General features: G+C 59.3%; 48 protein-coding genes. 33 read left to right on the forward strand and 15 right to left on the reverse strand.

What is annotated here, in order from left to right; all coding sequences use genetic code 11:
* Positions 1 to 258 precede the first annotated feature (258 nt).
* The 24 genes from H7A76_RS30245 (at position 259) to H7A76_RS30360 (ending at position 22754) form a co-directional block, all read left to right on the forward strand.
* Complete coding sequence (locus tag H7A76_RS30245; protein WP_260498119.1) at positions 259 to 636, forward strand: phage holin family protein; 378 nt, start codon at positions 259 to 261, stop codon at positions 634 to 636.
* Positions 633 to 911, forward strand: a complete 279-nt coding sequence (locus tag H7A76_RS30250) for a phage holin family protein (protein WP_185701906.1) — start codon at positions 633 to 635, stop codon at positions 909 to 911. The genes H7A76_RS30245 and H7A76_RS30250 overlap by 4 nt, the downstream gene beginning before the upstream one ends.
* Positions 904 to 1329: a structural protein gene (locus H7A76_RS30255; RefSeq protein ID WP_185701907.1), complete on the forward strand. Its 426-nt coding sequence runs from the start codon at positions 904 to 906 to the stop codon at positions 1327 to 1329. The genes H7A76_RS30250 and H7A76_RS30255 overlap by 8 nt, the downstream gene beginning before the upstream one ends.
* A complete protein-coding gene (locus tag H7A76_RS30260; protein ID WP_185701908.1) occupies positions 1326 to 1796 on the forward strand; it encodes a DUF1353 domain-containing protein in 471 nt (156 codons plus the stop codon). The genes H7A76_RS30255 and H7A76_RS30260 overlap by 4 nt, the downstream gene beginning before the upstream one ends.
* A 106-nt stretch (positions 1797 to 1902) precedes the next feature.
* Positions 1903 to 2250 carry a hypothetical protein gene (locus H7A76_RS30265; protein WP_185701909.1) on the forward strand — a complete coding sequence of 116 codons (348 nt, stop codon included), beginning with the start codon at positions 1903 to 1905 and terminating at the stop codon, positions 2248 to 2250.
* Positions 2250 to 2699 (forward strand): terminase, encoded by a 450-nt coding sequence (locus H7A76_RS30270; protein ID WP_185701910.1) that lies wholly within the window; start codon positions 2250 to 2252, stop codon positions 2697 to 2699. Before H7A76_RS30265 ends, H7A76_RS30270 begins: the two co-directional genes overlap by 1 nt.
* Positions 2671 to 4335: a PBSX family phage terminase large subunit gene (locus tag H7A76_RS30275; protein WP_185701911.1), complete on the forward strand. Its 1665-nt coding sequence runs from the start codon at positions 2671 to 2673 to the stop codon at positions 4333 to 4335. The genes H7A76_RS30270 and H7A76_RS30275 overlap by 29 nt, the downstream gene beginning before the upstream one ends.
* Entirely contained in the window at positions 4335 to 6512 is a 2178-nt protein-coding gene (locus H7A76_RS30280) for a portal protein (RefSeq protein ID WP_185701912.1), read from the forward strand. The genes H7A76_RS30275 and H7A76_RS30280 overlap by 1 nt, the downstream gene beginning before the upstream one ends.
* 242 nt (positions 6513 to 6754) lie before the next feature.
* Positions 6755 to 7768 carry a hypothetical protein gene (locus tag H7A76_RS30285; protein ID WP_185701913.1) on the forward strand — a complete coding sequence of 338 codons (1014 nt, stop codon included), beginning with the start codon at positions 6755 to 6757 and terminating at the stop codon, positions 7766 to 7768.
* Between the two features lie 12 nt (positions 7769 to 7780).
* Positions 7781 to 9061: a P22 phage major capsid protein family protein gene (locus H7A76_RS30290; protein WP_185701914.1), complete on the forward strand. Its 1281-nt coding sequence runs from the start codon at positions 7781 to 7783 to the stop codon at positions 9059 to 9061.
* 111 nt (positions 9062 to 9172) lie between these two features.
* The gene (locus tag H7A76_RS30295) at positions 9173 to 9388 is read left to right on the forward strand and encodes a hypothetical protein (protein WP_185701915.1); all 216 of its coding nucleotides are present in this window, start codon (positions 9173 to 9175) and stop codon (positions 9386 to 9388) included.
* A complete protein-coding gene (locus H7A76_RS30300) occupies positions 9388 to 10140 on the forward strand; it encodes a packaged DNA stabilization gp4 family protein (RefSeq protein ID WP_185701916.1) in 753 nt (250 codons plus the stop codon). Before H7A76_RS30295 ends, H7A76_RS30300 begins: the two co-directional genes overlap by 1 nt.
* 16 nt (positions 10141 to 10156) lie before the next feature.
* Positions 10157 to 11569 carry a packaged DNA stabilization protein gene (locus H7A76_RS30305; protein WP_185701917.1) on the forward strand — a complete coding sequence of 471 codons (1413 nt, stop codon included), beginning with the start codon at positions 10157 to 10159 and terminating at the stop codon, positions 11567 to 11569.
* Complete coding sequence (locus H7A76_RS30310) at positions 11562 to 11804, forward strand: hypothetical protein (RefSeq protein ID WP_185701918.1); 243 nt, start codon at positions 11562 to 11564, stop codon at positions 11802 to 11804. Before H7A76_RS30305 ends, H7A76_RS30310 begins: the two co-directional genes overlap by 8 nt.
* Positions 11801 to 12139: a hypothetical protein gene (locus H7A76_RS30315; protein ID WP_185701919.1), complete on the forward strand. Its 339-nt coding sequence runs from the start codon at positions 11801 to 11803 to the stop codon at positions 12137 to 12139. The genes H7A76_RS30310 and H7A76_RS30315 overlap by 4 nt, the downstream gene beginning before the upstream one ends.
* Positions 12136 to 12930: a tail fiber domain-containing protein gene (locus H7A76_RS30320; RefSeq protein WP_185701920.1), complete on the forward strand. Its 795-nt coding sequence runs from the start codon at positions 12136 to 12138 to the stop codon at positions 12928 to 12930. The genes H7A76_RS30315 and H7A76_RS30320 overlap by 4 nt, the downstream gene beginning before the upstream one ends.
* Entirely contained in the window at positions 12920 to 13621 is a 702-nt protein-coding gene (locus H7A76_RS30325) for a hypothetical protein (RefSeq protein ID WP_185701921.1), read from the forward strand. Before H7A76_RS30320 ends, H7A76_RS30325 begins: the two co-directional genes overlap by 11 nt.
* A gap of 3 nt (positions 13622 to 13624) precedes the next feature.
* On the forward strand, positions 13625 to 14905 hold the full coding sequence (locus H7A76_RS30330) for a hypothetical protein (protein ID WP_185701922.1): 1281 nt from the start codon (positions 13625 to 13627) through the stop codon (positions 14903 to 14905).
* A complete protein-coding gene (locus tag H7A76_RS30335; RefSeq protein ID WP_185701923.1) occupies positions 14905 to 17817 on the forward strand; it encodes a hypothetical protein in 2913 nt (970 codons plus the stop codon). Before H7A76_RS30330 ends, H7A76_RS30335 begins: the two co-directional genes overlap by 1 nt.
* A gap of 46 nt (positions 17818 to 17863) precedes the next feature.
* Positions 17864 to 18424: a phage tailspike protein gene (locus tag H7A76_RS30340; protein WP_185701924.1), complete on the forward strand. Its 561-nt coding sequence runs from the start codon at positions 17864 to 17866 to the stop codon at positions 18422 to 18424.
* Positions 18424 to 19830 (forward strand): hypothetical protein, encoded by a 1407-nt coding sequence (locus H7A76_RS30345; protein ID WP_185701925.1) that lies wholly within the window; start codon positions 18424 to 18426, stop codon positions 19828 to 19830. The genes H7A76_RS30340 and H7A76_RS30345 overlap by 1 nt, the downstream gene beginning before the upstream one ends.
* A 2-nt stretch (positions 19831 to 19832) precedes the next feature.
* Positions 19833 to 19994 carry a hypothetical protein gene (locus H7A76_RS30350; RefSeq protein WP_185701926.1) on the forward strand — a complete coding sequence of 54 codons (162 nt, stop codon included), beginning with the start codon at positions 19833 to 19835 and terminating at the stop codon, positions 19992 to 19994.
* A gap of 91 nt (positions 19995 to 20085) precedes the next feature.
* A complete protein-coding gene (locus tag H7A76_RS30355; protein ID WP_185701927.1) occupies positions 20086 to 21369 on the forward strand; it encodes a hypothetical protein in 1284 nt (427 codons plus the stop codon).
* Positions 21370 to 21692: 323 nt separating this feature from the next.
* Positions 21693 to 22754 carry an AraC family transcriptional regulator gene (locus H7A76_RS30360; RefSeq protein WP_185701928.1) on the forward strand — a complete coding sequence of 354 codons (1062 nt, stop codon included), beginning with the start codon at positions 21693 to 21695 and terminating at the stop codon, positions 22752 to 22754.
* Here H7A76_RS30360 and H7A76_RS30365 read toward each other — a convergent pair.
* Positions 22711 to 24165: a TrkH family potassium uptake protein gene (locus tag H7A76_RS30365; protein ID WP_185701929.1), complete on the reverse strand. Its 1455-nt coding sequence runs from the start codon at positions 24163 to 24165 to the stop codon at positions 22711 to 22713. The two genes, H7A76_RS30360 and H7A76_RS30365, sit on opposite strands and share 44 nt — an antisense overlap.
* Before the next feature lie 123 nt (positions 24166 to 24288).
* Between H7A76_RS30365 and H7A76_RS30370 the strand changes: the two genes are divergently transcribed.
* On the forward strand, positions 24289 to 24855 hold the full coding sequence (locus H7A76_RS30370) for a nitroreductase family protein (protein ID WP_185701930.1): 567 nt from the start codon (positions 24289 to 24291) through the stop codon (positions 24853 to 24855).
* Between the two features lie 80 nt (positions 24856 to 24935).
* On the opposite strand, the gene H7A76_RS30375 is transcribed toward H7A76_RS30370, so the two are convergent.
* The 6 genes from H7A76_RS30375 to H7A76_RS30400 all read right to left on the reverse strand — a co-directional run bounded on the left by H7A76_RS30375 (position 24936) and on the right by H7A76_RS30400 (position 29058).
* Complete coding sequence (locus tag H7A76_RS30375; RefSeq protein WP_185701931.1) at positions 24936 to 26276, reverse strand: sensor histidine kinase; 1341 nt, start codon at positions 26274 to 26276, stop codon at positions 24936 to 24938.
* 65 nt (positions 26277 to 26341) lie between these two features.
* On the reverse strand, positions 26342 to 26779 hold the full coding sequence (locus tag H7A76_RS30380; RefSeq protein ID WP_185701932.1) for a Spy/CpxP family protein refolding chaperone: 438 nt from the start codon (positions 26777 to 26779) through the stop codon (positions 26342 to 26344).
* A gap of 174 nt (positions 26780 to 26953) precedes the next feature.
* Positions 26954 to 27631 carry a response regulator transcription factor gene (locus tag H7A76_RS30385; protein ID WP_185701933.1) on the reverse strand — a complete coding sequence of 226 codons (678 nt, stop codon included), beginning with the start codon at positions 27629 to 27631 and terminating at the stop codon, positions 26954 to 26956.
* A gap of 7 nt (positions 27632 to 27638) precedes the next feature.
* Complete coding sequence (locus H7A76_RS30390; protein ID WP_185701934.1) at positions 27639 to 28049, reverse strand: translation initiation factor 2; 411 nt, start codon at positions 28047 to 28049, stop codon at positions 27639 to 27641.
* Positions 28050 to 28160: 111 nt separating this feature from the next.
* Positions 28161 to 28460, reverse strand: a complete 300-nt coding sequence (locus tag H7A76_RS30395) for a YciI family protein (protein ID WP_022642992.1) — start codon at positions 28458 to 28460, stop codon at positions 28161 to 28163.
* A gap of 1 nt (position 28461) precedes the next feature.
* On the reverse strand, positions 28462 to 29058 hold the full coding sequence (locus H7A76_RS30400) for a septation protein A (RefSeq protein ID WP_185701935.1): 597 nt from the start codon (positions 29056 to 29058) through the stop codon (positions 28462 to 28464).
* 87 nt (positions 29059 to 29145) lie between these two features.
* Here H7A76_RS30400 and H7A76_RS30405 point away from each other — a divergent pair, with 87 nt between their 5' ends.
* The 5 genes from H7A76_RS30405 (at position 29146) to rluB (ending at position 33835) form a co-directional block, all read left to right on the forward strand.
* The gene (locus tag H7A76_RS30405; protein ID WP_185701936.1) at positions 29146 to 30006 is read left to right on the forward strand and encodes a PHP domain-containing protein; all 861 of its coding nucleotides are present in this window, start codon (positions 29146 to 29148) and stop codon (positions 30004 to 30006) included.
* Between the two features lie 13 nt (positions 30007 to 30019).
* Positions 30020 to 30649: an L-threonylcarbamoyladenylate synthase gene (locus H7A76_RS30410; RefSeq protein ID WP_185701937.1), complete on the forward strand. Its 630-nt coding sequence runs from the start codon at positions 30020 to 30022 to the stop codon at positions 30647 to 30649.
* Positions 30650 to 30769: 120 nt separating this feature from the next.
* Positions 30770 to 31468 carry a segregation and condensation protein A gene (locus tag H7A76_RS30415; protein ID WP_185701948.1) on the forward strand — a complete coding sequence of 233 codons (699 nt, stop codon included), beginning with the start codon at positions 30770 to 30772 and terminating at the stop codon, positions 31466 to 31468.
* Positions 31469 to 31480: 12 nt separating this feature from the next.
* Entirely contained in the window at positions 31481 to 32476 is a 996-nt protein-coding gene (gene scpB / locus H7A76_RS30420) for an SMC-Scp complex subunit ScpB (RefSeq protein WP_185701938.1), read from the forward strand.
* A 177-nt stretch (positions 32477 to 32653) separates the two neighbouring features.
* Positions 32654 to 33835: a 23S rRNA pseudouridine(2605) synthase RluB gene (rluB, locus tag H7A76_RS30425; RefSeq protein WP_185701939.1), complete on the forward strand. Its 1182-nt coding sequence runs from the start codon at positions 32654 to 32656 to the stop codon at positions 33833 to 33835.
* Between the two features lie 69 nt (positions 33836 to 33904).
* Here rluB and H7A76_RS30430 read toward each other — a convergent pair whose 3' ends face one another.
* On the reverse strand, positions 33905 to 34870 hold the full coding sequence (locus H7A76_RS30430; RefSeq protein WP_185701940.1) for a leucyl aminopeptidase: 966 nt from the start codon (positions 34868 to 34870) through the stop codon (positions 33905 to 33907).
* Positions 34871 to 34933: 63 nt separating this feature from the next.
* Complete coding sequence (locus H7A76_RS30435) at positions 34934 to 35071, reverse strand: hypothetical protein (RefSeq protein ID WP_022643000.1); 138 nt, start codon at positions 35069 to 35071, stop codon at positions 34934 to 34936.
* A 1023-nt stretch (positions 35072 to 36094) separates the two neighbouring features.
* Here H7A76_RS30435 and H7A76_RS30440 point away from each other — a divergent pair.
* Positions 36095 to 37516 (forward strand): amino acid permease, encoded by a 1422-nt coding sequence (locus H7A76_RS30440; RefSeq protein ID WP_185701941.1) that lies wholly within the window; start codon positions 36095 to 36097, stop codon positions 37514 to 37516.
* Between the two features lie 114 nt (positions 37517 to 37630).
* Positions 37631 to 38044, forward strand: coding sequence for an alternative ribosome rescue aminoacyl-tRNA hydrolase ArfB (arfB, locus tag H7A76_RS30445; RefSeq protein ID WP_185701942.1), 414 nt, complete (start codon positions 37631 to 37633; stop codon positions 38042 to 38044).
* Here the strand turns inward: arfB and H7A76_RS30450 are convergent.
* From H7A76_RS30450 to phhA, 6 genes are all read right to left on the reverse strand, one after another.
* The gene (locus H7A76_RS30450; protein ID WP_185701943.1) at positions 38041 to 39240 is read right to left on the reverse strand and encodes an MFS transporter; all 1200 of its coding nucleotides are present in this window, start codon (positions 39238 to 39240) and stop codon (positions 38041 to 38043) included. The genes arfB and H7A76_RS30450 overlap by 4 nt on opposite strands.
* 107 nt (positions 39241 to 39347) lie before the next feature.
* Entirely contained in the window at positions 39348 to 39530 is a 183-nt protein-coding gene (locus tag H7A76_RS30455; protein WP_185701944.1) for a hypothetical protein, read from the reverse strand.
* 77 nt (positions 39531 to 39607) lie between these two features.
* The gene (locus H7A76_RS32550) at positions 39608 to 39739 is read right to left on the reverse strand and encodes a hypothetical protein (protein WP_260498120.1); all 132 of its coding nucleotides are present in this window, start codon (positions 39737 to 39739) and stop codon (positions 39608 to 39610) included.
* Between the two features lie 192 nt (positions 39740 to 39931).
* Entirely contained in the window at positions 39932 to 41122 is a 1191-nt protein-coding gene (locus tag H7A76_RS30460) for an amino acid aminotransferase (RefSeq protein ID WP_185701945.1), read from the reverse strand.
* Positions 41122 to 41478, reverse strand: coding sequence for a 4a-hydroxytetrahydrobiopterin dehydratase (locus tag H7A76_RS30465; RefSeq protein ID WP_007930096.1), 357 nt, complete (start codon positions 41476 to 41478; stop codon positions 41122 to 41124). The genes H7A76_RS30460 and H7A76_RS30465 overlap by 1 nt, the downstream gene beginning before the upstream one ends.
* A 210-nt stretch (positions 41479 to 41688) precedes the next feature.
* Positions 41689 to 42480, reverse strand: a complete 792-nt coding sequence (phhA, locus tag H7A76_RS30470; protein WP_185701946.1) for a phenylalanine 4-monooxygenase — start codon at positions 42478 to 42480, stop codon at positions 41689 to 41691.
* A gap of 306 nt (positions 42481 to 42786) precedes the next feature.
* Between phhA and H7A76_RS30475 the strand changes: the two genes are divergently transcribed.
* Positions 42787 to 44349: a sigma-54-dependent transcriptional regulator gene (locus H7A76_RS30475; RefSeq protein ID WP_185701947.1), complete on the forward strand. Its 1563-nt coding sequence runs from the start codon at positions 42787 to 42789 to the stop codon at positions 44347 to 44349.
* The last annotated feature ends 29 nt before the right edge of the window (positions 44350 to 44378 follow it).

A 44378-nucleotide genomic window follows, 5' to 3' on the forward strand; every position in this document is an offset into this window, starting at 1 on the left:
CGGCTGCAAAGAACGCTTCGACTGGCATCTAGACAAGGGCCAGAAATCACTGCTCGGATCCAATCGCCAGAAGAGGACTAAGTAATTATGAAGCTCAACTCACCTTTACCGAATGACCAATAAAAGTCCTCGCACTGCATTTGCTAACAAAACTGCTAGCAAACCATCAGTTAATGGTGATAAATAGCGTTAAATAATTGATTTCAACTCTACGATAGATTCTAATAATCGTAATTTGATATCACCGGGGCCTAGGCGATGGCAGAGCCAGTTAACACAGCAGGACCTATTGTCGCCTTGGGCGGCCTGAGCGGGATGTCTCTGGTCGCCGGTCTTGACCAGGGGGCGGTTATTGCTGCGTTTGGCGGGGCTTTGATGTTCGCGTTCATTGCGAAGGACACGGCGCCCATGACTAGGATCTTCTGCCTGTTAGGGGCATGGATCTTTGGATACTACGCAGGTGTTGAGCTAGTAAGTCGGGAGTTCATGCATTTCAAAACTCCTCCGATTCCATCTTTCGTAGCTGCATTCTTCTGCGTTGCCCTGTTCAAGCTATTGCTGGCTGTATTCGACAAAGAGGGGAAAGCCTGGGTTTTGAAAAAACTTGGGCTATCCCCGGAGGGTTCAGACAAGTGATCGAGTCGCTTCCCTTCATCAAGGCCGCAGCGTGCGCCGCTATCTTCTGGCGGCTGTTCACGTTCGAGTGGCCTAAGAACTCGCGTTATCGCTTGGGCATGACTGCGGTAGCTGTGCTGGTGATGTTTCTTGTCGGCGCCCAGGCCATCAGTCTATCTCTGGGCATCCTATGGGCTGCCCCCTTTTTCGATGTTGGCATTTATCTCGCCTTCTTGATCCTAGTCATGGCTGCCCGGGGAAACCTGGCAAAGATCCTGGAGATTCGCCATGGCTAACATTCCCCGCGGCGTGCGGAACAACAACCCGGGCAACATCGACTTTAGCCCTGCGAACAAGTGGGTAGGTCAATTAGGTCTAGAGCTTGATGTAGCAAAGCCGCGATTCGCTCGATTCGATACTCCAGAGAACGGAATTCGCGCCCTGGGCAAGCTTCTGCAGACCTATCAAAGCAAGTATGGCCTGGACACCATCAAGGCCATCATCAGCCGCTGGGCTCCAAGCAATGAGAACGACACGGATGCTTATGTTCGTGCTGTTGAGTCATACACCAGAACAAAACCTGGCGCCCAGGTCAGCATGAAAGACCCATCCGTACTACTCGGAATGGTCAAGGCCATCATTCGCCATGAATGCGCTAACTACACATACGCCGACTCGGTGGTAAGTGAGGGCGTAAAGAGGGCTCTGAAGTGAGCAGCTTCACTCAGTTCTCCGCAGAGATGTCTGTTCGCTACGATCGGGAGGCGAGCATTGCCTTGGGCGCTGATCACTGGCGCGTCACCAATGGTTTCCGCTTCTATCTGGACAACGAACACAGCGGCGATTGGGTGAGTGTCCCCGCCGGCTACCTGACTGATGGCGCAAGCGTCCCGCGGTTGTTCTGGAATGTGATTCCACCATGGGGCGTATACGGACAAGCCGCAGTAGTACACGACATCGTGTGCGAATACTTGAGCATCACAAAGCTCGGCGCGCCCTTCAGCGTTTCTCGCAAAGCCTGCGACGGCATCCTGCTTCAGGCCATGGAAGCGCTCAATGTCCCATGGCTTACGCGCCAGTCGATCTACGGCGCCGTCTCGGCCTACAGGGTCGTGTCAGGCGTTAACACTCCATCTACCACCACCCTCAAACGAAACCTCGAAGCCCAATGGAGGGCGTAATGCGCAAACAGATCAAGGTGAACAAGAACAACCCAGGCAGCAAAGGCCTGTATGTGGCAAATGAAGCCGCGAACAAGCCGAAGCCCAAGCCAAAGGGCAAGAAGTAATGATCTCTCTCCTGGTGCACGTCATCGGCTTCTTCACCGTCAACGCACTGATCCCGGCCTGGGCAGTAGAAGTTGACGGTGAGCTGGCGTCTACCTGGTACCTGTCCTTCATGCTTGTGGACATGATTGCTCTGTCGTTCGTGAAGGTCCGCTGGCTGAAGGCAGTGCTTGCGATCTCCTGCGCCTGGTCTGCTTGCCTCGCGCTGGAGACGCTACTACTGCACGACATGCTTCAGAGCCATGACTACATCGCGCAGCTCATGATCGACGCTGCATTGATCATCTGTGCTGCCAGAATCGCTTTTGACTACTACAGGGCGCACAAGGCGCCAAGGATGGTTGCGTAATGGCAGGCGGCCGCCCTACGAAGTACAAGCCCGAGTATGTCCAGCAGGCAGAGAAACTGTGCGCGCTCGGAGCAACTGATTCTGAGATGGCTGACTTCTTCGAAGTGACGATCTCTACCTTCTCGCTTTGGAAGGTCAAGCATCCTGAGTTTTCGGAAGCCTTAAAGGGTGGCAAGGACATTGCTGATCGTCGCGTCGAGACCGCGCTCTATAACCGAGCAATGGGTTACTCGCATGAAGAGACTGATGTGCGCGTCGTCGATGGTGCCGTCGTGATGACGCCCATGATCAAGCATTACCCGCCAGACACCACTGCGGCCATCTTCTGGCTGAAAAACAGAAAACCTCAAGAGTGGCGAGACAAGCGCGAAACTGAATTGTCTGGTGGCGTAAGCGTTACTCACTTATCGGATGAAGACCTTGAGCGCCGTATTGCCGAACTCTCGTGAGAGCAAGCAAGAACTTTTGCTGCTGCTCGAGGAGAGAAAGCGCCGTCAGCAGGCTGGAACAGTCGTGGGTATCGTTCATCCGATTGATGGCCATACGCATTCTATCGTTCGTCGCAGCGGTAAATGGCAGATAACTACAGAGGAACCACAAGTCTATCTGCCAGCCAAGCTTGAGGCTGTATTGCGCTCAGATAAGCGCTTCATCATCGTCATCGGAGGTCGCGGCTCGGGTAAGTCAGTAGGGGTTGCTGATATCTGCCTGATCGATGCGAAGGACAACAACGCAAAGACGTACTGCCTCCGCGAGTATCAGTCCAGCATCCGAAACTCTATTCACTCGCTGCTGAAGGAAGAGATCAGCCGTCTCGAGTTCACGGGCTTTGAGGTCCAGGACAACGGGATCAAGCGTTCGGGTGAAGATGCATTTCAGTTCGCCGGCCTGGCGCGGAACGTCGACAGCATCAAGTCAGCCCACGGCTTTAAGCGCTTTCAGATCGAGGAAGCGCAGTTCATCAGCACCGACTCGCTCAAGGCGCTAACCCCGACTGCTCGGAAGAAGCCTATGAAGGGCAAGCCGACGCAGCTTGAAGAGGTGGTTGATGACCCATCGTCCGGAGTGTCGATGATCTTCATTGCTAACCCTGGGAGCAGTGAAGATCCATTCAGCAAGCGGTTCATCACGCCGTTCAAAGATCATCTTGACCGTGATGGCCGCTATGAGGATGACCTGCACCTGATCGTGGTGATGAACTACGAGGACAACCCCTGGTACCACCTGAGCGGCCTGGAAGAGGAACGCCAGTGGGACTATGAGAACCTCGACCGCGCACTCTACGACCACATCTGGCTTGGCGCCTTCAATGACTCGGTCGAGCATGCCCTGATCAAGGCTGAGTGGTTTGATGCCTGCGTTGATGCCCACAAAAAGCTTGGTTTCACGCCGACTGGGGCGCGCATCGGCTCACATGATCCGTCTGACCTGGGCCCGGACAGCAAGGGCTTTGCCGTGCGCCATGGCTCTGTACTGGTCGACCTGCAGGAGAAGCTGGACGGCAACGTGAACGAGGGTGGCCATTGGGCGGCCGGCGAGGCTATCAAGTCCCAGGTTGATTCATTCTCATGGGATGGCGACGGCATGGGCATCGCGCTGACTGAGCAGTTCAGTAAGGACTTCGAGGGTAAGCCCACGGTTCTTTCTGTGTTCCGTGGTTCTGAATCGCCAGACTTCCCTGATGCTGTTTATGCACCGGCCATGGCATCGCCCGTGGCTCAGCAGAAGACCAACCGCGATGTGTTCCGCAACAAGCGCGCTCAGTACTACTTCGAACTGCGTGACAGGGCTTACAGGACCTATCGCGCCGTCGTACTTGGCGAGTACCACGATCCGGCGCGCCTTATCAGCTTTGACTCATCAATAGATATTTTGCATCGACTTCGCGCTGAGCTATGTAGAATGCCTATCAAGCCAAACGGCAATGGCCTCTTCGAGCTCTACACCAAAGAAGAGATGAAGTCGAAATTCAAGATGGCCAGCCCCAACTTGGCCGACTCCGTAATGATCCTGATGCGGCACGTTGCGGTCAGTAGGCCAAAGGCTGTCATTCCGAAACCGATTCGTCCGATGGGCAGAAGATAATGCTGACACTCACAAAGCTGAAAGAGCTTCACGACAAGGCTTACTGCCACGGGCAGACTACCCGGCTGCGTGCTGCTGATGACATGATGTTCTACCATATCACTCAGTGGGACGACTCGACGCTGGGTGAGTCTTCGCTGCAGTACCGCGGCCAATTCGACGTGCTTCGGAAGGCGGGGCGCCAGATCATGGCTGACCTTCGTGCCAACCCTGTGCAAGTCAACTTCGTGCCCAAGAGCGAATCGCGGGACGATGGTGCAGATATTCTTGATGGGCTGTACCTGACTGACGATCGGGCCAACACTTCTCTCGAGGCCTACGACAACGCTACTGGCGAGGCTGTTGTCTGTGGGGTTGGTGCCTGGGAACTGTACACGCGCTACGCAACCAACCGCGCCGGCGACAACCGCCAGATCATCGAGCGGCGCCCGATCTACGAGGCAAACAACAACTGCTTCTGGGATCCGAATGCCAAGCGCTTAGACAAGTCGGACGCCAAGTATGTGTCGATCCTCAATGCATACTCCCCGGGCGGCTACGATGAGCTGGTTGAAGAGCTATGCCGCGAATCTGGTAAGCCGTCAAAGAAAAAGCGCGAGGATAAGGAATGCGAGGACGAAGACGAAACGCCTTCTTCGTTCGCGTCCCCTGAGCAGTCCTACACCTTCCCCTGGATGGGCAGTGGCAACGAAATCATCTACGTCGTGTGCTTCTACCATCGCCGCAGGATCAAGGACAAGGTGATCACGCTCACTGATCCGCTGGGTCAGACCGTTATGTATCGGGAATCAGATCTCGTTGACTTGATGGACGAGCTGATCGACGACGGCTATGTCATTGAGAGCGAACGCGGTATCGAACGCTGGGAGGTGCGCAAGTACATCGCATCCGGCGAACAGATCCTGAACGGCAAGATGGGGAAGAATGGCGAGCGGGAAGGGGAAGTTATTGCCGGCGAGAATATTCCGGTCATTCCAACTTATGGCGAGCGAGCGTTCATTGAGGGCGAAGAGCATTATGAAGGGATCACCCGCCTGGCTAAAGACCCTCAGCGCCTGCGTAATTTCCAGCTTTCGTACTTGGCAGACTTCGTGAGTAGAAGTCCACAGCCATTCCCGTTGTTCTACCCAGAGCAGATAGAAGGGTTTGAGTTCATGTATCAGCGCTCTGGCGCTGAAAACATGTATCCATATGGCCTTATGAATCGCCTGGACGCACAAGGTGGTCAGCTTCCATTAGGGCCAGTTGGGGTTATGCCATCGCCAGTGGCTCCACAGGCATTGATGGCCAGTATTGAGATTTCTAGGCAGGCTGTTGAGGACGTTGCCAACCCTGGACTGCCCCAGGACATCGCAGACCCTGACCTTTCGGGGAAAGCAGTCAACGCGCTGACCAACCGCCTGGATCAGCAATCGATCGTCTATCAGCAAAACCTGAAGCACGCTAAGCGCCGGGACGCTGAGGTCTACGCATCCATGGCTGTCGAGGTCTACGATGCTCCGCGCGAGGTCACGCTGACTTCACCGGATGGCACGACCAAGAAGGTCAAGATCATGGAGGCTGTACTCGACCGCGAGACGGGGCAGCTTGTCGCGCTCAATGACTTGACAAACACCGAGTACGACGTTTACGCCGACATCGGGCCGAGCTATTCGAGCAAGAAAGAACAGACCATCGATCAGTTGAGCCAGATGGCCACAAGCCTTGCCCAAATTGACCCGATGATGGCGAAGATGCTGACGCTTCAGACTCTCACGTTGATCAACGGCGTAGATATGGAGCCTGTCCGAAAATATGCCCGCAAGCAGCTGATCCTGGCAGGCATTTTCGAGCCTGAAACTGAGGAAGAAGAGGCCATGTTGCAGGAGGCGCAGAGCCAGCAGCCACCACCGGATGCGAACATGGTCCTGGCCCAGGCAGAGATGGAGAAGGCTAAGGCCGCGCAAATGAACGCACAGCGCGAGGCAATGAAAGACCAAGCCAGCGCCCAGAACAATGCCGCTAAGACGCAGATTGATGCTTTCCGGGCTCAGACCGATCGGGCCGCGGTTCAGGTCGACGCCCAGATAGCCGGTGCAGACATCCAGTTCAAGCAGGCCCGCACAGCAGGGCAGATGATGGAGAACGTGCAGAGGATGGTTAGCCCATATCGGGCGACGGTTCAGCCGAGGCAATAGTCCCTAAAGGGCGAGGCGTGTGACCGCTGCAGCGTAATGGCAGCGCTGGATACGGTAACCAGCTTATGAGCCCAGCCCTAAACCGGCTGGGCTTTTTTGTTCCTCTTAAATAGTAAAAATCTATTGACTCTATTGACTCTATTAACAATAGAGTTAATCTATCGATTACTGAGGCGTAACAGGTTAAACGCAACCTTACTGGCGAGGAAAGCACCAGGCCATCGTTACCAAGCGAGTAAAAAATGGACCAAACCCTGGAAGATTTACGGGCAGAAAATGCCGCAGCAGAGGCAGCAGCTGAGGTTCCGCAAACCGGAGCGACTGGTGTTGAAGAAGTGGCAGCAGCAGGCACGACAACCACCGGCGACCTTGCGGAAGGCGGCGATGGTGAAGAAGGCCAGCAGGCAGAGCCCGAAGCATGGATGAAAAGCGACGACCAGGAGTCGCAAGGTGCAGGCAAGAAATTCACTGACAGCGATATCGGGGCGGCGAAAGCAAAGCTCCGGGCCAAGTTGGAAAAGCAGCACAAATCAGAACTGGAAGAGTTGCGCGCACAGCTTGAAAAGCAGCGCAGCGAGTCCGTACCGCAGCAGTTGCCGTCGCGCCCAAAGCGCGAGGATTTCTACGACAAGGACGACCCGGACGAGGCTTACATCGACGCCCTGGCCGACTGGAAAGTCAAAGAAGGCCTTGCTCGGCAGCACGCGCATAATCAGCAGTACGAACAGCAGCGCAAGCAGCTCGAAGCGCAGCAAAAGATCAGTTCCAGCGTGGATCAGCACTACGAGCGGGCAGCAGCCCTGGCAGCAGCAAGCGGGATCAGTACCGAGCTGTACCAGTCTGCAGATCGGCGAGTACGTGAGGCGGTTCAGGGCGTGTTTGGCGGCGAAAGCGGCGAGCACATCACGAACGCGCTCATTGCCAGCCTGGGCGAAGGTTCCGAGAAGGTGCTTTACAACCTTGGGGTCAACCCAAAGCGCCTAAACGAACTGACCTCAAAGCTTGCTCAAGACCCAAGCGGCATTCAGGCCTCGATTTACCTCGGGCGCCTATCCGCCGAGCTGACATCCCCTCCACGCAAGACAAGCAATGCGCCGGCTCCAGCCGCGAGCGTATTGGGCGATGCGAACACCGCTGAGCCAGGGAAAGCCTTACACCGTAAGTACCTGGAGGCGCAAAAGCGCGGTGATGTGCAAGCAGCGTTCAACGTCCGTCGCGAAGCTAGGGCCGCAAAAATCAATGTGAACTCTTGGTAAGGAATTACGACGATGGCAGCTTTAACCGCAGGCAAGATTGCTGAGGTCATGTTCGAAGAGGCGCTCGATACCTACGAGCCTCAAGACATGCTTCTTCCAACAACCACGTTCTATGAGCCTGACGGCTCGACCATGCAGAACTCTGGCAACATCATCTGGCGCCCTGTCCAACAGCACCGACCAGTGATCGATGGCTGGGATCTGACTGGCCTTGAAACCGGGATTATCGAAGAAACCTACCCGGCAACCCTCACCGTTCCGAAGAACGACCTGGTGAGCCAGCGCGCTGACGACATGCGCGACATGCGTTTCTGGCAGAAAGCCGGGCAAGAAGCCGGCCGTCAACAGGCAACCAACCTGAACAAGGCCATTGCCAGTGCCGTAGGCACCCAAGGCGCGATGTTCTACCGTTCTAACCAAGCCAGCGGCTATGACTTCATCGCTGAAGCTCAAGCGCTGATGAACGAGCGCCAAGGCGCGAAGACGGAGCGCTGCTTCCTGCTCAACGACCGCGACAACCTGAAGTTCGGCAAGGATTTGGCTGCCCGTCAGACCCTGCAGGGTCGACCAGAAAGCACCTGGGCTACCGGCCAGATCGGTCAGAACGTCGCCGAGTTCGACATCTACACCGCTTCGTTCCTGCCGAACATCGCTGGCGGCGCTGACCCGGCCACCACCGTGACTGCAAACCAATCGTTCGCGCCTACTGCTGGTCTGGTTGACCCGGTGCTGAATACCGTCACCAACGTCGACTATCGCACCGCGACAATTCCTGTCACCGCATCGGCAGGCTACAACATCGGCGACAAGATCACCTTTTCCAACGGCGCCGTTACTGTCAAAGCGGTAGGCCTGGCAGATAAGTCGGACACCGGCGTAGCCATGACCTTTACCATTGTCGGCAAGCCGACCGGCACGTCGATCACAGTGTTCCCGAAACCGATCGCCCTGGACGACCCGGCGTTGAGTACGCTGGAAAAGGCGTATGCCAACGTCAACACCCGCATCCTCAACACGGCCACCGTCAACCGGGTCAACATCGACGCTTCCAAAAAGCTCAACCTCTTCTACGACAAAGATGCCGTTGAAGTCCTGGGCGGCAGTATCCCAGCTGATCTGTTCAAGTCGTTCGATGGCCTGAAGGTCATCAATCAGACCATGAAGAACGGCCTGAAGATGTACATGATCTACGACGCCAACATGATCAACATGCAGTTCCGCTACCGCCTGTTCACCTGGTGGGGTGTGACCATCAAAGACCCGTCCCGTTGCGGCGGCGCTGTGACCTTCTAATCACCTTCAATGGCCGGGGCCCATGGGGCCCCGAGCTTGGAGAGCCAGCGTATGGCGTGCGTTCTATATCGAGAAGGTGTTGGCCATGTTGAGAATGGCATCGAGTGCGAGATGACCATCTGCGAGGTTGTACACCTTGAAGGGCTTCTTGCCTCTGGATGGATGGTAAATCCCCCGGGTTATAAAACTGCATCGGCTGCTTCTGCTGAAGAGCCGGTGCGTATTGAGCTCACTGATCAAGAGGTCCGTGAAGCTGCAAAAGAAGCGGGTATTGATGGCTGGGAAACCAAGCGCATCAACACTCTGCGCAAAGCGTTGGTGTCCTGATGACTCCGCTCAAGGCTGACCGGATAGCTGCAGCTTACTCAAAGCTGCGCATCTCTGGGCTCACGGTCAATCCAAATCCATCTGATCTTGAGCTGGCCTTGGGCGAGCTTGAAAGCATGATGTCGGAATTGGCGGCCAGGGGGATCAAGGTTGGCTACAACTTCGAACAGCAGCCTGACCCGAATAGCGACCTGGGCGTTCCCCAGGAATTTTGGAACATGGTCACCTGCAATCTTGCGGTAAGGCTGATTTCCGACTTCAACAAAGAGCCGCCGATGACCCTGTTTAATCAGGCCTCACAGTCTCTGTCGGTGGCATCTGGCATCTGTGCACGCAACCAGCTTCGGAATGTTCAATATCCGAGTCGTCAACCTATCGGCAGCGGGAACAGGCGTTTTGAGCGCTGGCAGCGGTTCTACGCGCAGTTCAACGAGTTGCCACCGAACAAGCCTGACACCCTAGAAATCATGCAGGGCGAGACGAACGACTTTAAAGAGTCTTTTGAGGCTTACCTGCGGACTGACGAGGCTATCAGTACCTTCGCCGTGACCTGTGACAACGGTCTTATCGTGGTCTCGAGCGCGCTCAATGTTGCAGATGTCGACTACCGCCTTTCTGCTCCATCCGACCTTGCTCCATCTATCTGGCAGCAAGTGAAAATCAGGATTGAGACGACTGAAGGTCGCGTTGAGATCCGAATCCGCAACTTCCAAGTGACCCCCTACGTTCGCGTAGGGGATCAGAACGTCTGACGGGTGGTGACCTGATATGCCTGTCCAGAAACTGCCAATTACTCTGATCAAGGGCGACAAGATAAGCCCCCAGACGGACTATCTCGATTCTATTCCAGAGAACATGTACGCGGTGCCCAAGCCGATTATGGGCGCTGCTGGCTACATGCTGCAGCATTCTGGGCTGACTGAGTACGGAACTGGCTCAGGTCCTGACCGCGGCGGCGTGTGGAATGAACGCCTGCAGATGCATTTCCGTGTTTCGTACACACAGTTTCTGGTTGTTGAGGAGGATGGATCGAATCTGCGTTTTGGGAACATCCCAGGCACTGAGCAGGTATCGATGCCGTATTCATTCAACACTCAAGCCGTGATCGGTGGTGGTGCGTTCTGGCTTTATGACCCTGTGAAAGGGTTCCGCCAGATCCTTGATCCGGAAATCAAGAAGCCTATCGATGGTACCTGGGTCGATGGCTATTACTTCTTGACTGATGGCGAGTATCTCTATCACACCAAGATCAACGATGAAGAATCGTTCGATCCCCTGGCGTTTGCTACTGCTGAATTTTCCCCGGATCCGACACTAGGTGTAGGCAAGACTGCCGATGACAAGGTGATTGTTTTCGGGCGCTATACCACTGAGTTTTTTTCGAACGTGGCGTCCACCAATTTTGCATTCAGCCGCATTCAAGGGAGAGCCTTGAAGATTGGCATCGTGGCCACGCATGCAAAGTGCGAGCTCAAAGAATCCTGGTACATCGTGGGTAGCCGCAAGGAGTCTGATCTTGGTGTGCACGTTCTTGGAGTCGGGTCGAACAAGCAGATCTCCACTCGTGCTATCGATCGAATCCTGAGCAAGTACACCGAGCCAGAGTTGGTGAATCTGTCGATGGAAGCGGTGGAGGTCGACAGCATGGCCTTCATCTACATTCACCTGCCCAATGAAACCCTCTTGTTCAACGAGACCGTAGCCAATACGTCTGGCATCGATAACGCCTGGTCGATTCTCAAACGCGGTACCGGCTCGCTGCCCTGGCGTGGGATCAATGGGGTATTTGACCCGCGTCTAGGCAAGTGGGTGTTTGGCGACAAGATTGATCTTCGCCTGGGCATCCTCGACCCACTCTCTGTTGATCAATACGGAGAGATGGGGGAGTGGGTTCTCTATACCCCATTCCTCTATCTGGAAGGTTTGTCAGTAGACAGCCTGAACATCGAGATCATCCCAGGTCATTCGCCTTCAATGGATGCCACCCTGTTCGTTTCCATGACCTATGACGGCGTGACGTACGGGCATGAGGTAACGGCGACCTATGGAGCACCGGGCGAGTACAACCAGCGATACATCGTGAACCGCATGGGGTATGTGCGGAACTGGGCCGGATTCAAACTGCGCGGCGCATCTCGCGCCAAGATGGCATTCGGGCGGGGGTATCTAGAAGTTGGCTAACGGCGATCTTTCTCTCGATCTTTCTGCATCCGACGTGATGAGTTTCACGGGATGGCCTGACCCGATGGTGAACGACTACATCTCCCGTGGGGCAGATTACATGCTGACTGGTGACGGCGACCCCAACACGCTGAACATTCCAGCAAACCGCACTCGCCAGTACTTCGATAGGGCTGGCAGCAAGCTTTATGTGAATCCAGTGATTGGCGCGCGCGCTGGATGGGTAGCTGTGTGATGTTCCGGCAGGCGTTCTTATGTGAAGAGGTCGGCGATCTCTGGTGGGAGCCAGATCATCAAATCTGGAAGTGGTTAGAGGGTGATGTCTACGTCTCAATGACTCGCCGGGAGAATGCGATTTTCTGCCACTTTTCAGCGAAGCATGCGGCCCTCAGAAAATTGAGGGCAGCCACAAACGAATTTGTAGACCTGGTGTTTGGGCTGATGCCGTGGTGCGAGGTGGTGATGGGAAGTATTGAGCTTCGAAGTGTCGCCAAGGTCATGGAGAAATGTGGCTTTGAGCACGTAGTAAGCCATGAGCATCTGAAGGTTTATGCGAGGTTTCGAAAATGAGCGGCGGAAAGACTGGAAACGATAGTAAGAAGGCTGCAGAGGTTCAGGCTCAGTCTCAGCGCGAAGCGTTGAACTATCTCAAAGAGACCGAGCGTCTCCCTCAAGCCTATCGAGAAGGTGCGCTTAAGGGGCTTGGGGCTGAATACGGGTTCACCACTGACGCAAGCGGAAACATCATCCCAGATGGAAGCTCGATCTCGGATCGGGCCATGTCGAGTCCGTTCTACACAAACGCGGTTAAGGTCGGCGAAGAAGCCGTGCTGCGTAACGCCTCGACAACTGGCGGCCTGCGCTCAGGGAACGTTCAGGACGCGCTTGCACAGGCAAACCAGAATGCATATCTAGCCTCCTACGCGAATCAGCTATCCGGCCTTCAGGGAATGGCGCAGCTTCCATCTAACGCAAACAACATCGCAAGCACGATGTCCGGCGTAGGCCAGACCATGGCCCAGGGGATCATCGGGGGCGCGCAGTCTAGTGCGGCGGCTCAGCAGGCCAGCGTCAACAACGCCATGGGCGCAGGAGCCCTGGCATTAGAAGGATATAACTCCTACAAAACCTTCTCCGATGCACGCTTGAAAGATGAAATCGCCCTGATCGGCAAGCGCAATGGTCACAACGTCTATTCGTGGGTATGGAACAAAGCCGCGTCAGCGCTGGGGCTTTTCGGCAAGTCATCAGGGGTTCTCGCTCAGGAGGTGGAGAAGACGCACCCGTATGTCGTAACAGAGCATCACGGCTTTAAGTGCGTTGACTATGCAGCAATTGGAGTAGACCCACATGGCCTTTGAATATACGCCGCTCACTCCGCAGAACCTGCAAAGGCAGCGGGATCAGTACCAGCCTTTTCAAAGTCGTCAAACCGCAACGGGGCAGGCACAACAGCCAAACCTAATGCAGCTGGCTAAGACCGTAAAAGGGTTGGGTGCCGTGTACAACAGCATCAACGGTGGAACTGCTGCTGGTAGTGCTCAGATTGGCGGTACTGGCTATGGCCTGGGCCAATCATTGCAGGCTGGCGAACTTGGAAGCTCGACCTATGCCGGGTCGGCTGGAGCAGCAGGTTCTACCGCCGCTTCTGGCTCCGGATCGGCAGTGTCGGGAGGTACTGCGGCTGGTTCTGCAGGATCTGCCGGCGCCCAGGGTGCAGGCAGTACGTTTGGGTCCGTCCTTGGCGGTCTGAACATGGCGAAAGATGTCTATGGCATCGGACAAGGCATGCAGACCCCGCAGGGAGTTGAAGGTCGAGACAAAGGCACCTTTATGGGCTCCGCAGCAGCGGCAGGCCAGGGGGCGGCCGGTGGTGCATCGGTAGGAGGACCAATCGGCGCCATTGTCGGCGCTGCGCTTGGCAACGAAAGCTATCAGTGGCAGCACGGCAACCGCAAATCCCTGACTTCCCTCGGTGGATTACTCAAGAGCGAGCTCACCGGCGGCTTGGCTGCTCGTGATATCGGCAGCTGGACAGGACTTTGGGAATAAACCATGGCCAATAATCCGTTTTACGTCGACCCTGGCAACGACTACAGCTCTGGCCTTTCGGGGCTTAGCGCTACGTTGGCCAACGTCCGTCAAGGACGTATGCAGATGCGGGCCGAAGAAGAGCAGAAGCAGCGCCAGGCAGAGGCCTCTGCTGCAGCTCAGCAGGCTTATGAAAGCGGCGATCCTGACATGATGGCCAAGGTTTCGCTTCAATATCCTGAGATCGCTCAGAACCTGCATCAGGTCGTGGGGTTGAACGATGAGCGCAAGGTGAAGGAAGCGGCCGGCTTCGCCCGCGATTTGCTGCTGGCGTCTCCTGATCAGCGAGAGGCAATTTTTCAGAAGCGGATCCAGTCGTTGCAGGACCAAGGGCGCGATCCAACCCATACCGCTCAGGCTTACCAACAGTATCTGCAAGATCCGAACGGTACCTTGCAAGGCATCGAACTTGATTGGGCTGCTGGCGCGCCAAAGGAATATTCCGTTATCGCTGAAAGGGAAAAAGCTAAAGCCAAGCTCGACCTGGAGCGCGCCAAAATGGATCGTGAGGACGCTCGGTTTGATCGTGCCGAGGCCGGCCGAAATCAGCGCGCCTATGCCCGTGCTGCTGCCACTGCTGGCGGTAGCGCTAGCGATAAGCGTACAGCGCATCAGAAGGACTTCGAACAGTACCAGGAGCTCGCCAAAACAGATCCTGAAGCCGCAAAAGCCTTTGGGCAAGCCTCTGGCTTTGTCAGCAAAGAGGGCCGTGAACTTGCGCCAGGCGTGCAAACTCGATTGGCCAAAACTATCGATTCTGCGGTAGACGCAGAAAACAAAATCGGCAAATACAACTCCCTCGCAAACGATATCGAAAAATCGAATTTGCGAGGTGGTGTGTTTGGTGGGTCTTGGGCTGAGAAGGTCAAAGAAATCACTGGCAGCCAAGACTCTGTTACCGAATTGCGCAAAGAGTTCGCACAAGCTCGAGCTGCTCAGGCCTCGGCCAACCTTCCACCCGGCTCAGCGTCTGATGCCGACGTGGCGCTGGCCCTTGGCCCTATCCCGTCTGACAACGCCAACAAGCAACAGCTGGCCAGCTATCTACGAGGCCAGGCAAAATTGGCGCAGATCAACGCCGACTTCCACAACTTCAAGGCAGATTACATTTCCAACACTGGCAGCGAGCGCGGCATGCTCCAGGCCTGGAAAGAGCAGGGCAAAGCAGGCGCACAACGGAAGCCATCACCACAACCAGCGGCGGCTCCGCCACCCGCTGCCGGCGGGTGGAGGATCGTTGAATAATGGCCACTCAAACCTACAAAGTCGAAGCGCCAGACGGCCAGATCATCACGCTGGAAGGTCCAGCAGGTGCCAGCCAGGAGGAAGTGATCTCTCAGGCCAAGAAGCTCTATAGCCAGAAAGCATCGGCCCCAGCAACGCCACCAGCTCAATCGATGACTAACTATGGTAAGCGCCAGGATGGTACCGATAAAGGAGCTGGCTACTTTGGCGAGTTGAAACGCCCAGATGGAGATTTCTCCACGGAGATTTCTATTGGGGTGGACTATGGAAGTGGTGAGAAGGAAATACCCACTCTTGTTCCAACGCTGACTGAGGATGAAAAGCAATACCTACTTAGTGGTGGAGAGCCTACTAGGGCCATTGTTGATAAAGCTGTCCAGCATGCTCGAGAAAGAGAGGCTAAGGGACTAAGTCCATTTGCTGGTCCTGGAGATATGATGCCTCCGTCTGAAGTGGTACCAGATCAAGTTCAGCGGCAACGCAATGAGGATATTCCTGTCTTAGATGCTAACGGGCGCCAAGTTGATATGCGTCCGGATACACCGCAACGATCTACATTGGATGTAGCCGACCAAGCTGCAGAAGATTATATCGGACGTGGTGAAACCGCTCTTGCACTTGCTACAGGCCTGACTGGTGGTGCTGTAGGCATGATCGGTGGAACCATCAAGGGCATTCTTGATGAGATGGCTGCTGGCAAGTTTGGAACCCAGGAGGCCGCAGATCGCATCGAGAAGGCTGCATCGGAAGCAGGTGCAGCTTTGACCTATGCGCCGCGTACTGAATCAGGCCAAAGACAAACCCAGGCAGTAGGGGAGGCTTTGGCTCCCCTGGCCGCTCTTGGGCCAATGATTGGTGAGGGTGCCGCTCTTGCCCAGGGGGCAAGGAATCTTCCCGCAATGGCCCGGTCGATTCTCCCTGCAAGGGCAACAGCCGCGGCTGCGCGTGTTGAACCAGAATTAGGAGCACCCGCCGCTGCTGCCAAAGCAATTCCAGAGGCAGCAGTTCCTGTGCAAGATGCTGGCGTCTGGACATGGAATTCAGCAGGAAAAGAACACCCAGTTGATATCCTCCCTCAGACCTATACGACGCCTGAAGGAAAGCTGTATCAGCGCGTTCTGTATCAGGGTAAAGAGACGTTTGTTGCTGCTGATGATTTGGTCCCGCCGGCAGCGGTAGCTGCTGAGCCTGCTGCTGCGGCTCAAGCAGCGCCAGCCGCCTCAAAGGTCGAACCGGCAATTGCAAGGGAAGCTATTGAGCCACCAGCAGGTGCCCAGTCCAGCCCGACCAGTCAGCAAGCCTCAGAAGGTGTGGCCAAGTCCATTGCTGAAGCGACCCAGGCAAGCAAGAAAAAACAGATTCCAACGATGGAACGCCTGGCTTCCGAAGTGCAGCCAGATGAAACAATCCTGCAGGCGGCAGATCGACTCGGCATCCGTGACCAGCTTATTCCATCTCAGTATTCGCGCAGCCAAGCGTATCGCGAGATCGAGCAAGGGCTTGCAAGCATTCCCGGATCTCAGCTGAACGCCCAGCAAAAGCAAGCAGCCTCAATGCTTGCTCAGAAGGCTGATGACCTGATCCAGCAATATGGCGGGGACATCGACAAGGCTGCACTTTCGTCTGAGTTCAGAACGAAAGGACTGGCAACCATTGACGACCTAACGCGTCAGAGCGATGACTTGTACAGCAAGGTCAACAAGGCAATCCCTCCCACAACGAAAATCACAGCCGATTCCACAATCGGGTACCTGACCAATAAGGCGAAAGAACTCGGTGGTGCTGATGCTCTAAGCCCTATCGAGCGCCGTGCTCTCACAATGCTCTCTGGCGGGACAAGGCGCGCTGGAGTTGATCCTAATTCTGCAGAATCGCTGGCCTCCTATGGGCAAGCCAGATCCTATGAGCGAATCCTCCCCACATATGCCCGAGTTGACCAACTTCGCAAGCAAGTAGGTGAAGGGCTGCGAGGAAGAGGAGTATTCAAGGACGCGGAGAGCGGATCCCTCAAGCAGCTATACGCGAGGCTTTCTGATGACCAGCAGGCGGCCGCAAACTCTCTAGGCGCAGGCGAGCTATTCAGTGCAGCCAAGCAACTGATTGGCACACGAAAAGCCATTGAGGACGATCTGGCGGCCGTGCTTGGGAAAGATCTTTCTGGGGCGATCACTGCAAAAACAGGTCTCGCTATTAAGGGCCTATCCAGCGGCAACTACAAAGAGTTCGACAAGGTAATGGCATCAGTTCCAAAGGAAATGCAGCAGCGGGTAGTTATGACAGCGCTGAATGATGCATTTACCTCTGGTAGTCGTATGGAGAAGCAGCTTAGCGCTCCTGGATTTGTTGATTGGTATGAAGGACTGCGCCGAAACACTGCTGCGCGAGATCGCCTTTATAGGTATATGCCACCAGAAGCGCGACACACGCTGGACGACATTGCAAAGGTCGCAAAGGGCATGCGTGATGCCAATAAAGAAAGGATTACTACTGGCCGTATCAATGCACTTTTAGAGCCATTTGCTCAGCCGGGTGGAACGTTGGCCAAGCTTTGGGGGATTGGAAAGCAAGTAGCTGTTGCAGAGGGGGTTGGGACGGCCGCTGGTGTACCAGGCGCAGGAGCTGCTGGGGTAATTGCTCGAGGGCTGAGCAAAGATAAAGTTCCGCTCATGAAAGCTGCAGACGATCTTCTGGCCAGTCCTCAGTTCAAGTCAGCACTTAATGAGTACATCCGATCGACTGAAAACCCAAAGAGACAAGCTGCGGCTGAGGCAAGGCTCACCAAGACCAGGGTTTACCAGGAATGGTTCAAACGGTTGCCTCCAGCAAGCAAAGCCGCAATCCGCTCTAACGGCGCAATTGGCTGGTTAACTCAGTCGGTTGGCGATGTAGGCGAAAGCGAGCCAAGCAAGTAGATAGATCATGAAGTCACCTCAAATCAAATCAGAATGGTGAGCCGCGATGGCAGACGAAAACGAAGCACGCCTACCGTACGACTATTATCCCGACCCTACAAGAGGGCGACCTGTAGCTAACGGGTATATCTACTTTGGTCGGCCCGATCTAGATCCGGAGATCGTTTCCAACCAGATCCCGGTTAGCGCGTATCAGGAAGATGGTTCATTTGTGATGTTGCCGCAGCCTGTGCGAACTGGGGCAGGTGGCGTGCCAACCTGGAATGGATCTTCAGTTCAGCTCCAGGTAAGTGGTGAGTATTCGATTAAGGTTCTGGATAATTTCCGGGCCCAGGTTTATTACGCGCCAAGTAGCATCGGCGGTACTCGCCCCACGACGATTATTCGGACTCAGTTGGTGCCACTGAGCATCAGTCTGACAAATCGGTTCATAAACGCTTACCTATTCAACGCGAACATAAGTTGGACTAACTATTACAATTCAAAAAAGCCGATAATGAACCTGGGCGCCGTGGGTAGCGCCCCATTCAATTTCGAGAACATACCGCCCCAGCGTGTCGACCTGGCGCAGGGGAACTCTTCAACAGATCTTGGAGGTATCAGCTAATGGCTGACCAACTGCAGCTCAGGGGCGGCACAACATCGGAGATTCTGGCATTTACCGGGGCTCAGCGAGAGGTTGTGGTTGATACTGAAAAACGCACTCTCGTTGTTCAGGACGGCATTACTGCGGGCGGTTATCCGCTGGCGAGCTCCGCTCAAGTTTCGAGTGGTACGTTCTACTATAATGAAGATTCAGGCTCAGCTTCAAATTCATACATCCTCGTCCCAAAAGCCAATACGAATACTCCTTCATCTTATCTTGATGGTATTCAGTTTGGTTTTGTTACAACGAAGCCAAATACGGGGCCATCGACGGCGAATTTCCAAGGGCTCGGTGTTAGGAGCCTAAAATACCCGGGCGGTATTGATCCTCAGGCAGGAGATATCTCTGGTCGTGTTTATTTGATCTATGACGCCATCAATGGATGGCTGGAAATTCAACGTAAGGCGACTGGTGCTCAGCCTCAAATTCGAACAATTGGAGCATCTGTTAGTGGTAATGCTCTGACGTTGACGCTCCAGCCTTGCATTATCGACTTCAGGTCCCCATCCCTGAATAGCGGGTCTGTAGTAACCCAGACGGTAGCAGCAGCAATTAGTTTGACTGTTCCGTCCGGTGCAACGCTTGGAACGCTGCCAGGAGTTGTTAATAGACTGGCAGTCATTGCAATTTACAATGCTGGAACCATTCAGCTTGCAGTAACAAACCTGTCAAATGGTATTCCTCTTGATGAGACTACGAAAATTGACGTAGTGGGTATTTCATCAGGCTCATCCCAGGCCAATGTTTTCTATGCATCTTCCTCTGTTTTGGGTGTTCCGTATCGGGTGATGGGGTTTGTTGAGTCTACCCAAACAACTCCAGGCGCCTGGATAAGCCCGCCCACTCAGATTCAGGGTCAGGGTGGACAAGCGATTATCGGCAACAATAGAATTGTTTCGGCGTCGCCTGTGCAAACCTCGTCAGGGACATCGGTTGATTTCTCCGGAATTCCTGCTTCAACCAAGCGTATAACAATGCTAATCAACCATGTAAGCACCAATGGTACAAGTCCTTTGGTTGTGCAGATTGGTACTTCATCTGGAGTTGAAACGTCTGGGTATTCTGGCGGCTATATGACTACAAGATCTGGGGCATTCCCAATTACAAACACTGCCAATACTGGTCTACACCTGACAACTGACCCTGATGATGCGGCAACTCAAAGGATTGGAGTTGTCACGGCTATAAACTTTGGCTCATCTAATTGGATACTTTCTGGTAACGTCATGAAGACCAATACTGGAGGAACTGGCAGCTCAAATTCATTGAAGGTTCTTACTGGGACGCTTGACAGAATACGTCTTACAACAGCTAACGGAACAGATTTGTTTGATGGTGGCTATGTAAATATTCTTTATGAGAGCTAAAAATGAAAATTTCTAGAATAGAGGTTGATGTCATCAGCGGTAAGGTGATTGAAATAGGACAGGTAGCTTATAAAAATGATTCAGGCGATATTTTTGTCCTTGATGATAACGTAAGTGCTCCTGAAGGGTTATTCCAATTTGATCCTGAGATTTCGCAGGATTAAGATAAAAGGGGCTTATGCCCCTTTTCTAGTGATTCAATATTCTGGTATTGATGCATAGCTGCTCCTATGCAATAACGATGGAGCGCTCGCAATGAAGATTGCAATTGCTTTTGCATTATTTCCTGTTCTCGCATTTGCTGATGCAAACGAGATGTACATAGATCAGAGAAACATAGCTAACAGCGCAACGGTAACAAGGACTGTGGAGGGGCCAGGGGTTGGCGTGAATGGCATCCTTGGCTATGAAGGTTACACAAACCTTCCGAAAATCTGGAGGTTTGGTCCTAACATCTATTTGAACGGGTATGGTGAGATTGAAACTACTGCTGACTGGCCAGGTGTAACTAACAAGCCGATTTTTGCAGCAGTTGCAACAAGTGGCAGCTATCTTGATTTGATCAATAGGCCGGCGACCCCATCAGATCCTGTTAATGCTGACTGGCTGGCTATTGATGGCCCGGCTCAAATCTTGAACAAGCCGGCGCTATCCGCGGTGGCAACATCGGGGGCCTATTCTGACTTGTCAGGTGCTCCAGCTATTCCGGCGGCGCAGGTAAACAGCGATTGGGCGGCTGTGAGTGGACTGGCAAGAATCCTGAATAAGCCGACTACATTGGCCGGGTACGGTATCACCGATGCGTATCCTTTAGCTGGGAACCCTTCAGGATTTCTAACGAACATTACAAGTGGGCAGGTAACCGGGGCTCTTGGCTTCACGCCGTATAACGCTACCAATCCAGCGTCTTTCATCACTCAGTCGGGGGCGAGATCGGCCATTTCACTCTCAACCTCCGGCACTGGCGGTGCAGCGACCTATAACAGTACTACTGGCGTATTGAACATCCCGAACTATGCGCCGGGGACCGGAACAGTAACTAGCATCGTCGCAGGTACAGGCCTAAGCGGTGGAACGATTACCACCAGCGGGACGATAAGTATGCCGAACACAGGAACGGCAGGGAGCTATTCAGGCGTAACCACGGATGCTCAAGGCCGCGTCACTTCCGGTACTGTTCGCAGCCAGTCTCAGGTCACGCGAGCATTGAATACCGTGTTCCAGGTGAGCGCCACCCGGGATGCGAATGTTCAATATGCTGTGCAATGCACAGTCACGTCGTCGATCGGGAGCGGCCAGGATGGGGATGTGTTCCTAGACATTGCAGCTGATGCCGGCTTTACGACATCGGTGCAAAGCGTCGACGTCTCGCCCTGCAGCCAGGTCGTAACGCTTGCCATCGCACTACAGAGCGTACAGAAGGGTTCAGTAAGCGTTAGGGGGTTTGTGCCCGCTGGCTACTACGCACGAATCAGAACGGTGAACAACACAGGGACGCCTGCTTTCCTGTATCGACTCGGCCAGGAGGTTCTGCAGTAGAAAAGAACCGGGCGCCCCTAGAGGCGCCCGGGGCCTACCGCAGAACTGCTCTTCTGTGGGAGGCTTGAAAATGTTATCACCACTCGTATGTATGCATATACAGTTGTTTTGATTTTGTGATCGTTCGGCAGGACGCCGTAGGAGGGGAATGCCAAGTTGGCATTATGTTGTCATTGCAGGCCCCAATAGGCCCTATCAAGACCCAACAAGGAAAATTCTTGTCCATGCAGGCCTTGATAACAAAGAGCTGTAGATTTACCCCTACGGGTTAGTATCCTTGCGAAATTGGCCGTTACCTGCGGCTCATCATATAAGAAGCCCCCATGAGCGAACGAACCACGTCGGCGAGCTGGACCCTGGGAATCGTCAAGGCCCTGGAAATGGATGGCCTGGATTGTCGTGTCCTGTTCGAGCAACTGGGGCTCGACTATGCCGCCCTGGAAGATCCGGACGCGCGTTTCACCCAGGACTCCATGACCCGGCTGTGGCAACGGGCGGTGGAGCTGTCCGGCAACCCGGCGATCGGCTTGAACATGGGCAAGGTGGTGCGCCCGGCGTCCTTCAATGTGGCCGGTTATGCCCTGATGTCGAGCCGGACCCTGGCCGAGGGCTTCCAGCGCCTGGTGCGTTACCAGCGGATCATCGCCGAAAGCGCCGATCTGAGCTTTCGCCTGTTGCCCGAAGGTTATGCGTTGATCCTCACGGTGCATGGCGACCACCTGCCGCCGACCCGGCAGAGCGCCGAGGCGTCCCTGGCCTGCGCCCTGGCCCTGTGCGGCTGGCTCACCGGCCGTGACCTGCGGCCACGCAAGGTGATGTTGCAGGGGCCGCAACCCGAGGACACCCAGCCCTACAAGGACATGTTCCATGCGCCGCTGATGTTCGCCGCGCCCTTCGATGCGCTGATCTTCGAGCGGGCCGACATGGAGAGCACGTTGCCCACTGCCAACGAGGCCATGGCCCAGTTGCACGACCGGTTTGCCGGCGAGTACCTGGCGCGTTTCTCCGAAAGCCGGGTGACCCACAAGGCGCGCCAGGTGCTATGCCGCCTGTTGCCCCAGGGCGAGCCCAAGCGCGAGCGGGTAGCGCAGATCCTGCACCTGTCCCAGCGCACCTTGCAGCGTCGCCTGCAGGAAGAGGGCACCAGCTTCCAGGCGCTGCTCGACGACACGCGCCGGGAACTGGCCGAGCAGTACCTGGCGCAGCCGAACATGACGTTGCTGGAGATCGCCTATCTGTTGGGGTTCGCCGATCCGAGCAACTTCTTCCGGGCCTTCCGTCGCTGGTTCGATGCCACGCCCGGCGAGTACCGGGCGCGGCTGGCGGAGTTGCCGGCCTCGGTCAATGACGCCAGAACGCCGGAATACACAGCACGAACACCGTGATGATCTCCAGGCGCCCCAGGAGCATGCCCAGGGACAGGATCCACTTGGCGGCATCCGGCAGGGTGGAGAAGTTGCCCGCCGGGCCGATGGTTTCCCCAAGGCCTGGGCCCACGCCGGAAACGGTGCTGGCGGCGCCGGTCAGGGCGGTCATCCAGTCCAGGCCCAGCAGCGACAAGGCCAGGGCGATCACGCAGATGGTGATGGCGAAGAAGAACGAAAAAGTCAGGATCGAGCGGACGATTTCCTCGTCCAGGCGATGACCGTTGTACTTCTGCTTGATCACCGCCCGAGGGTGGATCAGCTGGTTGAGGTTGGCCTTGAGCAGGATGTAGGCCACCTGGAAGCGGAAGATCTTGATCCCGCCGGCGGTAGAACCCGAGCAGCCACCGACGAAACCCAGGTAGAAGAATAGCATCAGCGAGAAATTGCCCCAGAGGCTGTAGTCGCCCAGGGCGAATCCGGTGGTAGTGACTACCGAGGTCACGTTCAGCGCCACGTGGCGCAGGGCTTCGAGCCAATGCAGGTTGGTGGTCCACCAGTACCAGGTGCCCAGTACCAGCCAGGTCACCAGCAGCATGGCCAGCAGCCCCTGGACTTGCTGGTCCTTGAGCAGCGCCCGGCGATTGCCACGCAGGGTCGCCACGTACAGGGTGAACGGCAGGCTGCCGAGGATCATCACCAGCACGGCCACCCAGTGCACCGCCGGTTGCTTCCAGTGGGCCAGGGACTCGTCCGAGGTGGAGAAACCGCCGGTGGAGATCGCCGACATGGCGTGGTTGATGGCGTCGAACACATTCATTCCGGCCCACCAGAACGCCAGGCTGCCGATGATGGTGATGCCCAGGTAGGTGGCGACGATCAGCCGGGCCACCATGTGCGAGCGCGGCATGACCTTCTCCGAGCGGTCCGAGGACTCGGTCTGGAACAGGCGCATGCCACCGATGCGCAGCAGCGGCAGGATCGCCACCGCCATGCCGATGAAGCCGATGCCCCCCAGCCAGTGCAGCAACGAACGCCAGATCAGGATCCCCGGGGACATGTCGTCCAGCCCGCTGAGCACGGTGGAACCGGTGGCGGTGATGCCCGACATGCTCTCGAAGAACGAGTCGGTGTAGCTGATGTGCTGGGTCAGCAGGAACGGCAGGGCGGCGAAGATGCACACCACCACCCAGCTGGAGACGGTCAGCAGGTACATGTCCCTGGGGCGCAGGTGGACATGCTCGGGTCGCCCCGGAAGCACCAGGGCCAGGCCGGCGATGAAGGTGATCAGGCTGGCCCAGAGGAACGATGGCAAGTCGCCGGTGTGCTCGAAGATCACCAGCGTCACCATGGGCACGACCATGGCGACGGCCAGGGTGATCAGGAAGATGCCGATGATGAAACCAATGATCCTGAGGGTCGGCAACGCCATGTGTTCAGCTCGGGCTGGGAGAGAAAGGCGATCATTCTACCTGCGAGGCAGGGCATGTAAACCAGGCATCCGGTCAGCGGATACCGCTAGAATAGCCGGACATTTTTTCCAAGGAGGTGGCCGATGGAGGCTCTCGACGCTTTGCTCAACCGTGTTTCCGTGCCCCGCCTGGTCGAGCCTGCTCCCAATGCGCAGCAGCGTGAGGCGCTGTTCGCCGCCGCCCTGCGAGCCCCCGATCATGGGCAATTGCGGCCCTGGCGGTTCCTGACGGTGGAGGGCGAGGCGCGCGACAGCCTGGGCGAGTTGCTGGTCGAGGCGGTGCAACTGCAGGGCGGCGAAGTGACTCAGGCCGCAGTGGACAAGGCCCGGGCCATGCCGCTGCGCGCGCCCCTGGTGGTCGTGGTGGTCGCCCGCTTGCAAGAGCACTTCAAGGTACCCCGCAGCGAGCAATTGCTGGCTGCGGGTTGTGCGGCCCATGGCATCCTGCTGGCGGCCTACGCCCAGGGCATCGGCGCCGTGTGGCGTACCGGCGAGTTGTCCTACTCGCCCCATGTGGCCAAGGGCCTGGGCCTGGCCGAAGGGGAAGAAGTCATCGCTTTCCTGTATCTGGGGACGCCACTGAACGAGCCGCGGATCGCGCCGAAAGTCGATACCCGCGAGTTCGTCAGCGCCTGGACCGCCAAGCCCTGACCGGCTCCGGCGATCTCGCGTTACTAGCGGGCAAGTACGTCGTCACCGGCCCCGGTGGCGGCGACTTGCCCGTCGTGCATTCAGGCCTGGACCACGGCGCCGGGAACCAGCGGCAGTTCCAGGGTGGCGATGAAACCGCCCTGGGCATGGTTGTTAAGAAGCAGGCTGCCGCCGTGGCGTTCTGCCGCGCGGCGCGCGATGGCCAGGCCCAGGCCGTGCCCGGCGGCGCTTTGCCCGGGGGCACGGAAGAACGGCTCGCCCAGCTGGGCCAGGTACTCCTCGGGCGCCCCGGGGCCATGGTCGCGCACGCTGACCAGGATTCGGTCGCCCTGGCGCCGGGCCTGGACCTCGATCGGTTGCCCGGCCGGGTTGAAGCGCTGGGCATTGCGCAGCAGGTTGTCCAGGGCCCGTTCGAGCAGGGTAGGCCAGCCACGTATTTGCAGTTGGGGCTGGGCCTGGATCTGTACCCGTTGCTCGGAGCAAGCCAGCTGTGCGTCTTTCTGCAAGGCCAGGAGCAGGGCATTGAGGTCCACCTGCTCGGCACTGGCGTTGTCGGCATCGACCCGGGCCAGGACCAGGATCTCGCTGATCAAGGCCTCCAGGCGATCGCATTCACGGGTCAGTCGCGGCCAGAGCTGTTCGCGTTCCTGGGGGGCGGCCCGTTCCGCCAGCGCCAGGGCGATGCGCAGGCGTGCCAGGGGCGAGCGCAGTTCATGGGATACGTCGTGCAGCAGTTGGCGCTGGCTGCCGATCAGCCCTTGCAGGCGCGAGCCCATGCGGTTGAAGTCCCGGGCCAGTACGCCGAATTCGTCACGGCGGTTGGCCAGCCGGGCCAGGCTGTTCTGCTGGTAGGTGGTCTGGCCCAGGTCATGCACCGCGCCGCGCAGGCGGCTCAGGGGGCGGGTGATCGATAGCGTCACCAGCAGGCTGAACAGGGTCAGCACCACCAGGGCGATAACCAGGGCGCTGAGCGGCCAGGTGAGGCTGTCGCGATGCCAGGCGTTCAGTTCCGGGTGGGGAATGCGGTAGATGAACAGGTAGGTGTCGTCGCTTCGCGGGCTGGTGTATTCGACCGTCAGACGGCGCCAGGGCAGGCGTCGGTCATCGTTGTTCTGGCGTGCCTCGAGGGCGGCCGCGCGGGGTGGGAAGGTGCCGCGCACCACCGGGTCGCCGCTCTCGTTGAGCACCTGGACGTCGATGTGATACTGGCGCTTGCGCTGCCGGAGGATTTCCTGGGCGGCGTCTTCGCCTTGTTCCTCGTAGGTCTGCGTCCATTGCTCGGCAAGGCTGTTGAGGCCCGGGTGGCGGCTGAGGATCCAGGCGTCCTGGTTGAGTATGTGGCCCAGCAGGATCGACAGCCCGGCAACCAGGGTGATGGCCAGCCAGAAGCTGGCCAGGACACGCCAGAACAATGAACGCACGAAGACTCCTTGAATGCACGAAGCCCAGTGGCGGGGCCACTGGGCTGGGGAGGGACGCTAGCGCATTATTGCGCTTTTTGCGGCTGTTGCGCTTTCCAGGCCTCGAACTGGGCCCATTCGGCGCGGCGCTCTTCCTCTTTCTTGAGGTTGGCGTCGAACTGCTTCTGTTGTTCTGGCTTGAGCAGGGCGCGGATATCGGCCTGGGTCTTCTGGTGCCTGGCGGCCAGCTCGTCCTTCATGGCCTTCTGGTCGGCCGGGGAGAGTTTCTCCAGGTACTTCTCCACGAGCGCCTTGCGTTCGTGCATTTGCTCGCCCATCAGCTTGTCGATCTGCTGGCGCTGTTCGCGGCTCAGGTCCAGCTGGCTCCAGGGGCCTTTGCCACGCATGTGCTCGCTGTGCCGTGGACCATCCATCGGGCCCGTGGGGCCGTTGCCTTCAGGCATGGCCAGGGCCACGGTCGGCAGGGCGGCGGCGAACATCAGGGCGATCAGGGTCTTGCGCATGGTGTGTCTCCTTGTCTCATTCCCGGTCGGTTCCGGATGAGTGCAGGTTACGCACCTCAAGGTCAGCGGCGGTCAGCTGAGGGTAAAGCTTGAGTAAAGACGCAAGGCCGGCGCGCTGACAAAACCGCCGTTGGTGATGTTGTCGCTTGTTCCAGAGCGGCTACGGTCAAGTGGCTAGAGGCTGTAGTAGTAGCCGCGGCTGCGCAGGGCGACGATCCGGGGGCGGCCGTCGGGGTGGGGGCCGATCTTCTTGCGCAGGTTGCTCACGTGCATGTCCAGGCTGCGGTCGTACAGGGTCAGCTTGCGGCCCAGGGCGATCTGTGCCAGTTCCTGCTTGTCCAGGGGTTCGCCCGGTTGCTTGAGCAATGCTTCGAGCAGGCGGCTTTCGGAAACCGTCAGGCTGATGTCCTGGCCGTCGAGGGTGACCACTCCGCGTACCGGGCTGAAGCACAGGTCGCCCAGCTCCAACTGGCTGGAGGTCGCTACGGGGTGGCTGCGGCGCAGCACGGCACGCAGGCGGGCGGTGAGTTCGCGAGGGTCGCAGGGCTTGGCCAGGTAGTCGTCGGCGCCCAGTTCCAGGCCGAGGATACGGTCCAGGGGTTCGCCACGGGCCGAGAGCATCAGCACCGGCAGTTCCGGATGGTCGTTGCGCAGTTGCTTGAGCAGCTCCAGGCCGCTGCCATCGGGCAGCATCACGTCCAGCACCACGGCTGCCGGTGTGTTGTCGGCCAGGGCCCGGCGGGCGCTGAGGCCGTCATGGCAGGCGCGAACCTGGAAGCCTTCCTGGCTCAGCCAACTGCTCAGGAGCTCGCACAGCTCCTGGTCATCATCAATCAGTAACAGGTCGCTCATGAATCACTCAATTTAGCCATTGTCGACGTCGGCGGTGCCCACCACTGGCAAAGATACCGCAGAGCAGGGCGATGAGGGCCACGCCGCCGCCGGTGATGAACCATTGTTGCTGTTCGGTCAAAAGGCGCGGCGCCGGGTTGGCCTGGGCCTCCTTGAGTTGCAGCTTGAGGCGCTGGTTCTCCTGGCGCAAGCGGGCCAGTTGTGGGCTTTCCCGTTCGGCGTCGGCACTTTGCAGCTGTTTGCTCAATTCCTCGCGCTGGCGCTCGCTTTCCTTCAAGCGTTGCTGCAGCTCGGTGATCTGGCTACCGGCGCTCAGGGACAGCGGCGTCGAGTAGCCGCCTTCCTGGGGTTCCTCGGCGAGTGCCGGGGACCCGATCGACAACATGACCAACAACAGGCACAACGGACCTTGGCGCATCGAAACTCCTGATTCCAATCGGATGTTGGGCAGGTTGTCGGCCGTCAAACGAGAATAATGAGCGATTGAGAACGCGATGAACCGCTAAGGTTCACCGCGTGGGAGGGAGGGTTACGGCATGGATTGCTTGAAGGGCTTGACCAGAACGTTGCCATAGACGCCAGCGGTCACGAACGGATCGGCCTCGGCCCAGGCCTGGGCGGCGGCCAGGGAGTCGAACTGGGCAACGATCAGGCTGCCGGTGAAGCCCGCGGCGCCCGGATCTTCGCTGTCCACCGCTGGATGCGGGCCGGCCAGCACCACCCGTCCCTCGGCCTGGAGCTGCTTCAGGCGCTCCAGGTGCGCCGGGCGCGCGGCCTGGCGTTTTTCCAGGGAGTTGGCGACGTCTGTGGCAATAATTGCGTAAAGCATGTCAGTCCTCGGTTTTCGGAGTGGTGGAGTCGGTGTCATGCAGGTGGCGCGACAGGTAGATACCCTGGCCCACCAGGAACAGTACGGTCATGCCCAGGCTGCCGAATACCTTGAAGTCGACCCAGATGCTCTGGAAGGTGAAGGCGACGAACAGGTTGGCCGCGCCACAGAACAGGAAGAACGCGATCCAGGCGATGTTCAGGCGGGTCCAGACGGCGTCCGGCAGGCTAAGGGCGTGGCCCATGATGCGCTTGATCAGCAGCTTGTCGCCGATGAAGTGGCTGCCGATGAAGGCCAGGGCGAACAGCCAGTTGACCACCGGGGCTTTCCACTTGAGGAAGGTTTCGCTGTGGAAGGCCAGGGTCAGGCTGCCGAACACCAGGCAGGCGATGAGGGTCAGCCACTGGCTTTTCTCCAGCTTGCGCTGGGAGACGAACAGCGCACCATAGACCACCAGGGAGCTGACGATCAGCACCGCCGTGGCGCTGTAGATGCCGCCCAGGGTGACTTGGTGACCGGCGAGGTCGACGACGCGAGGGTCGATTTTGTAGACGATGAAGAACAGGAACAGCGGGATGAAGTCGATGAATTGTTTCACAGTGGCAGCCAGAAGCAGGATGTGTCGGCATAATAACAAACATCCCAGGTAGCGAAAGCGCCAGCTGATTCGAGGTTTTACCGTCCCGTGAACATTGATTTGCACTGCCATAGCACGGCCTCCGACGGCGCCCTGGCGCCCGCGGCGGTGGTGGCCCGGGCGCATGAGAAAGGTGTGCGAATCCTGTCCCTGACCGACCACGATACCGTCGAGGGCCTGGCCGAGGCGCGCGCCGCCGCCCGGGAGCTGGGCATGCAGTTGGTCAACGGTGTCGAGCTGTCCTGCACGTGGGGCGGTGCAACCATTCACGTATTGGGGTATGGCTTCGACGTCGAGGCCCAGGCGCTGGTGCAGGCCATCGGCAAGCTGCATGAAGGACGCTGGCTGCGAGCCGAGGAAATCAGCCGCAAGTTGGCCCTCAAGGGCATGCCGGGAGCCCTGGAGGGCGCCCGGGCGATCCAGCAGGAGCTGGGCGACAGCGGCAATGCCCCGGCGCGCCCGCATTTCGCCGACTATCTAGTGCGTGCGGGTTTCGTCAAGGATCGTGCCGAGGCATTTCGCAAATGGCTCGGCGCCGGCAAGCTGGGGGACGTCAAGCAGCACTGGCCGACCCTGGAGGAAACCGTCGCCACCCTGCGCGAGGCGGGCGCCTGGGTCAGCCTGGCCCATCCCTGGCACTACGATTTCACCCGCAGCAAGCGTCGCCGCCTGATTGCCGACTATATTCAAGCCGGTGGCCACGCCATCGAGGTGGTCAATGGTCACCAACCCGCGGAGCAAGTGGGCAGCCTGTCCATCCTTGCCCGTGAATTCGGACTGCTGGTCAGCGCCGGCAGTGATTTTCATGGCCCGGGGGGCTGGTCCGAGATCGGTGAGTACCGCCCGGTTCCCGAGGACCTGCCGCCACTTTGGTGTCGGTTCAAGCATGAGCCAATTATTGCCGCCTGAGCAGGTAGAGACAGTGAGTCAATTTTTCCAGATCCACCCGGAAAACCCCCAGCCACGCCTGATCAAGCAGGCCGTGGAGATCATTCGCGGCGGCGGTGTGGTGATCTACCCCACGGATTCGTCCTACGCCGTTGCCTGCCAGATGGGCGACAAGGGCGCGATCGAGCGGGTCCGGCGCCTGCGGCAATTGGACGACAAGCACAACTTTGCGCTGATCTGCAGCGATCTCTCGCAACTGGGGCTGTTCGCCAAGATCGATACCGGCACCTTCCGCCTGCTCAAGGCCCATGTGCCCGGGCCCTACACTTTCATCCTCAATGCCACCCGTGAGGTGCCGCGCCTGCTCCTGCATCCCAAGCGCCGCACCATCGGCCTGCGGGTGCCGAGCAATCCCATCGCCCTGGCGTTGCTGGCCGAACTGGGCGAGCCGCTGATGAGCGTCAGCCTGATCATGCCCGGCGATACCGAGGCCTTGAGCGACCCGCACGAGATGCGCCAGTTGCTGGAGCACCAGGTGGACCTGATCATCGACGGCGGTTTCGGCAGCACCGAACCCTCCACGGTGATCAGCCTCGCCGATGGCGAGCCGCAAGTGATCCGCGTCGGTTGCGGCGATCCAGCGCCCTTCATGGCCGAGGCCTAGATGTCCGCAGTGGAAACCGTCGACGAGCAGGCCGGCGCCCAGCAGGAGCTGCCATTCGCCATGGTCTACGGCCAGGCGGTCATGGAAATGCCCCTGGACCTGTACATCCCGCCCGATGCCCTGGAGGTCTTCCTCGAAGCCTTCGAGGGCCCGCTGGACTTGCTGCTGTACCTGATTCGCAAGCAGAACATCGACATCCTCGATATCCCGGTGGCGGAGATCACCCGCCAGTACATGGGCTACGTGGAGTTGATGCAGTCGGTGCGCCTGGAGCTGGCGGCCGAGTACCTGGTGATGGCGGCCATGCTGGCCGAGATCAAGTCGCGCATGCTCTTGCCGCGTTCGGCCGAGATCGAGGAAGAAGAGCAGGACCCCCGGGCCGAGCTGATCCGTCGCCTGCAGGAGTACGAGCGCTTCAAGGCCGCCGCCGAAGGCATCGACGAGTTGAGCCGGGTCGGTCGCGAGGTGCTGGTGCCCAAGCTCGATGCGCCCCAGGCCCAGGTGCGCAAGCTGTTGCCGGACGTGGCGCTGGAAGAGGTGCTGATGTCCATGGCCGAGGTCTTGCGCCGGGGCGACATGTTCGAGAGCCACCAGGTCAGCCGCGAGGCCCTGTCCACCCGGGAACGCATGAGCGATGTGCTGGAGCGCCTCAAGGGCGGCGGTTTCGTGCCCTTCGTCGAGCTGTTCAGCGCCGATGAAGGGCGCCTGGGGGTGGTGGTGACCTTCATGGCGATCCTCGAACTGGTCAAGGAGTCCCTGGTCGAGCTGGTGCAGAACGAGCCCTTTGCGGCCATCCACGTACGGGCGCGAGCCGAATAACGAGCTTAAATCATGAACCTGAATGAACCCCGCGAGCTGGCCTCCCTGCTCGAAGCCTTCCTGTTGGCCTCGGGAAAGCCCCAGTCCCTGGAGCGCCTCTACGAACTGTTCGAGGAGGCCGAGCGGCCTGGCCCGGCGGTCTTCAAGAAGGCCCTGGCGCTATTGGGCAAATCCTGCGAGGGGCGTGCCTTCGAGCTCAAGGAAGTAGCCTCCGGCTATCGCCTGCAGATCCGCGAGAAGTTCGCTCCCTGGGTCGGCCGTCTCTGGGAGGAGCGGCCCCAGCGCTATTCCCGTGCGTTGCTGGAAACCATGGCGCTGATCGCCTACCGCCAGCCCATCACCCGTGGCGAGATCGAGGATGTGCGCGGCGTGGCGGTCAACAGCAACATCGTCAAGACCCTGATCGAGCGCGAGTGGATTCGAGTGGTGGGGTATCGCGACGTGCCCGGCAAGCCGGCCATGTTCGCCACCACCAAGGCCTTTCTCGATCACTTCAACCTCAAGAGCCTCGACGAGCTGCCGCCGCTGGCCGAACTGCGCGAGATGGAGGCCGAGCTGGTGCTGGAGTTCGACGATGCGCCGGTGCCCGAGCATCTGCAACAACTGGCCGACGCCAGCGCCGAGCCCGAGCCGCCCAAGGAGGAAACCAGCTTCCATACCTTGTTGCTGGAGCTGGACTCCATGGAAGAAGGGCTCAAGACCGATTTCGATGATCTGCACCGTGACGACCCCGAACAGGACGAGCTTCACGAGGCGCAGGAGCCCAGTGCAACCGTTGCTGGCGAGCCGCCTGAACCTGCCAGCGGCGAGCCGTTGGAGCCTCTGGCGGACTTCCCGGCGGACGAGTCGCCCGAGGCGCCGGGGGACGATGTGCTGGGTGTCGCCGAGGCCCGGGCCAAGCTGTTGGCCGCCGTGGCGTCCCTGGAACCGCATCTGAGCGAGGAAGAAGCCGAGGCCCAGGCCCTGGCCGAGGCGATCGAGCAAGAGCGGCGCCTGCTGGAGGATTGACACGCGGCCGCCGGCCAGCGGAAAAGCGCCACGATGGCCGATGATCGACTAGTCTGTGATGCGCAACCGCCGCCATCAGCGTATGATTCGCCACCTTTTGGCGAGCCCATTGCCATAGAACCTGTTTCCATGCCTTCAGGCGGCTCGGCCTGAAGCGCCACACCGGGAGGTGCCCAGATGAGCGACAAAGACCAGAACGACCAGGAAATCCGTCCAGCCGGCGAGAAACTGCAGAAAGTCCTCGCCCGCATCGGCGTCGGCTCGCGCCGCGACGTCGAGGCCTGGATCAGCCAGGGCCGGATCAAGGTCAACGGCGTGGAGGCCACCCTGGGCCTGCGCGTCGACCTGCACGATGCCATTTCCATCGATGGCAAGGTGGTCAAGCGCGAAGAGGCCGCCGAGTCGGTGCGCCGCGTGATCATGTACAACAAGCCCGACGGCGAGATCTGCACCCGCGACGACCCGGAAGGCCGCCCCACCGTATTCGACAAGTTGCCACGCCCGCGCGAAGGCCGCTGGATCAATATCGGCCGCCTCGACATCAACACCACCGGCCTGCTGATGTTCACCACCGACGGCGAGTTGGCCAACCGCCTGATGCACCCTTCCTTCGAGATGGACCGCGAGTACGCGGTACGTGTGCGTGGCGAGGTGGATGACCAGATGATCGAGCGCCTCAAGGCGGGCGTCATGCTCGAAGACGGTCCGGCCAAGTTCACCGATATCCAGCAAGCTCCCGGCGGCGAAGGCTTCAACCACTGGTACCACTGCGTGGTGATGGAAGGTCGCAACCGTGAAGTGCGCCGCCTGTGGGAATCCCAGGGCCTGGTGGTCAGCCGCCTGAAGCGCGTGCGTTTCGGCCCGGTGTTCCTCAACTCCGACCTGCCCATGGGCCGCTGGCGCGAAATGAGCCAGTACGAGGTCGATGTGCTCAGCGCCGAAGTCGGCCTGGCGCCGGTGGCGATGCCGCAGCTCAATGCCAAGTCCAAGGACCGCCTGGAACGCATGCAGCGCAAATCCTCGCGGCCGATGGCCAAGGGCGAGCGTGTGCGCACCCTGCGCCCGGCCAATGGTGCCCCGGTCGCCCCGCGAGCCCCGCGCGAGCCGCAACTGGAAGCCGAACGCCCTGGCCGCAAGCCGGCTGGCCGCCAGGATGGCGAGCGCGCTCCACGGACCCCGCGCCCGGCAGCGAGCCGTGGAACCCCGGTAGCCGAACGTCCGGCGGATACCAAGCGCCCTGCGCCGAAATCCAAGCGCCCAAGCCCGGGCCTGGACCAGGATGCACCGTCGGGCAAGCGCCGTGGCGCTCCGGCCGGTAGCGGCCAGCGTCCGGGCTTCGGTCGACGCAAGCCGGAATAAGCCCCTCTTGGGATGAAACAACGCCAACCTTCGGGTTGGCGTTTTTTTTTGCCGGCCATCCTGGCCGGGCTAGAAGGCGAACCGGCCGTCGAATACCGGCTTGCGGTCCGCTGCCAGTACCCCGGAACTGAAGATCAGGTCCAGATGGTGGCTACCCTTGGCGCCCCCGCCCAGCCCCAGATGCAGCCCGCAATGGCGTTCTTCGAAGCCGGAGTTGCGTCCGTAGAGCGACTTGATGCCTTCATTGGTGCCGATGCCCAGTTCCTCGATGCGCCGGTTCGACGGGTTGGCATCCAGGTACTTGTTGAAGTCGTTGACCAGGCCGGGCACCTGGCTCGCTACCTGGCGGATGCTCGAGTTCTCGATCCACAGCTCCAGCGGCACCTGCAGGACCCCGTATTTGCGGGCGAAGGGAATGGTACTGAGGAAGGTGCCGAGGAACTTCACATGGCCATTGATTTCGTCGCTGTGGGTAGCGATCTCGCCCGGCGCCAGGTCGTAGTTGCCCACGCCGTTGATATCGGTCCACTTCTTCACCGTGTGCAGTGGCGCCTCGAAGTACGACCCCAGGGGATCGCTGAAGCTCAGGGTGCTGGCCTGGGACAGGCGGCGGATCAGGGTTGCGTTGAGGTCGGCGATGCGCTGGGGCTCGACGCTGAAGGTGTCGTAGAAGTACTCGCCGTAGTCCTTGAACAGCAAGGATTTCTTCCAGTGCTCGGCCATCAGCCCATGGAGCGGGCGGAGGAATTCCGGACCGTCGGGGCGCGGCTGGGGCAGGGTCGAGGAATCGTAGAAAAAAATGTACAGGTCGCATTCGGTGATGGCCCGGACGAGGTTCTCGGCCGGCTCCAGGTCCAGGCGCAGGGCACTGATGGTCAGCGGCGTGGCCTGGCGGGCTTGTTCGATGATGGCCAGGGTCATGGCCTGGTACTCGGCGGTATGGCCGATCAGCACCTGGGCGGTTGCCAGGCCGTCGAGGGCCGGGTGCCGTTCCAGGTAGTACAGGAAATGACGGATGGCGCGAGTCTGGTCCATAAAACCTCCCTGTAGGACAAAGATGACCGGAACAGGCAGGGCCTGCCCCGGTCCGCGGGCGTCTTACATCGGCCACATGGCGGTGCCGAATGGCACCACGGCATCGGCTTGCATCATTTCCACGGCCGCATCGTGGGTTGCAGCTTCGAACCAGTCGTCCAGTTGCAGTTCGGTTTCCAGCTCTTGTTCCAGTGCTTGCATGGTGCTTCTCCTGAATGACATTGCGCTTGGCAGTCCATTGGCGGAACGGATCGACAGCCGTGAACGGAGGGTTGCCGAAGCCGCCCATTCGTTCCTCGAGCTTGCCGGGTGACTGAGCCGGCAAGTGGCTGGAAACCTAGACCAGGGTGTTTTGAAGTGCAAAAAAATAATTAGAATATTTTTTTATGAACTTTATTTTCTATTTTGGTTGGGGAAATTCACCTCATAAAACAGAATCCTAGGCAGCTTCTGCGAGCTGGGGCACGCTAGCGTCAATTTGCAGGCGGTCCAGGCCTGGTAGCGGAATGGCAAATCTACGTTACGGCGTGTAAAGGCATGTTTACGAAATATGGCGCTTTGCCCCGTGGATGGACGCTCGTTTTTTATCTGTAAGGAAAATTTTCCGCAGGACCGCTCGCCATCGGTTGCCAAAGGCTCTGGCCCGCTTGTTCCAGGCCGTCCGGGCAGGTGAGATGTACACCTGCCTGCGTACAGGTGCATAACAAGAAGGAGGCGCAATGAACGCCGTAACCGACTTCCATCGATCCCCTTCGAAGAGCGTCGACCGTCGCTTTTCCATCGACGACCCCACTCGGTCCGTCTCATTTTTCGCCGCCGATGCCGAGCATCGAGCAGGCCACGCAAGATCCCGGTTACCGGCACGCTGATACAGCGATGTCTGGCGGCAGGGGGTCAGGGGTGTACAATGCCCGGCGTTTTAACTGTGACCCCACTGCGTACCCGCGCATTTTGCGTCTGGACAGCGGTTTCCAGCCTGCCTGCATAGCCCTGGAAACACCTGCACAGAACCAATAACTCAAGGTTATCCACCTTGTTCATTCCGTCGCGTCACGAGCGCGATGGGTTCGATTTCGTCACAGATAAAAACAAACAGGTGACGCATGACCGTTAAAAAAACGCTGAACTTCTGGTGCTTGCGCTGGGGTTTGATCCGCGCCGCTTAAGCCTTCACCGGGCGGCAACGTCTGCAAATATCATCAAACCTTGCGTGAGAAAGTTTTTATGAGTGGACAAAACTCGCAGTCAGGCGAGCTGAAACGCGGCCTGAAAAATCGCCATATCCAATTGATCGCCCTGGGTGGCGCAATCGGTACCGGCTTGTTCCTGGGGTCGGCCGGGGTGCTCAAGTCCGCCGGCCCGGCGATGATCCTCGGCTACGCCATTTGCGGCTTCATCGCCTTCATGATCATGCGCCAACTGGGCGAGATGATCGTCGAGGAGCCGGTAGCCGGCTCTTTCAGCCACTTCGCCCACAAATACTGGGGCGGCTTCGCTGGTTTCCTCTCGGGCTGGAACTGCTGGATCCTGTATATCCTGGTGGGCATGTCGGAGCTGACCGCGGTCGGCAAGTACATCCACTACTGGTGGCCGGACGTCCCGACCTGGGCCTCGGCGGCCGCGTTCTTCGTCCTGATCAACGCCATCAACCTGGCCAACGTCAAGGTCTTCGGCGAGGCCGAGTTCTGGTTCGCCATCATCAAGGTGGCGGCGATCGTCGGCATGATCGCCCTGGGCAGCTACCTGCTGGTCAGCGGCCATGGCGGCCCGCAGGCGTCGGTGAGCAACCTGTGGTCCCATGGCGGCTTCTTCCCCAATGGTGTCAGCGGCCTGGTGATGGCCATGGCGATCATCATGTTTTCCTTCGGTGGCCTGGAGATGCTCGGTTTCACAGCGGCCGAGGCCGACAAGCCGAAGACCGTGATCCCCAAGGCGATCAACCAGGTGATCTATCGCATCCTGATCTTCTACATCGGTGCCCTGGTGGTGCTGCTGTCGCTGACTCCCTGGGACACCCTGCTGACTACCCTCAACGCTTCCGGCGATGCCTATAGCGGCAGCCCGTTCGTCCAGGTGTTCTCGATGCTGGGTAGCAACACCGCGGCGCACATCCTCAACTTCGTGGTCCTGACCGCGGCGCTGTCGGTGTACAACAGCGGCACCTATTGCAACAGCCGCATGCTGCTGGGCATGGCCGAGCAGGGCGATGCCCCGCGGGGCCTGGCCAAGATCGACAAGCGCGGCGTGCCGGTGCGTTCGATCCTCGCCTCGGCGGTGGTGACCTTCGTCGCGGTGGTGCTCAACTACCTGATCCCGCAGCATGCCCTGGAGCTGCTGATGTCCTTGGTGGTGGCGACCCTGGTGATCAACTGGGCGATGATCAGCTACTCGCACTTCAAGTTCCGCCAGCACATGGACCGCACTGGCCAGACCTCGCTGTTCAAGGCCCTGTGGTACCCCTATGGCAACTACATCTGCCTGGCGTTCGTGGTGTTCATCCTGGGCATCATGCTGATGATCCCCGGCATCCAGGTTTCGGTGTACGCGATTCCGGTGTGGCTGGTCTTCATGTGGGTCTGCTACAGAATCAAGAACAAGCGTGCCGCCCAGCAGCCGCTGCAGGCCGCCGGCTCCGTGCTGAAATAAGCGCGCTCGCTGCCTCGACAGACCCGGCTTCGGCCGGGTTTGTCATTTCTGGCCCTGGCGTAATGGCGGGGGAATGGGCGTATTCTGTGGGCCGCTAAAAAGGATTGCTGTTCCATGCTGGTGATTTCCAACAACGTGCATCTGCCCGATGCCGAGATCGAGCTGACCGCCATTCGCGCCCAGGGCGCCGGTGGGCAGAACGTCAACAAGGTCTCCAGCGCCGTGCACCTGCGCTTCGACATTCGCGCCTCATCCCTGCCGCCTTTCTACCAGGAACGCCTGTTGGCGCTGCGTGACAGCCGGATCACCAGCGATGGGGTGGTGATTCTCAAGGCCCAGCAATACCGCACCCAGGAGCAGAACCGCGCCGATGCGCTGTTGCGCCTGGTGGAGTTGATCCAGGGCGCCGTCAAGGTGCAGAAGAAGCGCCGCCCGACCAAGCCGACCCTGGGTTCGCAGAAGCGTCGCCTGGAAGGCAAGGCCAAGCGTGGCAGCATCAAGGCCGGGCGCGGCAAGGTGGATTTCTAGGTCGCGCTACGGTCCTGGCGCTGTCGTGGTGCCTGGCGATACAGGTACAGGCTCAGCAGCAGCCCGCTGCAAGAGGCCAGGGCGGCGAACAGGAAGATCGAGGCGAAGCCTGCGCTGGCGGCGATCGCCCCGGCCAGCGGCCCGGTGATGCCCAGCGACAGGTCGACGAACAGCGAATAGGCCCCTACCGCCGCGCCTCGGCTGGAGGCGGGCACCAGGTTCACCGCCTCGACGCCCAGGGCCGGGAATACCAGGGAAAACCCGAAACCGCTCAGCGCCGCGCCGGCCAGGGCCCAGTGGGCGTCGCTGGCCAGCCACAGCAGCAACAGTCCCAGGGTCTCCACCGACAGGCAGGCGATCGCCACGCGAAAGCCGCCGAGACGATTGATCAGGTTGCCGAACAGCAGTCGCGCACCGATGAAGCTGGCGCCGAACAGGCTCAGGGCCAGCACCGCGTTGGACCAGTCACGGGTGGCGTAGTAGAGGGTGATGAAGGTGGCGATGGTGCCGAAGCCGATGGAGCCCAGGGCCAGCCCGCAGCCGTGGGGGAAGACCTTGCCCAGGACGTGGATGAATGGCAGGCGTTCACCGGCGACGATGGGCGCGGCGAGCTTGGGCCAGGCCAGCAGCAGGCCCAGCACGGCCAGCAGGATGATGCCCACGCCCATGCTCCACAGTCCCAGGCGGTCGACCAGCATCACGCCCAGGGGCGCGCCGATGGCCAGCGCGCCGTAGCTGGCGATGCCATTCCAGGAGATTACCTTGGCGGTATTCTGCGCCCCGACCCGGCCGATGCCCCAGCCGATGGAGCCCGAGCCCACCAGGCTTTCCGCGCTGCCCAGTACCAGGCGCCCCAGCAGCAGGCTGGCCAGGCTCAGCACCGGCCATGCTTGCAGCCAGGCCGAAGCCAGCATGAACACGCCGCTCAGGCCGCAGCCCGCCAGGCCGTACATCACCGCGCGCTTGCTGCCCTGGTTGTCGATGATGCGCCCGGCGTAAGGGCGGCTGAGGAGGGTGGCCAGGTATTGCACGCTGATCACCAGGCCGGCGATCACCGCGCCGAAGCCCAGGTCGCTATGGACGTAGCCGGGAAGCACCGCCAGGGGTATGCCGATATTCAGGTAGCCGATGAAGGTGAACAGGACGATGGAAACGACTTGCAGCGTGACCGCCAAGGGGCGCTGGGTATCTGGCATGGGAAGGGGTCCGCTACTGCAGCTAGATAGATAGGCTGCTCATGATACCGGTGTGAGGGCGGGGGCAGGGGAAGAAATCGATGTGCCCCATGGGCTCGAGTACAGGCTCAGGTGTCCTGGTTGTCCAGCAGGCGGGTGGTGACCAGGGCGGCAAGGGCGTTTTCCCGGGTGCCGAAACGAGCCAGCAGGGCGGCCTGTTTCTCCGGGGCGAGGCGGTTCCACATCTCGATCATCTGCTGCGTGGCGCCAATCAGTACGTTGGCCTGGGTTTCGTCGAAGGTGTTGGTCATCGAGGGCTCGGGAGAGGATTCAGGCGGTGTGGAAAGCGCTTGAGTAGCGCTTTCCACACGGTCTGGCTAGAGCTTCTTCACTCTTCGCGGTCAGCCTTGCGGCTGTCGGCGGCTTCTTTCGCAGCAGGCTGTTCGGCACTGGTTTGCGGCGGGGTTGTCTGCTCAGTTTCGTGCAGGCTCGGGAAGGGGAGATTCGGGATCTCGTGCATATCGTTGCTCCTCGCAAAGTCTGTTTTTTAAATCGCTGGGTAGGTCCGCGCTTTTAAAAAAGCCTGGGCAGGATACAGCACTGGAAATGACAAAAAGATTTTTATCGCACTTTTCAGGATGAAAGGCGGTTCATCGAGGACCGATCGTCGACGAGGAGGCGCCAGGGGCCATCCTCGCCGGCAAGCCCTTGGCTAGATGACCCGGGCGATGGCTTCGGCCAGCTGATCCAGGCGGCTGGCGTCGATCCCGGCCACGTTGGCCCGGCCCGAGCTGACCATGTACACGCTGTGGTGTTCACGCAGTTCCTGGACCTGGGCGGGGCTCAGGCCGGTGTAGGAGAACATCCCGCGTTGCACGCCGATATGGGCGAAGCGCTCTGCCAGGCCATAGGGCTGCAGGGCTTCCACCAGGCCGGCACGCAGTTGCGCGATGCGCAGGCGCATGGCTTCCACTTCGTCGCTCCAGAGGCTCTTGAGCTGCGCATCGCCGAGGATGGTCGCTACCACGGCGGCGCCGTGGTCCGGTGGCGTGGACCACAGGTTGCGGGCGATGTGCGCCAGTTGGCTGCGTACGTCCAGCAGTTTCTCGGCATCCTGGGTGCAGACGATCAGGGCGCCGGTGCGGTCGCGATACAGGCCGAAGTTCTTCGAGCAGGAGCTGGTGATCAGCAGTTCCGGCAGCTGGGCGGCGAACAGCCGGACGGCCCAGGCATCCTGCTCCAGGCCATCACCGAAGCCCTGGTAGGCGAAGTCGATCAGCGGCAGCAGTTTGCGGCTGCGCACCACCTCCAGCACCCGTTGCCAGTCGGCCTGGCTCAGGTCGAAGCCGGTGGGGTTGTGGCAACAGGCGTGCAGCAGCACCACGTCGCCTTCCGGCACCTGGTTCAGGGTCGCCAGCATGGCTTCGACGTCCAGGCGGTTGTCACTGCCCACGTAGGGGTAGTGGCTGACCTTGATCCCGGCCGCGGCGAAGATGGTCTCGTGGATCGGCCAGGTCGGATCGCTCAGCCACACGCCACGGCCCGGTAGGCAGTGGGCGATGAAGTCGGCGCTCAGGCGCAGGGCACCGGTACCGCCTGGGGTCTGGGTAGCCCCGGCGCGTTGCTGGGCGATGAGCGGCGAAGCGCTGCCCAGCACCAGTTCATTGATCACCTTGCCGAAGGCCGCGTCGCCGTGGCCACCGATGTAGATCTTGGTGTCCTGGCTTTCCAGCAGGCGCTGTTCGGCCAGTTTTACCGAGCGCGGGATCGGCGTCAGGCCCTGGGCGTCCTTGTAGACCCCCACGCCCAGGTCGAACTTGCGCGGGTTGGGGTCGCTGGCGTAGGCCCCCATCAGGCCGAGAATCGGGTCGCCAGGCACACGACCGATGGCGTCGAAATGCATTACTTGCGTCCTTCTGCGGTCTTGGCCACTTCGTCGGTGCGGGCGGCCATGATGAAGTCGTTGCGGTGCAGGCCCTTGATGGAGTGGCTCCACCAGGTCACGGTCACCTTGCCCCATTCGGTCAGCAGGCCCGGGTGATGGCCTTCGGCCTCGGAGATCTCGCCCATGGCGTTGGTGAAGGCCAGGGCGAACTTGAAGTTCTTGAACAGGAAGACTTTTTCCAGCTGCATCACGCCGTCGCGAACTTCGATGTTCCAGTCAGGGATCTGCTTGATCAGCACCGGCAGTTCTTCGTCGCTGACCTGGGGGGCATCGGCGCGGCAGGCTTCGCAATGGGCTTGGTTCAGAGCGGTCATGGTGTATTCCCGAAATCGATTCTTGTTGGGGCAGGCTGGGGAAAACTGCTGCGCTGGGCAATCTCTTCCGGGTATCGGCGAAAAATGTCGGTCCGACGTGGCCGGGCCGCCATTTGTCACCTGTCCCAGGCGGGATTGCCTGCGCTCGTGAGATTTCGCGCAGCCCGTGGACGTTACTATCTTTCGCAGCGGCTCGCGAGTGCGGGCCGCTCAGGCCGCCTTGGGTTTTGGCGGAAACTTGGGTGCGTGCAGGCCCAGCTGCATGCCTTGGTGGACCAGGGCCATGATGTCTTCATGGGCCAGGTCGAACAGGCGCTTGAGCTCGGGCAGGACGAAGTAGATCGGCTGCAGGATGTCGATGCGATACGGCGTGCGCATGGCTTCCAGCGGGTCGAAGGCCTGGTGCTCCGGCTCTTCGGAGAGGCTGTAGACGGTTTCCTTGGGCGAAGACAGGATGCCGCCGCCATAGATGCGCCGGCCGGCTGGGGTCTCCACCAGGCCGAACTCGATGGTCATCCAGTACAGGCGGGCCAGGTATACCCGTTCTTCCTTGGTGGCTTGCAAGCCGAGCTTGCCGTAGGTGTGGGTGAACTCGGCGAACCAGGGGTTGGTCAGCAGCGGGCAGTGGCCGAAGATCTCGTGGAAAATGTCCGGTTCTTGCAGGTAGTCCAGTTCTTCGCGGGTGCGGATGAAGGTCGCCACTGGGAAGCGCTTGCTGGCCAGCAGTTCGAAAAAGGTCTGGAAGGGAATCAGCGCCGGGACCCGGGCCACTTGCCAGCCGGTGGTTTCGCCCAGGACCTTGTTGATTTCGCCGAGCTGCGGAATGCGATCGTGGGGCAGACCCAGCTTCTCGATGCCATCCACGTACTCCTGGCATGCACGGCCCTCGATCACTTTCAACTGGCGAGTGATCAGGGTGTTCCACACCGCGTGTTCTTCGGGTGGATAGTCGATAAAACCTTGCGCGTCGGGCTCGCGGGCCACGTACTGCGTCTGCTTCATGCTGCTCTCCTGCCAGGGGATGCGTTCTTGTTATGAATGACCCCAGTGATACGCCAGGGTGCGACGCTTTGCAGCAGCTGGCGGTGGTTGTAAGGACGCCTTTGAGTGACTTTTCTGTAAAATTTTCGTTACGAAATTGGCGCAAGCCCTGCACCACTGGGGATGAACGATTTGAAAATAGCGGAAGCTGTCACATAATCTTGACGATTATCTGCGGCCTCCAGCAGAAACTTTGCTGGCCATGACGCCAAAAGCGTCGTCAGCCGGCGTTTATGCCCCCTATATTTCCTTTCGGGCCTTTATTCCATGCGCATCAAAGTTCACTGCCAGAACCGCATCGGCATCCTGCGGGACATCCTCAACCTGCTGGTGGAGTACGGCATCAACGTTGCCCGGGGCGAGGTGGGGGGGGAGCATGGCAACGCCATCTACCTGCACTGCCCGAACCTGATCAACCTGCAGTTCCAGGCCCTGCGGCCCAAGTTCGAATCCATCACCGGGGTGTTCGGGGTCAAGCGCGTCGGCTTGATGCCCAGCGAGCGTCGGCACATGGAGCTCAACGCGCTGCTGGGGGCCCTGGACTTTCCTGTGCTGTCCATCGATATGGGCGGTTCCATCGTCGCCGCCAACCGTGCCGCCGCCCAGTTGCTGGGGGTGCGGGTCGACGAGGTGCCGGGCATTCCGCTGTCGCGCTATGCCGAGGATTTCGACCTGCCGGAGTTGGTGCGGGCCAACAAGTCGCGGATCAACGGGTTGCGGGTCAAGGTCAAGGGTGACGTATTCCTGGCGGATATCGCACCCTTGCAGTCCGAGCATGACGATAGCGAGGCCATGGCTGGCGCGGTGCTGACCCTGCATCGCGCGGACCGGGTCGGCGAGCGTATCTACAACGTACGCAAGCAGGAACTACGTGGCTTCGACAGTATCTTCCAGAGCTCCAAGGTGATGGCGGCGGTGGTGCGCGAGGCGCGGCGCATGGCGCCCCTGGACGCACCACTATTGATCGAAGGGGAAACTGGCACCGGCAAGGAGCTGCTGGCCCGCGCCTGTCATTTGGCCAGCCCGCGCGGCCAGTCGCCGTTGATGGCGTTGAACTGCGCCGGGCTACCCGAGTCAATGGCCGAAACCGAACTGTTCGGTTACGGCCCCGGGGCGTTCGAAGGCGCCCGGGCGGAAGGCAAGCTGGGCCTGCTGGAGTTGACGGCGGGCGGCACCCTGTTCCTCGATGGCGTGGGGGAAATGAGCCCGCGGCTGCAGGTCAAGTTGCTGCGCTTTTTGCAGGACGGCTGTTTCCGCCGGGTCGGCAGCGACGAAGAGGTGTACCTGGATGTGCGGGTGATTTGCGCCACCCAGTTGGATCTGTCCGAGCTCTGTGCCCGGGGCGAGTTCCGCCAGGATCTCTACCACCGGCTCAATGTGCTGTCCCTGCACATTCCGCCGCTGCGCGAGTGCCTGGATGGCCTCGCGCCCCTGGTGGAGCATTTTCTCGACCAGGCCAGTCGGCAGATCGGCTGCCCCTTGCCGCAGCTGGCCCCGGCAGCCATGGAGCGGCTTAGCCACTACCATTGGCCGGGCAACGTCCGGCAGTTGGAAAACGTGCTGTTCCAGGCGGTGTCGTTGTGCGATGGCGGCATGGTCAAGGCCGAGCATATCCGCTTGCCGGACTATGGTGCGCGCCAACCCCTTGGCGAGTTTTCCCTGGAAGGCGGGCTGGAGCAGATCGTCGGGCGCTTCGAGAAAGCCGTGCTCGAAAGCCTCTATGCCGAATTTCCCAGCAGCCGCCAGTTGGGCAAGCGCCTGGGGGTGTCCCATACCACCATCGCCAACAAGCTGCGCCAGTACGAGGTCGGCAAGGAGTCCCAGGAATGAAAAAGCCCCGCTGCAGCGGGGCTTTTTCA

Source organism: Pseudomonas sp. MSSRFD41 (assembly GCF_014230245.1).
Taxonomy (GTDB): Bacteria; Pseudomonadota; Gammaproteobacteria; order Pseudomonadales; family Pseudomonadaceae; genus Aquipseudomonas; species Aquipseudomonas piscis.

What these genes read in the sequence shown, in the direction of transcription:
- H7A76_RS30325 (WP_185701921.1), top strand. Translation starts at nt 12,920, where the DNA reads ATGGCCTTTGAATATACGCCGCTCACTCCGCAGAACCTGCAAAGGCAG.
- H7A76_RS30285 (WP_185701913.1), top strand. Translation starts at nt 6,755, where the DNA reads ATGGACCAAACCCTGGAAGATTTACGGGCAGAAAATGCCGCAGCAGAG.
- H7A76_RS30460 (WP_185701945.1), bottom strand. Translation starts at nt 41,122, where the DNA reads ATGCATTTCGACGCCATCGGTCGTGTGCCTGGCGACCCGATTCTCGGC.
- H7A76_RS30295 (WP_185701915.1), top strand. Translation starts at nt 9,173, where the DNA reads ATGACCATCTGCGAGGTTGTACACCTTGAAGGGCTTCTTGCCTCTGGA.
- H7A76_RS30345 (WP_185701925.1), top strand. Translation starts at nt 18,424, where the DNA reads ATGGCTGACCAACTGCAGCTCAGGGGCGGCACAACATCGGAGATTCTG.
- H7A76_RS30465 (WP_007930096.1), bottom strand. Translation starts at nt 41,478, where the DNA reads ATGACCGCTCTGAACCAAGCCCATTGCGAAGCCTGCCGCGCCGATGCC.
- H7A76_RS30300 (WP_185701916.1), top strand. Translation starts at nt 9,388, where the DNA reads ATGACTCCGCTCAAGGCTGACCGGATAGCTGCAGCTTACTCAAAGCTG.
- H7A76_RS30355 (WP_185701927.1), top strand. Translation starts at nt 20,086, where the DNA reads ATGAAGATTGCAATTGCTTTTGCATTATTTCCTGTTCTCGCATTTGCT.
- H7A76_RS30475 (WP_185701947.1), top strand. Translation starts at nt 42,787, where the DNA reads ATGCGCATCAAAGTTCACTGCCAGAACCGCATCGGCATCCTGCGGGAC.
- H7A76_RS30385 (WP_185701933.1), bottom strand. Translation starts at nt 27,631, where the DNA reads ATGAGCGACCTGTTACTGATTGATGATGACCAGGAGCTGTGCGAGCTC.
- H7A76_RS30340 (WP_185701924.1), top strand. Translation starts at nt 17,864, where the DNA reads ATGGCAGACGAAAACGAAGCACGCCTACCGTACGACTATTATCCCGAC.
- H7A76_RS30455 (WP_185701944.1), bottom strand. Translation starts at nt 39,530, where the DNA reads ATGACCAACACCTTCGACGAAACCCAGGCCAACGTACTGATTGGCGCC.
- H7A76_RS30330 (WP_185701922.1), top strand. Translation starts at nt 13,625, where the DNA reads ATGGCCAATAATCCGTTTTACGTCGACCCTGGCAACGACTACAGCTCT.
- H7A76_RS30280 (WP_185701912.1), top strand. Translation starts at nt 4,335, where the DNA reads ATGCTGACACTCACAAAGCTGAAAGAGCTTCACGACAAGGCTTACTGC.
- H7A76_RS30380 (WP_185701932.1), bottom strand. Translation starts at nt 26,779, where the DNA reads ATGCGCAAGACCCTGATCGCCCTGATGTTCGCCGCCGCCCTGCCGACC.
- H7A76_RS30390 (WP_185701934.1), bottom strand. Translation starts at nt 28,049, where the DNA reads ATGCGCCAAGGTCCGTTGTGCCTGTTGTTGGTCATGTTGTCGATCGGG.
- H7A76_RS32550 (WP_260498120.1), bottom strand. Translation starts at nt 39,739, where the DNA reads ATGCACGAGATCCCGAATCTCCCCTTCCCGAGCCTGCACGAAACTGAG.
- rluB (WP_185701939.1), top strand. Translation starts at nt 32,654, where the DNA reads ATGAGCGACAAAGACCAGAACGACCAGGAAATCCGTCCAGCCGGCGAG.
- H7A76_RS30245 (WP_260498119.1), top strand. Translation starts at nt 259, where the DNA reads ATGGCAGAGCCAGTTAACACAGCAGGACCTATTGTCGCCTTGGGCGGC.
- H7A76_RS30255 (WP_185701907.1), top strand. Translation starts at nt 904, where the DNA reads ATGGCTAACATTCCCCGCGGCGTGCGGAACAACAACCCGGGCAACATC.
- H7A76_RS30350 (WP_185701926.1), top strand. Translation starts at nt 19,833, where the DNA reads ATGAAAATTTCTAGAATAGAGGTTGATGTCATCAGCGGTAAGGTGATT.
- H7A76_RS30320 (WP_185701920.1), top strand. Translation starts at nt 12,136, where the DNA reads ATGAGCGGCGGAAAGACTGGAAACGATAGTAAGAAGGCTGCAGAGGTT.
- H7A76_RS30270 (WP_185701910.1), top strand. Translation starts at nt 2,250, where the DNA reads ATGGCAGGCGGCCGCCCTACGAAGTACAAGCCCGAGTATGTCCAGCAG.
- scpB (WP_185701938.1), top strand. Translation starts at nt 31,481, where the DNA reads ATGAACCTGAATGAACCCCGCGAGCTGGCCTCCCTGCTCGAAGCCTTC.
- H7A76_RS30450 (WP_185701943.1), bottom strand. Translation starts at nt 39,240, where the DNA reads ATGCCAGATACCCAGCGCCCCTTGGCGGTCACGCTGCAAGTCGTTTCC.
- H7A76_RS30370 (WP_185701930.1), top strand. Translation starts at nt 24,289, where the DNA reads ATGGAGGCTCTCGACGCTTTGCTCAACCGTGTTTCCGTGCCCCGCCTG.
- H7A76_RS30265 (WP_185701909.1), top strand. Translation starts at nt 1,903, where the DNA reads ATGATCTCTCTCCTGGTGCACGTCATCGGCTTCTTCACCGTCAACGCA.
- arfB (WP_185701942.1), top strand. Translation starts at nt 37,631, where the DNA reads ATGCTGGTGATTTCCAACAACGTGCATCTGCCCGATGCCGAGATCGAG.
- H7A76_RS30440 (WP_185701941.1), top strand. Translation starts at nt 36,095, where the DNA reads ATGAGTGGACAAAACTCGCAGTCAGGCGAGCTGAAACGCGGCCTGAAA.
- H7A76_RS30435 (WP_022643000.1), bottom strand. Translation starts at nt 35,071, where the DNA reads ATGCAAGCACTGGAACAAGAGCTGGAAACCGAACTGCAACTGGACGAC.
- H7A76_RS30305 (WP_185701917.1), top strand. Translation starts at nt 10,157, where the DNA reads ATGCCTGTCCAGAAACTGCCAATTACTCTGATCAAGGGCGACAAGATA.
- H7A76_RS30395 (WP_022642992.1), bottom strand. Translation starts at nt 28,460, where the DNA reads ATGCTTTACGCAATTATTGCCACAGACGTCGCCAACTCCCTGGAAAAA.
- phhA (WP_185701946.1), bottom strand. Translation starts at nt 42,480, where the DNA reads ATGAAGCAGACGCAGTACGTGGCCCGCGAGCCCGACGCGCAAGGTTTT.
- H7A76_RS30290 (WP_185701914.1), top strand. Translation starts at nt 7,781, where the DNA reads ATGGCAGCTTTAACCGCAGGCAAGATTGCTGAGGTCATGTTCGAAGAG.
- H7A76_RS30335 (WP_185701923.1), top strand. Translation starts at nt 14,905, where the DNA reads ATGGCCACTCAAACCTACAAAGTCGAAGCGCCAGACGGCCAGATCATC.
- H7A76_RS30430 (WP_185701940.1), bottom strand. Translation starts at nt 34,870, where the DNA reads ATGGACCAGACTCGCGCCATCCGTCATTTCCTGTACTACCTGGAACGG.
- H7A76_RS30365 (WP_185701929.1), bottom strand. Translation starts at nt 24,165, where the DNA reads ATGGCGTTGCCGACCCTCAGGATCATTGGTTTCATCATCGGCATCTTC.
- H7A76_RS30360 (WP_185701928.1), top strand. Translation starts at nt 21,693, where the DNA reads ATGAGCGAACGAACCACGTCGGCGAGCTGGACCCTGGGAATCGTCAAG.